This is a genomic window from Nocardia sp. NPDC004718 (assembly GCF_053601535.1).
This window is the reverse complement of the sequence record NZ_JBSGCA010000010.1, coordinates 95757-153427: the sequence shown is the minus strand read 5'-3', so window position 1 is coordinate 153427 and position 57671 is coordinate 95757. Positions and strand designations below refer to the sequence as shown.

General features: G+C 69.0%; 20 protein-coding genes and 1 pseudogene (2 of these 21 cut by a window edge). 13 read left to right on the top strand and 8 right to left on the bottom strand.

All coding sequences use genetic code 11. From position 1 onward, the window contains the following. Both ACWEH3_RS10615 and ACWEH3_RS10610 read left to right on the top strand, forming a co-directional pair. Nucleotides 1-536, top strand: partial view of an FAD-dependent monooxygenase gene (locus tag ACWEH3_RS10615; protein ID WP_450021195.1) — the end only. Its footprint begins 1081 nt before the window's first position; only the last 536 of its 1617 coding nucleotides appear in the window; its start codon lies beyond the left edge, outside the window; its stop codon occupies nt 534-536. An 85-nt stretch (nt 537-621) separates the two neighbouring features. Further along, a pseudogene (locus ACWEH3_RS10610) lies at nt 622-1293 on the top strand (dienelactone hydrolase family protein); the annotation flags it as partial. Here ACWEH3_RS10610 and ACWEH3_RS10605 read toward each other — a convergent pair. Both ACWEH3_RS10605 and ACWEH3_RS10600 read right to left on the bottom strand, forming a co-directional pair. Beyond that, on the bottom strand, nt 1274-2395 hold the full coding sequence (locus ACWEH3_RS10605; RefSeq protein WP_450021197.1) for a CapA family protein: 1122 nt from the start codon (nt 2393-2395) through the stop codon (nt 1274-1276). The pseudogene ACWEH3_RS10610 and the gene ACWEH3_RS10605 overlap by 20 nt on opposite strands. 86 nt (nt 2396-2481) lie before the next feature. Then, complete coding sequence (locus ACWEH3_RS10600) at nt 2482-3021, bottom strand: hypothetical protein (protein WP_450021199.1); 540 nt, start codon at nt 3019-3021, stop codon at nt 2482-2484. Between the two features lie 688 nt (nt 3022-3709). On the opposite strand from ACWEH3_RS10600, the gene ACWEH3_RS10595 reads away from it, so the two are divergent. Together ACWEH3_RS10595 and ACWEH3_RS10590 are read left to right on the top strand one after the other, a co-directional pair. After that, a complete protein-coding gene (locus ACWEH3_RS10595; RefSeq protein ID WP_450021201.1) occupies nt 3710-4486 on the top strand; it encodes an MHYT domain-containing protein in 777 nt (258 codons plus the stop codon). 134 nt (nt 4487-4620) lie between these two features. After that, nucleotides 4621-5589 (top strand): TIGR03557 family F420-dependent LLM class oxidoreductase, encoded by a 969-nt coding sequence (locus ACWEH3_RS10590; RefSeq protein WP_450021203.1) that lies wholly within the window; start codon nt 4621-4623, stop codon nt 5587-5589. Between the two features lie 178 nt (nt 5590-5767). Here the strand turns inward: ACWEH3_RS10590 and ACWEH3_RS10585 are convergent, their stop codons facing one another. From ACWEH3_RS10585 to ACWEH3_RS10575, 3 genes are all read right to left on the bottom strand, one after another. Beyond that, on the bottom strand, nt 5768-6379 hold the full coding sequence (locus tag ACWEH3_RS10585; protein WP_450021205.1) for a TetR/AcrR family transcriptional regulator: 612 nt from the start codon (nt 6377-6379) through the stop codon (nt 5768-5770). Next, nucleotides 6376-8007 carry an FAD-binding oxidoreductase gene (locus ACWEH3_RS10580; RefSeq protein WP_450021207.1) on the bottom strand — a complete coding sequence of 544 codons (1632 nt, stop codon included), beginning with the start codon at nt 8005-8007 and terminating at the stop codon, nt 6376-6378. The genes ACWEH3_RS10585 and ACWEH3_RS10580 overlap by 4 nt, the downstream gene beginning before the upstream one ends. Before the next feature lie 99 nt (nt 8008-8106). Continuing rightward, entirely contained in the window at nt 8107-9144 is a 1038-nt protein-coding gene (locus ACWEH3_RS10575) for a cupin domain-containing protein (RefSeq protein WP_450021209.1), read from the bottom strand. Between the two features lie 363 nt (nt 9145-9507). Here ACWEH3_RS10575 and ACWEH3_RS10570 point away from each other — a divergent pair, with 363 nt between their 5' ends. Beyond that, nucleotides 9508-18615 carry an amino acid adenylation domain-containing protein gene (locus ACWEH3_RS10570; protein WP_450021211.1) on the top strand — a complete coding sequence of 3036 codons (9108 nt, stop codon included), beginning with the start codon at nt 9508-9510 and terminating at the stop codon, nt 18613-18615. Here the strand turns inward: ACWEH3_RS10570 and ACWEH3_RS10565 are convergent. Further along, nucleotides 18605-19741 (bottom strand): NAD(P)/FAD-dependent oxidoreductase, encoded by a 1137-nt coding sequence (locus ACWEH3_RS10565; protein WP_450021213.1) that lies wholly within the window; start codon nt 19739-19741, stop codon nt 18605-18607. The two genes, ACWEH3_RS10570 and ACWEH3_RS10565, sit on opposite strands and share 11 nt — an antisense overlap. 188 nt (nt 19742-19929) lie before the next feature. Here ACWEH3_RS10565 and ACWEH3_RS10560 point away from each other — a divergent pair, with 188 nt between their 5' ends. From ACWEH3_RS10560 to ACWEH3_RS10530, 7 genes are all read left to right on the top strand, one after another. Continuing rightward, a complete protein-coding gene (locus tag ACWEH3_RS10560; RefSeq protein WP_450021215.1) occupies nt 19930-21297 on the top strand; it encodes a wax ester/triacylglycerol synthase family O-acyltransferase in 1368 nt (455 codons plus the stop codon). A gap of 187 nt (nt 21298-21484) precedes the next feature. Beyond that, complete coding sequence (locus tag ACWEH3_RS10555; RefSeq protein WP_450021227.1) at nt 21485-21937, top strand: pyridoxamine 5'-phosphate oxidase family protein; 453 nt, start codon at nt 21485-21487, stop codon at nt 21935-21937. 323 nt (nt 21938-22260) lie between these two features. Next, nucleotides 22261-23901 (top strand): MFS transporter, encoded by a 1641-nt coding sequence (locus ACWEH3_RS10550; RefSeq protein WP_450021217.1) that lies wholly within the window; start codon nt 22261-22263, stop codon nt 23899-23901. A 155-nt stretch (nt 23902-24056) separates the two neighbouring features. Beyond that, the gene (locus ACWEH3_RS10545) at nt 24057-24959 is read left to right on the top strand and encodes a universal stress protein (protein ID WP_450021219.1); all 903 of its coding nucleotides are present in this window, start codon (nt 24057-24059) and stop codon (nt 24957-24959) included. Between the two features lie 211 nt (nt 24960-25170). After that, complete coding sequence (locus tag ACWEH3_RS10540) at nt 25171-27984, top strand: cation-translocating P-type ATPase (RefSeq protein WP_450021221.1); 2814 nt, start codon at nt 25171-25173, stop codon at nt 27982-27984. A 1195-nt stretch (nt 27985-29179) separates the two neighbouring features. Next, nucleotides 29180-53647 (top strand): non-ribosomal peptide synthase/polyketide synthase, encoded by a 24468-nt coding sequence (locus ACWEH3_RS10535; protein ID WP_452358302.1) that lies wholly within the window; start codon nt 29180-29182, stop codon nt 53645-53647. Continuing rightward, nucleotides 53641-54435, top strand: coding sequence for an FkbM family methyltransferase (locus ACWEH3_RS10530; protein WP_450025316.1), 795 nt, complete (start codon nt 53641-53643; stop codon nt 54433-54435). The genes ACWEH3_RS10535 and ACWEH3_RS10530 overlap by 7 nt, the downstream gene beginning before the upstream one ends. A gap of 175 nt (nt 54436-54610) precedes the next feature. Here ACWEH3_RS10530 and ACWEH3_RS10525 read toward each other — a convergent pair whose 3' ends face one another. Continuing rightward, complete coding sequence (locus ACWEH3_RS10525) at nt 54611-56833, bottom strand: arylsulfatase (RefSeq protein ID WP_450025314.1); 2223 nt, start codon at nt 56831-56833, stop codon at nt 54611-54613. A gap of 1 nt (nt 56834) precedes the next feature. On the opposite strand from ACWEH3_RS10525, the gene ACWEH3_RS10520 reads away from it, so the two are divergent. After that, a complete protein-coding gene (locus tag ACWEH3_RS10520; protein ID WP_450025312.1) occupies nt 56835-57092 on the top strand; it encodes a hypothetical protein in 258 nt (85 codons plus the stop codon). 96 nt (nt 57093-57188) lie between these two features. On the opposite strand, the gene ACWEH3_RS10515 is transcribed toward ACWEH3_RS10520, so the two are convergent. Beyond that, on the bottom strand, nt 57189-57671 hold the 3' portion of the coding sequence (locus ACWEH3_RS10515; RefSeq protein WP_450025310.1) for an acyl-CoA dehydrogenase. It continues 1353 nt past the right edge of the window; only the last 483 of its 1836 coding nucleotides appear in the window; its start codon lies beyond the right edge, outside the window; it ends in the stop codon at nt 57189-57191.

Genomic DNA, 57671 nt, shown 5'->3' with positions numbered 1-57671 from the left:
CGGTGCGCAGTGCGCGAGCGGGTATCGGGGCCGGGGAATCGGACCTGGATTTCGTCATCCGGCGTGAGGCGCAACTGCTGATCGACTACCGCGACAGCCCGATCGTCGCGCGCGCGGCCGACCGCTGGCCGGGTCTGCGGGCGGGACTGCGCGCTCCCGACGCCGCCGGGTTGGTCCGCGGCGCGGTCACCTTCCCGATCCGCCTGTTCGCGCTGCTCGGACGGACCGATCACGCCCTCCTGCTCTACGCCGACGACAGCGCCGGGACCGAAATCGGGGCGCTGGCCGATCTTGCCGCAGCGGCGCGCCGCCGAGCGCACCGGCGCCTGGACGTGTACCTGCTCGCCGCGCCCGGAGCCCGGGTCGACGATACGCTGCTGCCGGTCATCCGCGACCGTGACGCCGATTTCGCGAAGGCCTACGGTGCCACCGGCGCGGCCGCGTATGTCGTGCGTCCCGACGGATACCTCGGTTACGCGGGGTGGGCGTCCGCGGTCGACGATCTGGCCGAGTATCTCGGCGCGACGTTCCGCTGACGGCGCCACGCCCATCGTGCTGACGAAGGACCTTCGCCCTTGCGTGCGACCGACTCGATCGGGTACGCCGGATAACAGGAGGTGTTCGATGCCGTCCGCACACCCGTCCCCGACGCGGACAGAAGAGGTCATCGTGCCGTCGGAGTACACCCGACTGGCCGGGGTGCTGGCTGTGCCGCCGGAGCGCACCGCGCTGATCGCCTTCGCCCATGGCAGCGGCAGCGGCAGGCGCAGTCCGCGCAACCGGTTCGTCGCCGAGGTCCTCAACCAGGCGGGATTCGCGACGATGCTGGTGGATCTGCTGACCGTCGAGGAGGAAGGCGATCGCGCCCGCGTGTTCGACATCCAGTTGCTCGCTCACCGGCTGGTCGAGGTGACGCACTGGCTGCGGACGCGGCCGGAGCTCGGTGGCCTGCCGACCGGATATTTCGGGGCGAGCACCGGCGCGGGCGCGGCACTGTGGGCGGCGACCGAACCGGGCACCGAGATCGCGGCGGTCGTCTCCCGTGGCGGTCGTCCGGATCTGGCCGGTTCGCGGCTGGGCTCGGTCCGCGCACCGACACTGCTCATCGTGGGTGGCAACGATCGATGGGTACTGGAGATGAATCGGGAGGCGCAGTTACGGATGCCGTGCCCGAGTGAGCTGGACATCGTTCCCGGCGCGACACACCTGTTCGAGGAACCCGGTGCGCTCGAACAAGTCGCCGACTCGGCGGTTGCGTGGTTCCATCGCCATCTCACCGTCGTGGGGCACTGAACACGACAGGGAGGTCGTCGGTTCCGGGCGCCACGCGGGTGCCGAAACCGCGGCTGATGTCTTCTAGTTTGGCGCAGAGCCAACGGGATTCGGCGCGCGGCGCCCATTCCAGGCGCATGTGCCGCACCTGCAGTGGAATCAGCCGGACCTCCGCCGAACCGTGGTCGACCGCCACGAGATACAGCGGATGCAGGTCCGTGTGGTACCGCTCGTGGCCGCGGATGCCTTCGTAGTCGTCGATGACGTCGCCGCACCCGTAGAGGATCGGTTTGCCACGGTAGATCTCGATCGGACGCGGATGATGCGCGGAGTGCCCGTGCACCACGTCGACTCCGGCGTCGATCAATCGGTGCGCGAACTGTGTTTCGGTTCGCGTCACGTCGTAGCCCCAGTTCGGCCCCCAATGCACGGAAACGATGCCGATGTCGTTGTCCCGCTTGTGCGCCGCCACCTCGGCGGCGACATCATCGGCCGCCGTGGCGCCGGGGGAGTAGCCCACTCGCCACAGGCCCGGCCGGTCGCGCCGTGCCGACCAGGATTCCGGAACACCGCTGGATCCGGCGGCGACCGACACGATCACCACGCGGCGGCCGTCGGCGAGTTCCACTGTGGCGGGGGCACGGGCGCCCGCGAGGTCGGCCCCCGCGCCGGCGCGGTCGATATGCGCGGCGTCGAGCGCTTCGAGGGTGTCGGCGAGCCCGGGAATTCCGAAATCGAGCACGTGATTGTTGGCCAGCGCGCAGACCACCGGTGCGATCGCGGTCAACGCGGGCACGTTGTCCGGATGCATCCGGTAATGAATGCCCTTCGCGGGAGCGAACGCGCCGTCGGCGGTGATCGACGTCTCCAGGTTGAGCAACCGCACCTCGGGGTCGAGCTGGGCGAGCAGCGGCAGCACATCACCCCACAAGTGCCGGTATCCGACCGGATGAGTGAACTCGCCGTGCGCGCGCTCGGCCAGCTCCACGTAGGTTCGTGCGTCGTTGACGTACCGTTCGCGCAGCCTCGGGTCGCCGGGATGCGGCAGGATCTGGTCGACACCCCGGCCCAGCATGACGTCGCCGCCGAGCAGCACCGTCGTCATGTCACCATTGTCGATCATCGCGGCCTCGATGTGAACGCGTCGCTGGTCGCGTGCCGCACTCGATCGGGCGTGACCCGTGCTCGCCGAACTCCTGGAGTGGTCGGCTACCGAGTCGCCTGGCGGGCCATCGAAAGCAGTTGTTGCGGGTCGTCGGCGTAGACGGTGGCGATGATGTTCGCTCGCGCGGCGAGATCACGGGCGAGATCGCGGATCTCCTCCGACGCGGCCGGGTCGGCGTCGATCCCGGTCAGCAGATCGCGGGTATGGATCGCGGTAGCCTGCGCGCAGCGTCGCAGGCGTGCTTTGGCGACGGTGTCGAGCGCGGCGGGACTGAGATAACGCTGAATGTGCTCGCCGCGGTCGGTGACCTGATTGACGATCGGTTCGGTCGCCGCGTCGGTGAGCCAGCGTTCCGCGTCGGCCGTGATCTCGAAGACGAGATCGTGGTCTCGGATGTCGGTCGGATTGGCGGAGGTGGTCAGCAGGGCCATGCTCGCCCGGCCGATCGCGAGGAACCCGCTCATCGCGTGGGCGAGCAGGATATGCGGATTTGCTGTCGGCAACTGATGTAGACGTTGCCCCACGACGGTGACCCAGCAGGCGAGGTGTTCGGCTCCGGTGTCGATCGACGTCGCTGTCGGCATAGCGCGACCATACGCTGTTACCCAGGTGAGACATACGAAGAAACGCTGAAAGTTCGCCAGAAGTCGCGATTGGGCGTGCTCGCCGACCCGGCTCGCTCCGTTGCGCCGCCGCGGCAGCGCCGGAATCGGTGTCCCGATCGTCGCGTTCGTGCTGGCCTCGGACGACGATCCCAGGAGATACGAGGGCGTGGAAGGTCTTCGCCGGAGCGGGTCATCGGGGACGGAGGCCGGGGCCGTCGCGTCCGGCCTTGGGCGTTAACTGCGATTGTGCCCGTGCTCGGTTTCCGAAAGGCTGGGCCGCCGTGCCGAAATCGCATTCGCATGTGCATCCGAACGCGAGTCCGGTTGACCCATACGGCACTTCGAACTTCGGCTACCGCTCGGATACCGGCGTCCGGGTGGGCCGGTACCGACGGCCGCGGGTCCGGTGAGTGAGATTCGGGTCGTGCTGCCGTCACGTGAAAGCCAGATGCTAGCTGTCGACCGACCTTGCGTGCAGAGGCGACGCTGCGGACCGTAGCGTCGTCGCTTCGATGGCCTGTCGGCGCAGTGTTCCCGCTAGTTGGAACTCATCCTATGTTTATAAAGAGGATAGTAGTACTCTAAACCATCTACCTGCAGTTTCACTATGTGAGATCCGGGCTTCGCTTCGCCGCCGGCCCGAATCTATCCAGCGAGGGAGTGTCGCGTGCTGGAAATCGACCACTTCAGTCACGGATGGCTTACGCCCATCGTCGCCTACGTCATGTCGTTCACCGGATCATTGCTGGGACTTCGATGCGTGGCCAGATCGCGTACCGGGTCCGCACGCGACGGCTGGCTGATCGCCGCGGCGGTCGCGATCGGCGGCACCGGCATCTGGGTCATGCACTTCATCGCGATGCTCGGCTTCGCCATCGAGGGGGCGACGATCCGGTACGACGTTCCGATCACCCTGCTCAGCGCCGTGATCGCCATCGCGGTGGTGTGGATCGGACTGCGCATCGCACACCAGCGAGCGCTGGGACCGGTGGGACTGCTGGCCGGCGGCGGGGTGACCGGTCTGGGCGTCGGCGCGATGCACTACGCGGGCATGTACGCCATGAAATCCGACGCGATGATCGGCTACGACGGACGGATCGTCGCGTTGTCCATGGTGATCGCCGTCGTCGCGGCGACCGCAGCGTTGTGGTTCACGCTGCACACCCGCAGCACGCTCGTCACCGTCGGCGCGGCGGCGGTCATGGGTGTCGCGGTGTCCGGCATGCACTACACGGGCATGCTCGCGATGCATGTGCACGAAGCCGAGCACATGCACGCACCTTCCGGGGCCGGCGCGACGCAGTTGCTCACCCCGCTGATCGTGAGCATCAGCCTGGTGACGGTGCTGCTACTGCTGCACCTGGGTGTCACGGAAGTCGACGACGAGAACACCTATGTGCCGCAGGGCCGGCACGCTGCCAGTTACTGGCCGACTCGTGAGTGAACCGCCCGGGTTGCGCTTTGTCGCCGGTCGGGCCGAATGACGCGGCGAAGTTTTCACTGCCGCATGCCGGGTACGCGCGCCAAGAGCCGGTTCGCGCGGTGGCCGGCCGCTCCCAGTCGAACCAGGAGGTGGCAATGCGCATCGGGTACAAACTGGCGGCCGAGGCATTCGGTCCGAACGAGCTTGTCCGGCAAGCCGTTCGGGCGGAGGAGGCGGGTTTCGACTTCGTCGAGATCAGTGACCACTTCCATCCTTGGCTGGACAACCAGGGGCACTCGCCGTTCGCCTGGACCGTGCTCGGAACCATCGCGGCGAAGACCGAGCGGATCGAACTCGCGACCGGAGTGACCTGCCCGATTCTGCGATACCACCCCGCGATCGTCGCGCAGGCGGCAGCCACTCTGGCGATCTTGTCCGGCAACCGCTTCACCCTCGGTGTCGGTTCTGGTGAACGTCTCAACGAGCATGTCGTCGGCCGGGAATTCCCGCCCGTACGCATCCGGCATCGCATGCTGCGCGAGGCCATCGAGATCATCCGCTTGCTCTGGAGCGGCGGCTATCACTCCTACGAGGGGGAGTTCCTGAGCCTTTCCGACGCACGGGTCTTCGATCTGCCCGAGACCCTCCCGCCTATCGCCGTCGCGAGCGGTGGGCCGGAGGCGGCCGGTATCGCCGCGGAACTCGGCGACGGCCTGTTCGCGACCGAGCCCGAGTCCGAAATCGTCGAGCGCTACCGCGCGGCCGGCGGCGCGGGCCCTCGATACGCGGAAGTCGGCATGGCGTGGGCGCCCGACGAGGAGACGGCGGCGAAGGCGGTGCTCGATACGACCCGCTGGGCCCTGACCGGCTGGAAGGTGATGAGCGAGTTGCCGAACCCGGTCAATTTCGCCGCCGCGACCACCACCGTCCGGCTGGAAGACGTCCTCGACAACTTCGCCTGCGGCCCGGACCCGGCCCGCTATCTCGATGCCGCCCAGCAGTACACCGATGCGGGCTTCGACCATCTCGTGATGCAGAACGCCGGCCCCGACCCCGACGGCTTCCTGGACTTCTACCGCCGTGAACTCGACAAGCCTCTCCGCGCACTGACCCCGAGCGTCTGAGCGCGAAACTTCCATCACCGACGGGCGCGCGGTGGTTGTCGGGATGTTCCGTCGCGCCGTGCACGTCGCGGGTGGGCAGCCGCTCACGCCCGCCGGCGTGCGGCGCATGTCCGGCTTATTCCGCGCGCAACGCGTTGCCCGCGACGAGGTGTTGCATCGGAAGGCAAAGTGAGCGCGGTCAGGTCGGTCGAGTGGTCGTTCCACGGATCGTGGTGAACAGGCGCAGGCAGCGCTGGGTCATGTCCTCGGGCGTGTGATCGGGATGGTCGCTCCACCACGAGATGGTGGTGGACACGATGCTGAACCACAGCGCCAGCAGCAGCGAGTGATCGCCGGGATCGGAGCTGCCCGCATCGGCCAGAATCTCCGATACTCCTGCCGAGCCCATGCCGTTCAAGGCGTCCTGGTAATGCCGGGCCACCGCGAAGGCCGCGCCCGGACGTGGCAGTGTGGGGTCGTAGACGATCTTCCAGTTCTGGGTGCGTCCGTCCAGTGCGTGGAAGATCCCGGTCAGTGTCGCCAGCGCCCGGTCGTGCGCACCATGCGTGGACTGGGCCGCTGCGACCGCGTCGACCAGGCTCTTCCCGGCGCGGTGCACGCAAGCCGCGTGCAGTGCGTCGCGGGAGCCGAAGTAGGCGTACACGAGCGGCTTGGAAACGCCTGCGGCCGAGGCGATTTCGGCGACCGAAGCCTTGGCGTAGCCGCGTTCGCCGAATTCGGTGGTGGCGATGTCGAGGATCTGCTCTTCCCGCAGCTCGCGCGGCACGCCCTTGGTGCCCGGCCTGCTCACCGGTCCTCCCGGGTGGCCCGGTGTACGACCGGGTCGATCAGCACACCGGGATTGAGGATGCCCGCGGGATCGAGTGCCGATTTGGCCGCGCGCAGCGCCGCGGCGAAAGGTTCGGGTCGCTGGCGGTCGTACCAGGGGCGATGGTCGCGGCCGACGGCATGATGGTGCGTGATTGTCGCGCCGTTGCGGTGCAGCGCCTCCGACACGGCCGTCTTGATCTCGTCCCATTGCTCGACGGTCCGTCCCCACCGGCCCGCGGCGTAGATGCCGAAGTACGGCGCGGGTCCGTCCGGATAGACATGGGTGAACCGGCAGGTCGTGACACCGGTCACGCCGGCGGATCGGAACGCGTCCGTGGTCGCTTCCTGCACCGCCGCTCGCAGGGCCTCGAAACGGTCCCAGGTGCAGGCTGTTTCGAAGGTCTCGACGATCATGGATTGGGCGGCGAGTGCGTCGCGCTGGTAGGGCATGCGGAGGAACGCCGAGCGCCACGCGTCGGCCGCGCCCGTGCGCGCCGAGTCTTCGGCCGAATCGGTGGTGCGGACCCCGTCCGGAATCGTGCCGCCGTGCTCGCGGCAGATCTGCACCGCACGACGCATCGGCTCGTCGACGGGATGGTCGGCGGACTCGAAGCCGAGGACGAGCACCCCGCCCGCCGCGCTGGTGCCCGCGTTGATGAACGCCTCCACCGCATCCAGCAGCCGGCAGTTCGCCGGATACAACGCGGACTGGGCGATGGCGCGCGTCGCGGCCACGGCCGCGCCGTAGTCGCCGAACACCACCGACGCCCCGGACCGCCACCGCGGACGATCCTGCAAGCGCATCCACGCTTCGGTGATGACGCCGAGGATGCCCTCCGAGCCGAGGAACATCCGATCGGGTGACGGACCCGCGCCGGACGCGGGCAGCCTGCGGGATTCGCTGATCCCGGCCGGTGTGACCACCCGCAGCGATTCGACCATGTCGTCGATGTGGGTGTAGACGGTCGCGTAGTGCCCGCCCGCCCGGGTGGCCAGCCAGCCACCGAGTGTGGAGAACTCGAACGACTGCGGAAAGTGCCGCAGCGTCAAGCCATCCGGCCGCAATGCCGCTTCCAGCGCCGGGCCGAGTATGCCCGCTTGGATTCGTGCGGCTCGGCTGGTGCGGTCGAGTTCGACGATCCGATTCAGGCGGCCGGTGTCCAGCGACACCGACCCGGCATAGGCGTCGGCGCCGCGGAGTTCGACACCACCCACCACCGACGTTCCGCCGCCGAACGGCACCACGGCGACGCCCGCGCTCGCGCACCAGTCCAGGATGTCGAGGACGTCCCGCTCGGTCCGCGGCCGCAACACCTGGTCGGGTACGTGGTCGACGCGGCTGAGCAGATTGCGCACCACATCGCGGAATGCCTGCCCATGGCCGTGTGCGACCCGGTCGCCGAGGTCTTCGGAGGCCAAGGGGGTCAACGCATCCGGCACCCGGACGCGTGGCGCAGGCACGCTCAACGACGTCAGCTCCGGCGCCTCGTGCACGGTCAACTCGGCTTTCGGCAGCAGTGCCGCCACGCGTTCGGTCAGGACCTTCCGCTCGGTCCCGGTGACCGCGTCCTCCCGGTTGCCCCAACCCCACCACGATTTCGTCGCCATCGCTCCGCTCCATCCGCTGAATTGACTCAAGGGTAAATTACCTGACGATCAATTGACGGCGAATGCTCGAGGTCGCGGGCGGCCGACGCCGCGCCGCGACTACCGGACCAGTGCGTTGTTCCGCGTGACGATCAACGGATCGCTCGGCGTGAAGGGCAGGTCGGGAAGAGCGTCCAGGGCGACGCCGAACGTCGCGGCGAGCACTTTCCTGGAATAGGCGCTCATCGAGGCGCGGTAGCCGATGTCCGCGGGCGTGGGTTGGTCGAAGAAGATCAGCAAGTGGATCTCGGGGGAGTCGACGACTTCGATGTGGTGCGGGTAGGCGCGCGGGACGAAGTACACCTCGCCTTCGCGCACGATGTAGGTGTCCAAAGTGCCGTCCGGATCCATGATCGTCATTCGCGCCGAGCCGCGATGGACGTAGCCCATTTCGGCGGTCACCGGATGCCAGTGCGGTTCGCGCATGCCGTCTTCGCGCACCCGCAGCGAGTACATCGAGATGTCACGCAATGCGGGCCAGAACTGGGCGCGTGCGGTGCGCGCGGAACCGACCGGCGAGTCCACGGGGGCGGGCATCGCCTCGATCGCGAAGTGGTGCGGATCGCCGTAGTGGGCGGTGCACGGGATGTCGGGCTCGCCCTCGCGTTGTACGACGAGTTTTGCGGTGGTGTCGCGCCGGATCTTCGCGAAGTCTTCGGCGGGCAGGTCGTAGGTGTTGCCGAGCACCGAATCGGTCATCGCGCCGAGACTCGCGCTGAGTCCGAAGTCCTCCGGTCGTTCGTGGCGGAAGGCGAGGATGAACTCGGCCTCGACATCGCCGACGTTCTCCACGTGATGCAGCGCGCCGGAGTCGATGTGGAACATCTCGCCCGCGCTCACCAGGAACGAGGAGAATCTGCTGCCGTCGTCCAAGACCGAGACCAATGCCCGGCCCGCGGTGCAATAGGTGAGTTCGGTGGCGTTGGCATGCCAGTGCGGTTCGCGGATCGCGCCGGGCGCGAGCGTCAGGCGTTTGATCGAGAGCCCGCTGAGGATCGGGAAACTGTCGGCGGTGAGCCGGGTGAGCGAGCCCAGTTCGCTGCGGTGGATCCGCTCACCCTTCCGCAGGGAGGCCACATGGATCGATTGTGTCTGCACGGTTGCTCCTCGCTCGCGGTCGAAGGATCGGTGTCGCGCGATCGCGCCGGTATCGGCGCATGGCAGCTCGGGGAGACCGCGCCACACACGTCATAGCAGAAAGCTTTGCGTAGTGATTTACGACACAATCAGCAGTGCTGATGGGTGCTGCCCAAACGAATGTTTTTCACATCACACCATGTCATAGCCCAATACGGGTGCGGGTAATCCTGGGACCTTTAACACCCTCGGCGCGCCGATCCGATCGGTGTTCGCTAAGGTCCGTTCTGCACGCTCGGGTCATGGTTCACGCATTTGAGGCACCGCTTCTGGCTCCATAGCCGGAGCGGACGATGATCGACCAGAGAGTGAACTCGCCGCCGCATGACCCCGACACGCCGTTCTGCACGTCGCACCCAGCACTCACGAGCACGCAATCTTCTGTTCCCGCAACTGCTCACGGCCGCGGTCGACACGGCGTTCGACTCGGCGGCCCTCCGGTATAATCCCACCGGCGATCCCGCGGATCAGCGTGAGCTCAGCTACCGGGAATTGGACGAGATGTCCTCGCGATGGGCCCGCTACCTGATCGGGTTCGGCGTGGGGCCGGGAGACTTCGTCGCGGTGGCCGTCACCCGCTCGATCGAGTCGGTGCTCGCGGTATGGGCGGTCGCGAAGACCGGCGCCACGTACGTGCCCGTCGATCCCGCCTATCCGGCGGATCGGATCGCGCACATGATCGCCGACTGCGGCGCCGTCGTCGGCCTCACCACCTCGGCGCATCGCGCGGCGCTCGTCGCACCCGGCATGACGTGGATCGAACTCGATTCCGAAGCGCACGGGGAGAAGGTCGCCGCCGCGCCCGGCCATTCGATCTGCTACCTGGACCGGCTTCGTCCCCTCACCGAACAGCACCTCGCCTACCTGATCTACACCTCCGGCTCGACGGGCAAGCCGAAAGGCGTCGCGGTCACCCATGCCGGTCTCGCGGGCCTGGTCGAGCACGAGATCGCCGCCCGGGCGGTGAGCCGGGCATCGCGCGTCTCGCATCTGTGCACGCCGAGCTTCGACTTCTCGGTGATCGAGATGCTGCTCGCCTTCTCGGCGGGCGCGACGCTGGTCGTGGCGCCCCCCACGGTGTTCGGCGGCGCCGAACTGGCCGACCTGCTGCGGCGCGAGCGGGTCACGCATCTGTGCATCACCCCGGGAGCTCTGGAATCCATCGATCCGGCCGGGCTCGACGACCTCGGGGCCATCTTGTGCGGCGGGGAGCGGGTGGGCCCCGAGCTGGCCGCCCGGTGGGCGACCGGCGGCCGGTCCTTCTATATCGTCTACGGCCCCACCGAGACCACCATCTTCGCCACCGGCACCGAGGCGCTGTGTGCGGGCGGCGCGACCCATATCGGCACTCCGGTCCCGGGGCTGGGCGTCCACGTGCTGGACGCCCGGCTGCGGATGGTGCCCACCGGCGTGATCGGCGAGCTGTATCTGTCCGGACCGGCGCTGGCGCAGGGGTACCTCGGACGCCCCGGGCTGACCGCGGACCGATTCGTCGCCAATCCGTTCGCGGCGGTACCCGGCTCCCGCATGTATCGCACCGGCGATCTGGTGCGGCGCGACTCGGCGGGACACCTCGAACACCACGGACGGGTGGACTTCCAGGTCAAGATCCGAGGGCTGCGGATCGAACTCGGCGAGATCGACAACGCGCTGACCGCCCACCCCGACGTCGACTACGCCGCGACACTCGGCACGACACTGCCGTCCGGCGCCACCGCGCTGGTCTCCTACGTGCTGCCCCGAGCGGCGACCGGCCCGGACGGCAGCGGCCGGGTGGCGCTGGACACCGCCGAATTGACCGATCTCCTGGCGAAAACCCTTCCGGCATACATGCTTCCGGCCGCGATCACGGTGCTCGACGAACTCCCGCTGACGCCGGTCGGCAAGCTGGATCGCGCCGCGCTGCCGGAGCCGGTGCTCAATACCAGGCAGTTCCGTGCGCCCGCGACGCCGACCGAGCAGGTGGTCGCCGACGTCTTCGCCGCGCTGCTCCTCCCGCCGGGCGACTGCGAAACCGCCCGGGTCGGTGCCAACGACGACTTCTTCGAATTGGGCGGCAATTCGCTGATCGCGACGCAGGCCGCGGCGCGGCTCGGTACCACGCTGGGCGTCCGCGTTCCGGTCGCGCTGTTGTTCGAGGCCTCGGTGGTGGCGAAACTGGCCGAACGCCTGAACGAACTGGCTCGAGTCACCCACCCGGCGCCGCGACCGATGGCGCGACCGGACCGGGTGCCGCTGTCGTACGCACAGCGCCGGATGTGGTTCCTCAATCGGTTCGACCCGGCCGCAGCGAGCAACAACATCCCACTGGCGGTGCGGTTGAGCGGACAGCTGGACGTGGACGCGCTGCGGGCGGCGATCCGGGATCTGGTCGAGCGGCACGAGGTGCTGCGGACCAGCTATCCGGAGCGCGACGGGACGGGCAGCCAGCGGGTGCACGCGCTGTCGGAGCCGGGCGCGGTGCCCGAGCTGCCGGTGCTCGACGTCGCCGAAGCCGAGGTCCTCGAGCGCACGGTGGCCGCGGTGGTCGAGGGCTTCGATGTCACCGCCGCGCCGCCGCTGCGGTTGCGTCTGCTGCGTTCGAGCGAGTCCGAGCACGTGCTGGTCGGCGTGGTCCATCACATCGCCGCCGACGGCGCTTCGATGGGCCCGCTGACCGCCGATCTCATGAGCGCCTACTCGGCCAGGACCGAGGGCCACGCTCCCGCTTGGCAGCCGCTGCCCTTGCAGTACGCGGACTACACGTTGTGGCAGCGCGAGATGCTCGGCGCCGAGAGCGATCCGGACTCGACACTCGCCCGCCAGCTCGGTTTCTGGCGGCAGCGGCTGGCGGACCTGCCGGAACGACTGGACCTACCCGCCGACCGGCCGCGCCCCGCGGTGTTCTCCGGTCGCGGCGCCACCCACGAATTCAAGATCGACGCGACGGTGCACGCCGCACTGAACCGGCTGGCGCACCGCCACGACGCGACGTTGTTCATGGTCGCGCACGCCGCGTACACGGTCTTGCTGGCCCGGCTGTCGAACACCCGTGACATCACCGTCGGCGCGCCGGTGGCCGGTCGTGGCGAGGCCACGGTGGACGGCCTGATCGGCATGTTCGTCAACACTCTCGCGCTGCGTACCGAGATCGACCCCGGCCACAGCTTCACCGAGCTGCTCGAGCAGGTGCGCAGGCGGGACATCGAGGCCTTCGGCCACGCCGACGTGCCGTTCGAACGCCTGGTGGAGGTGCTCGACCCGGTGCGGTCGAGCGCGCATCACCCGCTGTTCCAGACCATGCTGACCTTCCAGAACTTCGCGCCGACGGCACTGGAACTGCCCGGGCTGCGGGTTTCCGCGGTGGACTTCGCGCTACCGCTGGCGAAATTCGACCTTGAGCTGACCATGGTGCCGCACGAGGACGAGCGGACGCCGCTGGGCATATCGGCGGCGTTCACCTATTCCGCCGACCTGTTCGACGAGGCCACGGTGGCTGGATTCGCCCGGCGGCTGTGCGTGATCCTCGCGGCCGTCGCGGATTCGGCGGATCTGGCGGTCGGGGAGATCGACTTGCTCGATTCCGCGGAGCGCACCGCGATTCTGAACGGGTGGAACGACACCCGGCACCCGGTCGCGGCGGGGCTGGTGCTCGACGGGTACCGGCGTGCGGTGGCCCGGCACCCGGACGAGATAGCGGTGGTCCACGCGGATACGCAGTTGACCTACCGCGAATTCGACGAGCGGGTCAACCGGGTCGCCCGGGTACTCGTCGACCACGGCGTCGGCGCGGAAACCCTTGTGGCGCTTGCGGTCCGGCGGTCGGTGGATCTCGTGGTGGGCATGTACGCGATCCTCACCGCCGGTGGCGCGTACGTACCGCTCGACCCCGATCACCCCGCCGAGCGGATCGCGCACGTGCTCGAGGTCGCGAAACCGGTCTGCGTGCTCACCACTTCCGCCGACGCGATCCCGATACCCGATCATGTCGCCGTCCTGTCCCTGGACGTCCTCGGCGCGGATCAGCGCTCAGGAGCTGCGATTCGTTCCGACGAACTGAGGCGGGCGGTGCTGCCGCAGCACGCCGCCTATGTGCTCTTCACGTCCGGTTCGACCGGGCGTCCGAAGGGTGTGGCGGTCTCGCACGCCGCGATCGACAACCAGATCGAGTGGATGCTCGCCCAGTACCCCATGGGCCCGCGGGACGTATACCTGCAGAAGACCGCGGCGACCTTCGACGTCTCCTTGTGGGGCTACCTGATGCCGTTGCGCGCGGGCGCGAAACTCGTGCTCGCCGACCACGACGGGCACCGTGACGCCGCCTACCTCGCCGCGGCCGTCGCCGCGCACCGTGTGACGGTCACCGATTTCGTGCCCTCCATGTTGACCGAGTTCGCCGCCCACGCGACGGCGGGAAGTCTCGCGACACTGCGGGATCTGTTCGTCATCGGGGAAGCTCTGCCGCCGGAGACCGTGCGCGCGGTCCGCGCGGTCTCCGGCGCACAGGTGCACAACCTGTACGGACCCACCGAGGCGGCGGTCTCGGTGACCTACCAGCGCGCCGGAACGGGCGAGGGTGTGACGGTGCCGATCGGGCAGCCGCAGTGGAATACCCAGGTCTACGTGCTGGATTCGCGCCTGCGGCCGGTTCCGGCCGGGGTACCGGGCGAGCTGTACCTGGCCGGGCGACAGCTGGCCCGCGGATACCTGCGACAAGCGGCGCTGACCGCAGACCGTTTCGTCGCCAACCCGTTCGACCGCGGAACCAGGATGTACCGCACCGGCGACCTGGCGGTCTGGCGTGCGCCTCGCGCAAACGAGCCGCAACGCCTGGAATACCTCGGGCGCACCGACTTCCAGGTGAAATTCCGCGGCCAACGCATCGAACTCGGTGAGATCGAGACGGCGCTGCTCGCGCAGCCGTCGGTGAGCCAAGCGGTCGCGGCGGTGGTGGCATCGCCGTCGGGAGATCGGCTGGCGGCCTATGTCGTCGCGCGTCCGGGGCAGGTCATCGATCGTGGCGAACTCATTGCCGGGATGTCGGCGGTCCTGCCCGCGTACATGATCCCGTCCGCGCTGGTGGAGCTGGCGGCGCTGCCGCTGAACGCGAGCGGGAAACTCGATCGCAAAGCGCTGCCCGAGCCCGCCATCGAGACCACGGCGTTCCGAGCGGCGCGCAACCCCGCCGAACAGGCCGTCGCGCAAGTGTTCGCCGAACTGCTCGGCGTCGAGCGAGCGGGCATCGACGACGACTTCTTCGTGCTCGGCGGCAATTCGCTGCTCGCCACCCGGGCCGTCGCACGGGTGAACGAGGCGCTCGGATCGCGGGTCACCGTGCGGGATCTGTTCGAGGCGCCCGTGGTGTGGGCACTCGCCGCGCGGGTGGTCGCCGGTGGGGCGGGCGTGGCTCGCGCGCCCTTGGCGCGAGTGCGACGACCGGATCGCATTCCGCTGTCGCTGGCGCAGCAGCGGATGTGGTTGCTCAACCGCCTCGAGCCGGACTCGCCCGCCTACAACATGCCCTTCGCCGTCCGGCTGACCGGCACTCTCGATCTGCCCGCGCTGCGCCACGCGCTCGCCGACGTGATCGAACGGCACGAGGTGCTGCGCACCCGCTACCCGGTCGACGCCGACGGACAGCCGTATCAAGAGATCCTTCCGACCGATGCGGTCCTTCCCGGCGGCATCGTGATCGAGCAGGGTGTCACGGATGCCGCGGCCATGGTGGACGCGCTGATGTCCGCGGGCTTCGACGTGACCGCGGACGCGCCCGTGCGGCTGCGGCTGTTCACCTCGGGCCCCGATCATCTGCTCGTCATCGTGACCCACCACATCTCGGCGGACGGGTCGTCGCTCGCGCCGCTGGCCCGTGACCTGGTGACCGCCTACGTGGCCAGGCTCGGCGGCGGCGCGCCGGACTGGTCGCCCCTGCCGGTGCAGTACGCCGATTACGCGATCTGGCAGCACGGCACGATCGGATCCGAGGACGACGAGGATTCCGTTGCGGCGCAACAGCTGTCGTATTGGCGCGGGCAGCTGTCCGGGCTCACCGGACCGCTGGAACTGCCAGCCGATCGCCCGCGCTCGTCGACAGCCTCGACGCGCGGTGCCTCGACCGGCTGCACGATCCCGGCGCGGGTCCACGAGCGGCTGACCGGAATCGCGCGCGAGCACAACGCGACGCTGTTCATGGTGGTGCACGCGGCCCTCGCCACGCTGATCGGACGCCTCTGCGGCGCCACGGACGTCGTCATCGGGACCCCGGTGGCCGGGCGGGGCGAACGTGCGCTGGACGACCTGGTCGGGATGTTCGTCAACACGCTGGCGTTGCGCGTCGACGTCGACCCCGACGTGCGGTTCCACGATCTCGTCGAGCGCTCCCGTGAAGTCGCCGTCTCGGCCTTCGCCAACGCGGACGTTCCTTTCGAGCGAGTGGTCGAGGAGGCCGATCCCGCGCGCACCGGAGCGCGCACCTCGCTATTTCCGGTGATGCTGTCGTTCCAGAACCTCGAGCAGCCCACCCTGGAGTTGCCGGATCTGGCGGTCACCGCCGTCGACAACGGTGAGATCACGGCCAAATTCGATGTGCAAGTGGTCGTCGAGCCGCGGGCGTGCGGCGACGGCCGGACGGAATCGGCGGTCACCTTCATCTACGCCACGGACCTGTTCGACGAATCGACCGTCCGCGCCTTCGCGCGCCGGTTCGAGCGCATCGTGTCCGCGGTCGCCGAAGATCCCTCGGCGCGGGTGTGGGACATCGACATCCTCGACGAGAACGAACACTGCCCGGCGGTCGCGCACGAGGAGCGGGCCGGGACCGAACCGGTGGCGACCCTCCCCGGGCTGATCGGCGAGCAGGCGCGGCGCAGGCCGGAGGCGGAGGCCGTCCGGTTCGGTACCGCCACACTGAGTTTCGGCGCGTTGTACAAGCGCGCGAATCGAATTGCCCGCGCGCTGATCGCCGCCGGAGCGGGCCCGGAAACCCTCGTCGCCGTGGCGGTCCCGCGCACCGAGGACCTACCGGCTGCGTTGCTCGGAGTGCTGGCCGCCGGTGCCGCGTACCTGCCGATCGACCTCGGCTATCCGGCGCAGCGGCTGGCGTTCGTGCTCGCCGACGCGGCACCGGTGTGCCTGCTGACCACCGCCGCCGAGCGCTCCGGCATCCCGGACACCGACCTGCCCACCGTGCTGCTGGAGCAGACGGCGGAGTTCGCCGACGATCCGATCACGGACGCCGACCGGGTGTCGCCGCTGCTGCCGGACAATCTCGCCTACGTCATCTACACCTCGGGTTCGACGGGCGTGCCGAAGGGTGTCGGCGTGACGCATCGCAATGCGGTGCGACTGTTCACCGAGGCGCGGCCGCTGTTCGAATTCGGCGAGCACGACGTCTGGACGTTGTTCCACTCCTTCGCGTTCGACTTCTCGGTGTGGGAGCTGTGGTGCGCGCTCGTGACCGGCGGCACCGTCGTCGTGGTCGACTACGCGACCTCGCGCTCACCGGAACTGTTCCGCGAGTTGCTGATTCGCGAGCACGTAACGGTGCTGAACCAGACGCCGTCGGCATTCTGTCAACTGGTCGAAGCCGATCGGGACGCCTCGGCCGCGTCCGGCGAATTCGCGCTGCGGTATGTGATCTTCGGCGGTGAGGCGCTGGATCTGCGGCACCTGCGACGCTGGCGTGAGCGTCGTCCGGGGCAATCGCCGCGACTGGTCAACATGTACGGCATCACGGAGACCACCGTGCACGTCTCCTTCCTGGACGTCGGCGCGGAACTGATGGACAGCCCGGCCAGCTTGATCGGACGAGCGCTGCCCGGGCTGGATACGCACGTGCTGGACATCCGTCTGCGACCGGCGCCGGTCGGCACGCCCGGTGAGATCTATGTCGCGGGCGGTCAGCTCTCCCGCGGCTACGTGGGGCGGCCCGGGCTCACCGCGACGCGGTTCGTCGCGAATCCCTTCGGGCCGCCGGGATCGCGGATGTACCGCTCGGGTGACCTCGCGCGCTGGAACCGGTTCGGCGGCGACGCCGGGCTCGCCTACTCCGGTCGCGGCGACCAGCAGGTGCAGTTGCGCGGGTTCCGTATCGAACTCGGGGAGATCGAATCGGCGCTGGTGCGGTGTTCCGGCGTGCGTCAGGCCGTCGCGCTGGTCCGGACCGATCCGACGCTCGGTGACCAGCTCGTCGGCTATGTCCTGCCCGAGCCGGGGGCGCGGCCGGACCCGGCCGAGTTGCGTGATCAGGTGGCCGAACACCTGACCGGCTACATGGTGCCCGCCGCGATCGTGGTGATCGACGCCATCCCGTTGACCCCCAACGGCAAGCTCGACAAGCGGGCGTTGCCCGCGCCGGCGTTCCGCACGCGCGAGTTCCGCGCTGCTGTCACTCCCGTGGAGGCGACCGTCGCGGCCGCCTTCGCCGCGGTGCTCGGCGCCGAGCGCTTCGGCATGGACGACAACTTCTTCGAGCACGGCGGCAACTCACTGCTCGCCGCGAAGCTGACTCTGCGGCTGTCGTCCGCGCTGGGCACCCGGATTCCGGTGATGCGGGTGTTCACCGCGCCCACACCCGCGGAACTGGTCGCCGACCTGGCCCGCCGGGCGAGCGGCGAAGTCCGGACCGAGGGGGCCTTCGACATGCTGCTGCCGCTGCGTCCCGGCGGTTCGGCCGCGCCGCTGTTCTGTGTGCATCCCGTGTCGGGCATCTCCTGGTCGTATGCGGGCCTCGCCGCCTACCTCGACCCGGAACGGCCGCTCTACGGCCTGCAAACGCCCGCACTGGCCGGCGATGAGGTGATGCCGGATTCGATCGAGGAATGGGCCCGCCGCTACCTGGAGCTGATCCGCGCGAAACAACCGACCGGTCCTTACCATCTGCTCGGCTGGTCCTTCGGCGGCGTCATCGCGCACGAGATGGCGGTCCAACTGCAACGCGAAGGCGAGCGAGTCGCGCTGCTCGCGGTGATGGACAGCTACATGGCGGATCCGCCCGGCACGCCGGCGGGTGACGCGGGCCAGGTTCCGGTGGCCGAGTTGATCGGCGGTCTGCTGGGTGAGCAGGCGGGCGACCTCGGCAATGTCGCGGAGGTGGACTGGGGCGCGCTGCCGCAGAAGATGACCGAACTTCCGGAGCCGTTCGCGTCGTTCGGCTCCGACCGCGTCACCCGGATCCTGGACGCGGCGGTGCATTCGGTGGCGCTCCGCGGCGCCTACGTCCCGCCGGTGTACCGGGGCGATGTCCTCTATTTCACCGCCGCGCTCGACGATCCGACCGGCTGTGTCGGCGCGTCGTTGTGGAACGAGGTCGTCGACGGCAGCGTGCACAACCATCCCGTGTCGACGACGCACTGGCGGATGACCGTCGCGTCCGGCCTGGCCGAGATCGCCGCGGTGCTGACCCGCGCGTGGCGAGCGGGCGAGCATGGCGGGGAGGACTCGGTCAGCCGGTGAACCAGCGGTGCAGCCTGGCCTCGGCGGCGGCGGCCTTCTCCCGGGCGAGTTCCACCGAGGGCACGGTGAACGGTGCGACCGGCGCGGGACCGGAGAGGAAATCGGCGTCCACTTTGCCGACCAGCCCGCCGCCGAACTCGATGTGGCAGGTGCCCCGCCCGCGGTACTGCTCCTGCGGCGCCGAGCCGCCGAACCCCGCCTCGATGCCCGCGGCGACCGTACGGGCGGCGTCCTCGGCGAACACGCCCGCGCGTGGGACCGGTGCGTCGGCGCAGTCGCCGAGGGCGTAGACGCCCGGATACGGCGTCTCGAGGGTGTGCGGGTCCACGGCGATCCAGCCGTCGGTCCCGCCCTCGGTGAGCCCCGACGCCTCGACGACCGCGGGAACCCGGTGCTTCGGGATTCCGATGAACAGGTCGTAGGGCTCGTCTCCCGTCCTGGTGACCGCCATGTGGCGGTCCGGGTCGAGCGCGTGCACCCGGCGTCCCGGCGAATACGCGATGCCACGCCGGGCCAGCGCTTCGACGATGGCGGCGGAGGTGTCCGCGGACACCGGGATCGGCGCGTCCATCGGGGTGAGCAATCGCATGTGGGTGCGGTCCCGGACCCCGCGCCTGGTGAGCGCTTCGTGCAGGAGCATCGCGCCTTCGTAGGGCGCGGGCGGGCACTTGAACGGGACGCTCAGCACCGCGAGGACGACGGCTCCGCCGTCGAAGCCCGCCAGGCGTTCGCGCAATCGGCGGGCGCCGTCGATCGAGTAGTACTCGTAGCCGTCCTCGACGAAGCCGGGGGTCGCGCCGGGGTCGTAGTCGGCGCCCAGCGCGACGACGAGGATGTCGGGGTCGTACACCGCCTGGTCGGTGCGGACGCGGCGGGTTCTCGGGTCGATCTCGGTGACCTCCTCCTGCCGGAATTCGACGCGCGGATGGGTGAAGCGGGAGTACGGCACCCGCGCCGTCTCCGGCGGCAGGTCACGGAACAGAATGTCCAGTTTGGCGAAGCCGAAGGTGAAGGAGTCGTTTCGGTCGATGATGACGACACGGAACTCGTCGGCCGGCGAACCCGACAGACGGGTGGCCAGCTCCAACCCTCCGAACCCCGCACCGAGAATGAGCACGGTTCGCATACGCCGATTCTTCCCCCGGCGACGCCGCCGAGTCGAGGGTGCTTCCAGGCCTGCCGACGGCCGAGTCCCGGTCCGCCGACAGGGCCCGCCGTGGCCGGAGTGCCCTGCGTTCGGTGACCTTCGGCCATCATCTGTACCGACGCTTCGCGCGATGCTGGAAAGACGAAGCGACTCGAATGAGCATCCCCATGACAGAACTACGACCCCTCGATTCCGGCTTCATGGAACTGGAGGACTCCGACCGGCATATCAGTCTCGGCATCGGCGCGGTGGCGATCATCTCCGGTGCCCCGCCGAGCAGGTCCGAGTTGAGCGGCGTAGTCGCCAAGGGCGTGCAGCGGAACGCGCGCTTGCGCCAGAAGGTGCGGCGGGCGCCGCTCGACCTGGCCACGCCGGTGTGGGAAGACGACCCCAATTTCGATCTCGCACACCATATTCGGTGGACCGCCCTGCCCACGCCCGGTGACGAGGCCGCGTTGTGCGAATTGGTGGCGACGGAACTCGAGGAGCGACTCGATCGCGACCATCCGCTGTGGCAGTGCGTCGTCGTCGAACACCTCGCGGCGGACCGCTGGGCACTGGTGGTCAAAGCGCATCACAGCCTGGTGGACGGCGTATCCGGCATCTCGGTGTTTCGGAGTTTCTGCGATGCGGTGGCCGAGGAGCCGAACGACCCGGTGACCGAGCCACCGAGCCGTACCAAGGTGCGCAGGCCGGATCCGGTTCGAGAACTGTCGCGGCTACCCGTCGTCGTGCCGCGGTCGGTGGTCGCCATGACGCGCGGTCTGGCGCCGCTGCTGTCCGCCGTCGTGTCGCCGGCCACCGAGTGCTCGCTGAACGGCCCCATCGGTCGCCAGCGCCGATATGTCGTGGCCCGGGCCGCCCTGTCTGATGTCCACGAGATCGGCGCGGTGTTCGGCGTCACGGTCAACGATGTCGTCCTGGCCGCGGTCGCCGCCGCTTATCGGGAACTGCTGGTCGGCCGCGACGAACGGCCGTCTCCGGACAAACTGCGTATTCTCGTCCCGATCTCCATGCGCTCCGAACAAGCGAAATACACAATGGACAACCGAGTTTCGGCGGTGCTGCCGTTCCTGCCGATCGAGGTCGCCGACCCGGTGGAGCGGCTGAGGGCGATCCGGGAACGGATGAACCGGCACAAGTCGGGAGGCGAAGCGCAGGCGGAGAAATCGGTGCTCGCGCTGGCGGGCTTGCTGCCGTTCGCGCCCCTGGCGTGGAGTCTTCGTCTGCTGGCCCGGTTTCCGCAACGAACCGTGGGGGCGCTGGTGACGAATGTGCCCGGCCCGCGCGAACAGCTGACCGTGCGCGGGCGTGTGGTCTCGGAACTTCTGCCTGCCATGCCGATCGCCATGCGGTTGCGCACGGCGGTCGCGGTCCTCAGTTATGCGGGCCACCTGACCTTCGGCATCACCGGAGACTATGACACCGCTCCCGATATCGCCGTGCTCGCCGAAGGCATCGAGCGGGAGATCCGGCGGCTGCGGGAGCGGGCCGGGATTCGGCGACCGTCCCGGCCCGAAGTGACCCGACCGTGACGCGCCTTCTCGGCGGTGCGGCCCGAGCCGCCGGGACCGGCTGCGCGAAGAGGACGGATCGGGGACTTTCTGCCCTGTCCGGCAGTAGGACTCGGTGATGATATGGGAGGCCGTGGTGTCGAGTGAAGACCGGAGAGCGAGGTTGTCGGCAGGTGGATACACGCGCGATGTGCCCCGGCCCGAGATCATGATCGCCTCGAACGGCCGTGTCGCGGACCACGGCGTCGCGGGACGCACAATGGTCGAGATCGATCGCGAGGAGGCGCTGCGGCTGCTGGCCGGCGTCGCCTACGGACGCGTGGTGTTCACTCGCGACGCACTGCCCGCGATTCGCCCGGTCAACCATTTCGTCGACGGCGGTGTGGTCATCGTGCGTACTCGGGTCACCTCACGGCTCACCGACACCGTCCGTGCCGATCCGTCCGTCGTCGTGGCGTACGAGGCCGACGACATCGACGCGGTGAGCCATGTGGGCTGGTCGGTCGTCGTGACCGGCCTCGCGCGTACGGTCACCGACCCCGAACGGATCGCGCGCTATACGCGGCTGCTGCGCCCGTGGGGCGATGGGCTCATGGACACCGTCATCGCCATCGAACCCACGATCGTGACGGGTGTCAGACTGCTCGGCGAGCAGGGATAGGTCGCCGTAGCGAAGCGCAACAGGTCGGTGATCCGAAGCCGGTCACCGCGAACAATTGCGGGTCCGCGCAGGACGTCTGTGATCAAATGAGGTGGATGTTGCGGCGTTCCCTTCCGACCGCCGGTGGTTGTCCGACGGCGGGTCGGGGCGGGGCGCGTGGCCGATTCGGCCACCGGACCAGAACACCAGGCAGGTGGCCCGGGAAGTCGCCCGCCGACAGATCGCCGACGCCAGGGCGCTGCTCGGTTCCGGCACGGCGACCGCCGCCGTAGCCGAGTGGCTCGGGCCCCGGCTCTCGGCCGAGACCGGGACGGAACCGAGACATGAGCATCGAGAGTTCTTCGGTATCGCAGGCCAGGCCGAATTCCGTTCTGGTACTGGGTGTACTGGCCGCCGGCCAATTCCTGATGACGCTCGACAGCTCGGTGATGAACGTGTCGATGGCGACCGTGGCCCAGGACGTCGGTACGACGATCACCGGAATCCAGACCGCGATCACCCTCTACACATTGGTGATGGCGACGCTGATGCTGACCGGCGGGAAGGTGGGCTCCATCCTGGGCCGTCGCCGGGCGTTCGGCCTCGGGCTGGTGATCTACGGCGCCGGTTCCTGCACCACCGGCCTGGCGCCGAATCTGCCGGTTCTGCTGTTGGGTTGGTCGCTGCTCGAGGGGATCGGAGCGGCTCTGATCATGCCCGCGATCGTGTCGCTGGTCGCTGCGAACTTCGCCCCGGAACGCCGCCCGGCGGCCTATGGATTGGTGGCGGCGGCCGGCGCGATGGCGGTCGCGGTGGGGCCGCTGCTCGGCGGCGCGGTGACGACATACGCGTCCTGGCGGTACGTGTTCTTCGGCGAGGTCGTCATCGTCGTACTGATCCTGCCGGTGCTCCGCAGGATCGAGGACGCCCCCGCGGAGCAGGTACGGCTCGATCTGGTGGGCTCGCTGCTATCGGTGGCCGGGCTCGGCATGGTGGTCTTCGGCGTCCTGCGGTCGAGCACGTGGGGCTGGGTGCTCGTGAAGCCGGCCGGCCCCGCCGTGCTCGGGCTCTCCCCGGTCATCTGGCTGCTGATCGCCGGACTGTTGGTCTCGTACCTGTTCCTGCGGTGGCAGACCCATCTGGTCGACATGGGCCGGGAGCCGCTCGTCGATCCGGGGTTGCTGCGTAATCGGCAGCTCACCGGCGGCCTGAGCATGTTCTTCGCTCAGTTCACGGTGCAGGCGGGGGTATTCTTCGCGGTCCCGCTGTTCCTGTCGGTGGTGCTCGAACTCAGCGCTGTGGAAACGGGCGTGCGGATCCTGCCGCTGTCGGTGGCGCTGGTTCTGGCGGCGACGGCGATTCCGAAGTTCCGGCCGCGGGCGAACCCGCGGCGGGTGGTACGGCTGGGGCTGGGCTCGATGATCACCGGCATTTTGATTCTGGTCGCCGGGATGGACCCCGGAGCGAACGCCGGGGTGGTCTCGATTCCGATGCTGCTGATGGGACTCGGACTGGGCGCTCTGGCCTCGCAGTTGGGCGCTGTCACCGTCTCGTCGGTGCCCGATGCGCAGAGCGGCGCGGTCGGCGGGCTGCAGAACACCGTGACCAATCTCGGCGCATCGCTCGGCACCGCCTTGATCGGCTCGGTGCTGATCGCGACCCTGACCTCATCGGTCGTCGCGGGCATCGAAAGCGATCCCGCGGTTCCCGCGTCGGTGCAGCAGCGGGCGACCACCGAACTCGCGGGCGGCGTGCCGTTCCTGTCCGACACCCAACTCGCGGATGCCCTCCAGGCCGCCGGAGTGCAGCAGTCCACCGCGGACGCCGTCATAGCGGTCAACACCGAGGCGCGGCTGGAAGCCTTGCGGGTGGCGTTGGCCGTGACTGCCCTGCTCGCCATCGCGCCGCTGTTCGCCACCGGCAGGTTGCCACGGCGACCGGCCGCGCGGAGCCGGGATGACCCGGCGGAGACCGACGAATCGTAAAGCAGCCTTCGGCAGAGGTCCGACGGCCCGCCCGGTGAATGACCTTCGTCTCTGCCGCCTTCGTAGGGGACGCGAGATGCTCGATGTCGATGGCAGCGGGGACGCGGACGGCCGAGGGGGCGCCTGCGGCGCCGCTCTCGACGGAGGGAATCTTCATGACCACCGAAAGCGCCTCGCGCGCAACGAATCTCGACTTTCCCATCTTGGCGGCCGTCGACGGCTCGGCCAGCTCGTACCAGGCGGTCGCTTGGGCGGCGGTCGAAGCCGCGCTGCATCACCGCTCGCTGCACATCGTCACCTCGATGGCGATCCAGACCGGTTTCGGCCCCGAGATGTCGCTCGGAGAAGCCGATCTGGAGTGGTTGCGCGGCGACGGCGAGCGCATCCTCACGGAGGCGGCGCGGGTGGCGCGCACGGCGGTGCCGGGCGCCGAACCCGCCATCACCACCGAGGTGACTTTCGAACTGATCATTCCCATGCTCATCGAAAGGTCCGCGCGAGCGTGGATGCTGGTGGTGGGCAGTCGCGGGATGGGTGCGTTCCAGCGGGGGCTGCTCGGCTCGGTGAGCACCGCGGCCACCCATCACGCGCGGTGCCCGGTCGCGGTGATCCATGGCATCGCGGCGATCGACGCCGTGTCGGCCCGGCAGCCCGTGCTGGTGGGCGTCGACGGGACCGACAACAGTGTGGCCGCCGTCGAGCTGGCGTTCGAGGAGGCGTCACGCCGAAAGGTCGACGTGGTCGCGCTGCACGCGTGGAGCGACACCAGCGGTCCGGACGCACCGGTCCGCGGCTGGGACGGCGCCCGCGAGTCGGCGGAGGCGGTGCTGGCCGAGAGTCTGGCCGGTTGGGCCGATCGCTACCCGGACGTCGCGGTACGGCGTGTCGTCACGGCAGGCCGGCCGGGACGATCGTTGCTGGACGAGTCGGCGAACGCACAGTTGGTTGTGGTCGGCAGTCACGGCAGAGGAGGGTTCGCCAGCATGCTGCTGGGCTCGACGAGCAACACCCTGCTGCACTCGGTTGAGGTGCCTTTGATCGTCGTTCGAACGCGGTGACGGTCGTTTGTGAGCCGTGATAACGAGCACTGACCGCGCGTCGGTCGCAGTGCTGTCTCCGTTGGGTCAATTCGGTGTGCCCATCGCTTGCCCGTGGTTGTCTGGATACCTCACTGCGACATCATGGCGATCGGGGGCTAGTGCCCGCTCACGTCCGGATCGGGCGCTGGAGAACCCGCCATGCGGTCCCAGCCGAGAAAGGACCAGCGGGATGGCAACGACGGAATCAGCGCGGGAGCGCGTACGTCAGGCCGGCTCGGAGGGGCGACCGGTCTGGTACGCGCAGGACGCGGACGCGGTGCTGGCGGCTCTGGGCTCGGACCGGCAGTCCGGCCTGACCGCACTCGACGTCGAGGAACGGCGAAAGCGATACGGCCCCAACGCGCTCGCCGCGGAACCCGCGCCGTCGGTCTGGGCGATGGCGTTGCTGCAGTCGAAGGATCCGATGAACCTGATGCTGCTGGTGGTCGCGGTGGTCAGCGTGATCATCGGCGAGATTCCGACGGCGATGGTGGTCGGGGTGCTGGTCGGGCTCAATGTCGTGCTGGGTACCCAGCAGGAGGTCAAGGCGCGGGCCAGCGTCGACGCGCTGGCGAAGATGCAGACGCCGCAGGCGCGGGTCGTGCGCGACGGGTCGCTGATGCGCTGTGCCGCGACCGAGCTCGTGCCGGGCGACATCGTTGAACTGGAGGCAGGCGACATCGTCCCCGCCGACGGCAGGCTGTTGAAATCCACCACTCTCGAGACCCAGGAAGCGGCGCTGACGGGGGAGAGCGCGCCCGTCGTCAAGGACGCCCACACGCTCGCCGCCGCCGACGTCGCCCTGGGCGACCGGGCCGACATGGTCTTCCAGAACACATCGGTGACGCGCGGCACCGCCGCCATGGTGGTCACCGAGACCGGCTCGGACACCGAGATGGGCCGGATCGCGTCGATGCTCTCGGCGGTTACCCCGAGCAAGTCGCCGTTGCAACGGGAACTGGATGCGCTGACGAAGGTGCTGGGCGTGATCGCCTGGACGGCGGTGGCGATCATCGTGATCATCGGGGCGATCCGCGGGCAGAGCATCACGGCAGTGCTGTTGCTCGGGATCTCGATGGGCGTGTCGGCGATCCCGACCGGTTTGCCCACATTCGTGCAGGCGATGCTGGCCTACGGGGCTCGCCGGCTGGCCGAGGCCAAGGCCGTCGTCAAGAACCTCACCGATGTCGAGACACTCGGCGCGACGAGCGCCATCAACTCCGACAAGACCGGCACGCTGACGATGAACCAGATGACGGTGCGGTCGCTGTACTTTCACGGCCGGTGGTACACCGTCGAGGGGCAGGGGTACGACAAGTCCGGGGCGATCACTCACGCCGCCGGGCAGGCGCCGGACTTCACCCTGCTGGCCTACGGGCTATGCCTGGACAGCGACGCCACCGTCGCCGACAGCGGGGAGATCGTGGGCGATCCGACCGAGGCGGCGCTGGTGGTGCTGGCGGCCAAGCTCGGCGTCGACGCACCCCTGACCCGCCGAACCTACCCCCGGGTCGCCGAAGTGCCGTTCGATTCGGCCTACAAATTCATGGCGACGTTCCACCACCTGGAATTCGACGGGAGCACCCGCTTCGTCGAATTGGTCAAAGGCGGGCCCGACGTCGTCCTGGACCGGTGCGCGACCGCGTACCGTCCCGGCAGGCGAGCCGTGCCGATCGACGACATGCGGCACGAGATCGCGGCGGCGAATCGCGCCATGTCGGAGCAGGGGCTGCGCGTGCTGGCCTTCGCCGCACGCTTGCTCGACGAGCAGGAGGAAGCCGCCGTTGCCGACCCGATGTCGTTCGTCGGGGAGCTCACCTTCGTCGGCATGGTCGGGATCATCGATCCGCTGCGGCGCGAGGCGATCGAGGCGGTGCGCACCGCGCGGGCGGCCGGCATCGAGGTCCGCATGATCACCGGAGATCACGCGATCACCGCGTCCGCGATCGGCGCCGAACTCGGCCTCGGTCCCGGTGCGATCGGCGGCGGCGAACTCCAGGCGATGACCGATGAGCAGTTGTCGGCGGCTCTGCCGAATCTGCACGTGTTCGGGCGGGTCACCCCGCAGGACAAACTGCGGCTGGCCGACCTGATGCAGCGCGGCGGTGGCGTGGTGGCCATGACCGGCGACGCGGTCAACGACGCCGCCGCGCTGAAGAAGGCCGATATCGGCGTGGCGATGGGATCGGGCAGCGAAGTCACCAAGCAAGCGGGCAAGATGGTGCTCACCGACGACAACTTCGGGACCCTGATCACCGCGATCCGGCTGGGGCGCGGCATCTACGACAAGATCGTGTCCTACATCCGCTATCAGATGTCCAAGCTGTTCGCGCTGGTGGCGCTGTTCCTCGTCGCCAGCGTCTTCGACATCAACGACGGGGTCGCGCTGACCCCGCTCATGGTGCTGTTCCAGCACTTCTTCATCACCCTGTTCCCGGTCGCCGTGATCATGCTCGATCCGCCGCCGCCGGACCTGATGAACAAGCCGCCCCGCGACCCCGCGAAGCCGATCGCGAACCGGAATTCGTTCGTGCAGTGGCTGGCCTACGGCGCTCTGCAACTGGCCGTGACGCTCGCCGCAATGCTCCTCGCGCCGGGGGAGATGAGCACGACTACGGCGAGTATCCCGATGACCATGGCGTTCGTGGTGCTGTCGTTCGGTTCCATCCTGAGCGGCCTGGTCATGCGCCGCGACCCGGAGTCCGGCCTGACCACACCGGTTCTCGGCGCGGTGAAGATCCTGTCGATTCCGGTCGTGGTCACCGTGTTCGCGGTCGAGATCGGCTTCCTGCAGGATCTGCTGATGACGAGGTCGCTGACGGGTGGTCAGTGGCTGGCCTGCCTGGGCTGGTCGCTCGTGGTCCCGATCGTCATCGAAGCCGAGAAGGCGGTGCGACGTCGGCGCCGATCCGGCGCGCCCGCGCCGATCCCCACAATGGCGGCGGTCGGTCCGGGACGGGCGAGTGAACGAGTGGTGCTGCCGGACATCGCGTCGTCCCGGTGATTGTCCATACGCCGGTGGTGTGCGGGAGGGGACACCACGCCGATTTGCCGAACTCTTCTACCAAGAATTTTTGCGGCCGTATCCGGTGGACCAGCACACGGCTTCGGCGCCGCACCGATTCCCTTGCGGGCAAAATGTCTTCAGCGTTGTGCCGGTGTGCGTCCGGCACGGCGGTCGTGTCGATTGCTCCGGCCTGGTCGCCGGTCGCCGGTGCCTGCCCGGCCTGCTATCGGCCGTTCGAATCCGTGGCCTGACCGGGACGATGGCCGTCGTGAGCGCTGATCGACCGCCGTCCGGCCGTGCGTGAAAGCGTCGTGGGCGCTGGATTTCTCTAAAGGGCCGCCCCTGTCCGGCAGCGATCTTCGGCGGACGCGGAAGCGTGGAAACAATTCATCGCCTGATATGAGCGCGCTGCCGAACGGAAGTATGTGCTGCGAGACGGTACCCGGTGCAGATTGTTTCGGGTAGAGGAATGGGCAAATCATATGGAATTGTCGGCACGCTGCGACGATTGATGGAAGTGGTGTCTATTGGCAATCACAAGTGAGGTTGCCAGTTTATTGCTATAACTGTCGACCGGTAATTCATAGTCGATCGAAGGTGTAGGCGGGGAGGTGCTGTGGCTCCTCGTTCGGCCGTCTGGTCGGTCGAGGAGTACCGGCTTGATTCCGGCCCTGACCCGGCATGTACGATGCCCGATCGCAGGTGTCTCTCCTCGGTTACTCGCCTCGGAACCAGGATCTTCTTCGGGGATGCGCGATCGTAGTAGCGGCGCCGTGCGAGGTGTGTCACGGGTCCGCGGCGCTGGAATCGCGATCCGAAACACCGGCTTCCGTGCGGGGCCGAGAGGTTTGATACGACTAGACTGAGCCAGGCTGCTGTTAGATAGCTTGTCCCGCCAGAGTGTCGATGCTCCACCGCAGATTCAAAAGTTCTGTTTTCAGATTTCGAGACGACTGGAAATGCCGACGAACAGGAGGTGCGGGAGCCGCCGTAGAGACCACAATGGTGTCCGATTCGGATGCCGGTAACCGGCTGATCGAGCTACACGGGAAACTTGAACGGCGCGGCGAACAGCAGGGGTACGCCGCTTCTCAGCAGACCAAGTGCATATATAAGCCAGATTTCGGACGCGGTGAGCCTGCGTGGTTCCGCCATGCCTTCGCGCGTCCGGGTAGGAATAAGGGGTCATGCGATGCATCTGAAGTCAGACGGAACCGCCGATGGCGAACCGGGGTTGATTCCGCTCTCGAGCGCGCAGTACGGCATGTGGCTCGCGGATCATGTGCCCGGTGGACCGGCTGTCAACATCGCACACTACGTCGAGATCGATGGCCCGGTGGACCACGACGCGTTCACCCGCGCGGTGAACAACGGCGGGCACGAAACCGAGTCCCTCGTGGTGCGGGTGATCGAATCCGACGGACGCCCTTATCAATTCGTGGACCGCGGCATCATCTACGACGAGCCGGTGCTGGATTTCAGCGATGCGGAGGATCCGGTCGCGGCGGCGATGGAGTGGATGCGCCGCGACTACAACACGAAGGCGGTCGATCTCAGTCGCGACCGGCTCACCCGGACCAGGCTGATCCGGGTCGGCGAGGACCACTACTTCTGGTACGGCCGCGCGCATCATCTGGTGGTCGACGGGTACGGCGCCTTCAACAGCCTCACCCGAATGGCCGAGCACTACAACGCGCTGCTGGAAGGCAGGCCGCCGACGCGGCTGGACGCGGCGAGTCTGCACGACATCGTCGAAGCGGAGCGCGTCTATCGCGCCGGCTCGCGGTACCAGGCGGACAAGAAATATTGGCTGGACAAGGTTTCCGATCTGCCGACACCGGTGAGCCTGTCCGGCCGAACGGCACGTTCCGGCAAGGTGGACCGCGTCGCGGGCCTGCAGCTCCCGGCGCATCTGTCCGACCGGCTCGACCGCTTCGCCGACGAGGTGAACGCATCCGCCGCGCAGGTGGTGATCGCGGCGTTCGCGGCGTTTCTCGCCCGGATGACCGGCACCGAGGACGTCGCGCTGTCGCTTCCGGTGACCGCCCGGGTGACCAAGCGCCTGCGCAACTCCGCCGCGATGCTGGCCAACATGGTGCCGATTCGTTTCGCCGTGCGCCATTCGACCACCGTGGAGGAGCTGGTCCGCGCCTCGGTGTCGGAGCTCGTCTCGGCCATGCGCCACCAGCTGTACCGGTTCGAGGATCTGCGCCGCGACTCGGCCGCGATCGATTCGTCGGCGAACTCGTTCGGCCCTATCGTCAACATCTTGTTCTTCGACTCGGAGATTCGCCTCGGCTCGGCCGTCGGCCGCTACCGTGCGCTGACCTCGGGCGCGCTCGACGATCTGCAGCTCAACCTGTACCGCTCCGGGGCGGACGCGCCGCTGCTCATCGAGTTGCACGGCAATCCGAACCTCTACGGGCAGGACGAACTCGAGTCGCACGCCGACCGGTTCCTGGATTTCCTGCAGCGGATGATGGACTCGTCCCTGGACACCCGCATCGGTGACATCCAGCTGGTCGGCCCCGCCGAGGAATTGCGCATCGTCGAGGAACTCGCCGGTCGCGACGGCGAATCCCCGTCGGCCACATTGGTGGATCTGCTGACCCGGCAAGCGGCGGCGACTCCGTCCGCGGTGGCCGTGACGTCCGATGCGACCACTCTCACCTACCGCGAGCTCGACGAACGATCCACCCGGTTCGCCCGAGCGCTCATCGCACTCGGCGCGGGACCGGAAGCACTGGTGGCCATCGCGATGCCGCGCGACGCCGACCTGATCGTCGCCGTGCTCGGCGTGCTGAAATCGGGCGCGGGGTACCTTCCACTGGACACCGCCCATCCGGCCGAGCGGCTCGAATACGTACTGGGCGACGCGAACCCGATCGCGGTGGTGACCACGCGGGGCATGCGCGAGCACGTGCCCGGCGATCCCGGCCGCGTCGTGCTGTTCGACGACGTGCTCGCCGCGGAGCAGGCCGCGGACCCGATCACCGATGCCGATCGGACCGGCCCGTTGCGTCCCGATCACCTCGCCTATGTCATCTACACGTCCGGATCGACCGGCCGACCGAAGGGCGTGTCGATCACGCACCGCGCCGTGTCCACCTACCTGGTGAACTCGTGCGCGGCGATCGGGATTCGATCCGACGACGTCTGGACGCTGTTCCACTCCTTCGCCTTCGACTACTCGGTCTGGGAGATCTTCGGCGCGCTGGTCACCGGCGGCCGGATCGTGGTCGTGGACAGCCTCACCACCCGTTCGCCGGACGACGTGGTGCGCTTGGCGGCGCGGGAGAAGGTCACCGTCTTCAGCCAGACGCCGTCGGCCTTCTATCAGTTCGCGGCCGCGCGCCAGCGGTACGCGCACGCAGGAGAGCCGGAAGGCGAACTGTCGCTGCGGCTGGTCGTCTTGTCCGGCGAAGCTCTCGATCCCGCCGGGCTGGCCCACTGGTATGAGCACAACCCGGACCTGCCGGTGCTGGCCAACAGTTACGGCATCACCGAGACCACCGTCTTCGTCACCTACACCGCCCTCACGCCGGACGTCGCCGTCCCGGGCGCGCCGAGCACAGTCGGCCCGGCATTGCCGGGCCTGCGAACCTATGTCCTGGACGAGCGGTTGCGTCCGTGCCCGCTCGGCGCGTGGGGCGAGATCTACGTCGCGGGAACGCAGCTGGCTCGCGGCTATCTCAACCGACCGGCGTTGAGCGCGGGACGTTTCGTCGCCGACCCCTTCGGCGGTTCGGGCCGGCGACTCTACCGCAGCGGCGACGTGGCGCGCTGGAATCACCGGGGCGAACTGGAGTATCGCGGCCGCGCCGACCAACAGGTGCAGTTGCGCGGGTTCCGGATCGAGCTGGACGAGATCCGCAACGCCCTGCTGGCCCACGACAGCGTCGCCGCGGCGGTCGTCGTGGTGCATCTGCCCGGCACGGAGGCGGCCCGGCTGGTGGGATACGTCGTACCAGCCGTCGGCGCCACCTGCGAGCCGGACGACTTGCGCACCCACGTCGGCGGGATGCTGCCGGAGTACATGGTGCCGTCGAGCGTCGTCGTGATCGACGCGGTGCCGCTGACCGTGAACGGCAAAGTGGATCACCGGGCACTGCCCGAGCCGGTGTTCGATTCGGCCGCGGCCTACGTCGCCCCCCGCACGGTCGTCGAGGAGTCGATCGCGGACGTCTTCGCCGAGGTGCTCGGCACCGACCGGGTGGGCGTGTTCGACAGCTTCTTCGACCTCGGCGGCAACTCGATCACCGCCACCAGCGCGGCGGTGCGTATCGCGGAAGCGACCCGGTGCGATGTGTCGGTGCGCGACCTGTTCGTCAAGCAGACCATCGCGGAACTCGCCGCGCACATCGAGGACGGACACCGTTCCGGTAGGCCCGTGTTGCAGGCGGCGGACAGACCCGATCCCATTCCGCTCGCGCCGGCGCAGAACAGGATGTGGCTGGTCAACCAGACCGACCCGGCCTCGGCCGCCTACAACATTCCGCTGATCGTCCAGCTCACCGGACGTCTCGACGCGGTGGCGCTGCGTGCCGCGCTGACCGACGTGATCGATCGGCACGAATCGCTGCGCACCGTCTACCCCGCGGTGAACGGCGAAGGGACACAAGTGATTCTGCCTGCCGACGAGGTCGTCGCGGGGCTCGACCTGACGCCGCGGCCGACCGACCCGGACGACATCGAGGGCCGAATCCGCGACCTGGTTTCGGTCGGGACCGATCTGCGCGAACGCGCTCCGATCCGGGTGGCGCTGCTCGCGACCGCCGACCGCACGCGGCATGTCCTGGCCGTGGTCCTGCACCACATCTGCTGCGACGGATCGTCGCTGCGGCCCCTCGCGGCGGATGTCGCCGTCGCCTACGAGGCGAGAGCGCAGAAGAAGATCCCGGACTGGGAACCGCTGAGCGTCCAGTACGCCGACTACAGCGTCTGGCATCGCAGCCTGCTCGGCGACCCGGACGATCCGGATTCCCGGGCGGCCCGCCAATTGCGGTACTGGTCACAGCGTTTGGCGGGGATGCCGCCGGTCCTGGAGCTGCCCGCCGACCGGCCGCGTCCGGCCCGCCGGACCATGCGCGGCGACGTCGCGGACACGGTGATCCCCGCGGAGACCTTCGCCGGAATCGAGCGGCTGGCGCGTGCGGCCAACGTCACGACGTTCATGGTCGTCCACGCCGCCCTGGCCGTGCTGCTGGCCCGGATGTCGGGCTCGGCGGACATCACCATCGGCACGCCGGTCGCCGGTCGCGGCGAACGCGCGCTCGAGCCGCTCATCGGCATGTTCGTCAACACCGTGCCCTTGCGTACCGAGGTGTACGCCGAGGAGTCGTTCACCGAGTTCCTCACGCGCGTCAAGGGCATCGACGTCGACGCCTTCGCCAACAGCGACCTGCCCTACGAACGTGTCGTGGACGAACTGCATCCGAAGCGGTCCCCGGCGTACGCGCCGCTGTGCCAGGTGTATCTCGCGTTCGAGAACATGGATCGGGCGAGCTTGGAGCTGTCCGAGCTCACCGTCGAGCTGCTGGACCCCGGCGCCGAGCCGGCGAAGGTGGACATCATCGTCACCGTCGCCGAGAACACCGCCGCGGGCGGCGATGTCGCGCTGCGCGTCAACTACGCGACGGACCTGTTCGATCGGGAGACCGTCGAAGAGCTGGCCGAACGGCTGAATCGGGTGCTCGACGCCTTCGTGGCGAATCCACGGGCCCGAGTCGGCGACGTGGATTTGTTGTCGGGGGTCGAGCGTCTGGGATTGGTCCCGGCCTCCGGTGGTCGTGCCGAGCCGCCTCGGGTGCTGGCGGATGTGTTGCTGGTGGGTGAACGCACCGCGCCTGCCGTGGTGGCGGGGGATCGCGTGCTCTCCTACGGGGAGTTGGACGAATGGTCGAATCGTCTCGCACGGGCGCTGATCGACTGGGGTGTGGGGCCGGGGGATCAGGTCGCGCTGGCCATGGGGCGGTCGGTGGAGTTCGTGGTCGGTGTGTGGGCGGTGGCGCGGGCCGGCGCCGCGTTCGTGCCGGTCGATCCGCGCTATCCGAGCGAGCGGGTCGCGCACCTGGTCGCGGACGCGAATATCGAGGTCGGACTCACCGTCGAGGCGTCGTGCGGCATGCTTCCCGGTCACGTGCGGCAACTGGTTCTCGACCATCCCGGCACCGAGGCGTTCCTCGCGGCGCAGTCCCCTGCCGTGGTGACCGACGCGGAACGGGTGCGGACCTGCCGTGTGGCCGACGCGGCCTACGTGGTGTACACCTCGGGCTCGACCGGCAGGCCGAAAGGTGTGGCGGTCACCCACGAGGGCTTGGCCAATTTCGCGATCGAGCAGCGCGAGCGGTATCAAGTGGATCGCAGGTCACGCGTGTTGCAGGTGGCGGCGCCCGGCTTCGACGCGGTGATGCTCGAGCTGCTCATGGCGCACGCGAACGGCGCGGTGCTCGTCGTCTCGCCGCCGGAAGTGTTCGCCGGGGCCCAGTTGGCGGAATTGATTCGCGCACAAGAGGTCTCGCACGCTTTCGTGACGCCCAGCGTGCTGGCGACGATGTCGCCCGCCGGGCTCGATTCGCTGCGGGTGCTGGTGGCGGGTGGAGAAGCGGTATCGGCCGAGACGGTTTCGGTATGGGCGCCGGGGCGTCGGCTGCACAACGGGTACGGGCCGACCGAGACCACGATCATGGTGGCGATCAGCGATCCGCTGTGCGTCGGCGACCCGGTGACCATCGGCGGCCCGATCCGCGGCGTCGACGCGGTGGTTCTCGACGACCGGTTGCGGCCCGTCCCGGTCGGGGTGACCGGACAGCTGTACGTGTCGGGCGTGCAGCTGTCGCGCGGGTACCTCAATCGTCCCGCCTCGACCGCCGCCACGTTCGTCGCCAACCCGTACGGTCCCGCGGGCACTCGCATGTACGGCACCGGTGACCTGGCGCGCTGGACCGCCGATCACACCTTGGAGTACCTGGGACGCACCGACTTCCAGGTCAAGATCCGCGGACAGCGCATCGAACCGGGCGAGATCGAAGCCGTCCTCGCCGGGCACCCCACCGTCGCGGCAGCCGTCGTGGTGGGCGTGCACGCCGAGACCGGGTCGCGCCTGGCGGCGTACGTGGTGCCCGCCGACGGCGCGGTCGATACCGCGGAACTGACGAGGTATGCGGCGCAACGCCTGCCGTCGCACATGGTGCCGGACACGGTCATGGTGCTCGACATGCTCCCACTGTCGTCGGTGGGCAAAGTCGATCGCGCCGCCTTGCCGGAACCGGAATTCGCGCCCGCCGTGGATTTCGTCGCGCCGCGCAACGCCACCGAACAGATCGTGGCCGACATCTGCGCGGGCGTGCTGGGCGTCGAACGCGTCGGCGTGCTCGACGGTTTCTTCGATCTCGGCGGCAACTCGCTGTCGGCCACCCGCGCGGCCGCGCAGCTCAGCGGTGCGTTCGGCGTCGAGGTGCCGCTGCGCGCGATCTTCGAGACGCCGACCATCGGGGCGCTGGCGGAGCGCCTGCGCAGTGCCGACGCGGCGACCAGGGCGCCGCTGGTGCCGCAGGAGCGCCCGGACCGGATCCCGCTCTCACCCGCCCAGGCCCGGATGTGGTTTCTCAATCAGTTCGACACGAGCTCACCGGTGTACAACATCCCGCTGGTCGTGCGGATGTCGGGAGACCTCGACGTGGCCGCGATGCACGCGGCGATCGCGGATGTGCTCGAACGGCACGAGGCGCTGCGGACGGTGTACCCGGACAGCGACAGCGGGCCGCATCAGATGATCGTGTCGGTGCCGACGGCGCTGCCGCCGCTGACGCCGGTGGCGGTCACGGCCGGTGCGGTCGAGGCGCGCGTCGCTGCCGAGGTCGCCGTGGGCTTCGACGTCACCACCGAGGTTCCGTTCCGGGTCGCGTTGTTGCGCAGTGCGGCCGACGAGCATGCCTTGGTGCTCGTGGTCCATCACATCAGCTTCGACGGGTCCTCGCTCGCCCCGCTGGCCGCGGACCTGATGGCCGCTTACCGTGCCCGGGTCGGGAACGAAGCGCCGCGGTGGGCCCCGTTGCCGGTGCAGTACGCGGATTACGCGCTGTGGCAACGGAAGTTGCTCGGCAGCGAGGACGATCCGCACAGTCCGACCGTCGCCCAGACCCGGTACTGGATCGCGGCTCTCGCCGATCTGCCCGAAGTACTGGATCTGCCCACCGACCGTACGCGGTCCGCGAAGCAGTCGTTCCGGGGCGCGACGGTCTCGGCCACCCTTCCCGCGGATCTGCACCGCGAGGTGATCGCGCTGGCCCGCAGCCACGACGCGACGGTCTTCATGGTGATGCACGCGGCCTACGCGGCACTGCTGGCGCGGTTGTCCGGTACCGGGGACATCGCGGTCGGCACACCGATCGCCGGTCGTGGCGAGCCGGGGTTGGACGGCCTGGTCGGGATGTTCGTCAACACGCTGGTGTTGCGGACGTACATCGAACCCGGCGCGTCCTTCGTCCGGATCCTGGACCAGGTCCGGGCCACCGACCTGGCCGCCTTCGAGAACGCCGACATCCCGTTCGAGCGTCTGGTCGAGGTGTTGAATCCGCCGCGCTCGACGGCACACGCGCCGTTGACGCAGGTGGGCTTCTCGTTCCAGAACATCGAGATTCCCACGGTGCGGTTCGAGGGCCTGACGGTCTCGGCGCGGATGGCCGATCCGAGCGTGGCGAAGTACGACCTGCACCTGAATCTGGTCGACGCCTTGGCGGCGGATGGCGAGCCGGGGGACATGGCGGTCGAATTCGGCTACGCGACGGATCTTTTCGACGAGGCGACGGTCGAGTCGATGTTCGACCGCTATCTGCTGTTGCTGCGTGCGATCGTCGGTGACCCCACCCGCGCCATCGGCGACATGGATCTGCTGACCGCCGAAGAGGCGCACCGGATCGCGGCCCGGTCGAGCGGCGTGCGGACGCAGGCTCCGTCAGCGACGATCGCGGACCTGTTCGCCGCACAGGTGGCCGCGACGCCGGAACACCCGGCGGTGCTCGACGCCGCCGGTGGTGCCCGGCTCGACTACCGGGAATTCGGGGCGCGGGTGAATTCGCTGGCCCGCGCGCTGATCCGGCGCGGCATCGGACCGGAGACCATCGTGGCGGTGGCGATGCGCCGCTCGGTGGACCTGCTGGCCACGCTGTACGCCATCCACGCGGCGGGCGCGGCCTACTTGCCACTGGACCCGGACCATCCGGCCGACCGGGTGAGCTCCGTCCTCTCCGCCGCGCGTCCCGCCGCGATTCTCACCCGTACGGCCGACCGGGCGAGTCTGCCCGGCGATGTGCCGGTCTGGACGCTCGGCGAGCTGGAGGCCGAGCGCCTGGACGGGTCGGCGCTGACCGATGCCGATCGGATCCGGCCGCTGCGCCCGGACGATCTGGCCTACGTCATCTACACCTCCGGTTCGACGGGTGTGCCCAAGGGCGTGGCGGTTCCGCACGCCGCGGTGGTGAATCAGCTGCGCTGGATGCGCGATCACTACCGGCTCGGTGGCGGCGACGTCATGCTGCTGCGCACCCCGGTGACGTTCGACCTCTCCGTCTGGGAGCTGTTCTCCGCGCCGACCTGCGGCGCTGCCTTGGTGGTCGCCGGTCCCGACGTGCACGGCGATCCGCGCGAGATCGCCCGGCTGATGGCCGAGTATCACGTGACCACGGTGGATTTCGTCCCGTCGCTGCTCGCGGCGTTCCTCGAGGAGGCAACTCCGGATCAGTTCCCGGACCTGCGGCGCGTACTGTGCATCGGTGAGGCGTTGTCCGCGGAGATCGCGCGCCGCTTCCGGGATTTCAGCGACGCCCGCATCGACAACCTGTACGGCCCGACGGAAGCGGCGGTCAGTGTCACCGCGCACCGGATCGACGTGGTCGAAGGCGCGGCCGTGCCGATCGGCGTGCCCGAGGCGAATGTCACGGTGCATGTGCTGGACTCGCGGCTGCATCCCGTGCCGGTCGGCGTGACCGGCGAGCTGTACCTGGGCGGCGCGCAGCTTGCCCGCGGATACCACCGACGTCCGGACCTGACGGCGGCGACGTTCGTCGCCGACCCCTCCGCCGCCGCGGACGGCGCGCGCCTCTATCGCACCGGTGACCTCGTGCGCTGGGACGGCGACGGCAACCTGCGCTATATCGGCCGCGCCGACACCCAGGTGAAGGTGCGCGGCCTGCGGATCGAACTCGGCGACATCGAAGCGGCGCTGCTCGCGCACGAGCAGGTGCGCGCGGCTGTCGCGCAGGTACGCGGCGACGGCGGCGAGCAGCGGCTGGTGGCCTACGTCGTCGCGGATGGCGCGTTCGACGCCCGGCAGGTCCGGAATGCGCTGCTGGACCGGCTGCCCGCCTATATGGTGCCGTCGTCGGTGACCCGGATCGACTCGATTCCCCTGAATGCCAACGGCAAGGTGGACTATCGAGCGTTGCCCGAGCCGGACCCGAGCGCCCAGGACACCGAGTTCCGGGCGCCGCGAGGTCTGATCGAACAGGCGATCGCCGCGGTTTTCGCGGAACTGTTCGACCGCCCCGAAATCGGCGCGGACGACGATTTCTTCGAGTTGGGCGGCAACTCGCTGGTCGCCACGCGCGCGCTGAGCCGGATCGGGGACGTCGTCGACGTGACCATTCCGGTGCGCGCGATCTTCGAGGCACCGACCGTGTCGGGACTGGCCGAGCGCATCGCCCAGTTGCGCGCGGTGCCGAGTCTGCCCGCGCCGACGCGGGTCACGCGGCCGGACCGTATCCCGCTGTCGCACGCGCAGACCCGGATGTGGTTCCTCAACCAGTACGACCCCGCCGCGCCCGGATATGTCGTGCCACTGGCGATCCGGCTGGAAGGCGCGCTCGATCCGGCCGCGTTGACGGCCGCTGTCGGCGATGTGGTCGAGCGGCACGAGAGCTTGCGCACCATGTATCCCGCGGTCGACGGCACGCCCACCCAGGTCGTGCTGAACGCCGAAGATGTGCTCGCGACCTGCGATCTCACCCCGCAGGCCGTCGGTGAGCGGGAACTGCCGCACCGGCTGGCCGAATTCTGCGGCACCGGATTCGACGTGGCCGAGGGTGTGCCGCTGCGGGTGGCGCTGTACCAATTGTCCGACGAGGCGTGGACGCTCGCGCTGGCCGCGCACCACATCAGTTGTGACGGTTTCTCGGTGGCCCCGCTGGCGGCCGACCTGGTGACGGCGTACCGGGCGCGCTCCGGCGGTACCGCGCCGGATTGGGCGCCGCTGCCGGTGCAGTTCGCCGACTACGCCTTGTGGCAGCGAGCGGTCCTCGGTTCCGCGGACGACCAGGACTCGCCGGTGGCCCGCGACATCGCCTATTGGCGAACCCAGCTCGCGGGCGTACCGGAGTTGCTCGAATTGCCGACCGACCGGCCGAGGCCGATCGAGCAATCCCAGCGCGGGGCGGTGATCCAGGTCGCCATACCCGGTGAACTGCAAGGCCGGGTGGAATCGCTGGCACGGCGCTGCGGTGCCACCACGTTCATGGTGGTGCACGCGGCCCTGGCGGTGCTGCTGTCGAGACTGTCCGGCAGCGACGACGTCACCGTCGGTGTACCGCACGCGGGCCGGGGCGACCGGTCGCTGGACCACCTGGTCGGCATGTTCGTCAACACCTTGGTGCTGCGGTCCCGGATCACGCTCGACCAGACGTTCGCGAGTCTGCTGGACCAGGTGCGGCGCACCGACATCGAGGCGTTCGATCACGCCATCGTGCCGTTCGAGCAACTGGTGGACGCGCTGAACCCGGTGCGATCGACCGCGCATACGCCGTTGTTCCAAGTGCTGCTGGCCTACCAGAACATGACCCGGGCTCGCGTCGAACTGCCGGGACTCACCGTGGAGAACGTGGACCCCTGCGACAGCGCGGCGATCTACGACCTGCTGCTGATGATCAGCGAAGGCCACGGCACGCACAACGAGCCGACCGGCATGACGTTGCGCCTGACCTACGCCACGGATCTGTTCGACGAGGACACGGTGCGCGGCTTCGCCGACCGGTTCGTCCAGGTCCTCGATGCCGCGGCCCGCGATGCCGAGACCACCGTCGGGGAGATCGGCCTGCTCGACGAGGCCGAGTGGTCCCGAGTGCTGGAGCGGTGGAACGACACCGGTGGCTCGGCCGCACCGGGCCGGACGCTCGTCGACGTCTTCGACGAGCAGGTCGCGCGCACCCCGGACGCCACGGCGCTGCGGCTTCCGGACGGAAGTACGTCGACCTACCAGGATTTCGACGCACGCGTCAACCGGCTGGCTCGCTGGCTCATCGAGCGCGGTGCCGGGCCGGAGACGATCGTGGCGGTGGCCGTCCGCCGATCGGCCGAGCTGGTCACGGCACTGTACGCGGTCGTGAAGGCGGGCGCCGCGTTCCTGCCCATCGACCCGGATCACCCGAGCGCGCGGATCGCGCACGTCCTCGGCGCAGCCGATCCTCTGCTGGTGCTCACGACCGCGGACGACGGCGAGGGCCTGCCCGACGGATTCGAGTACGCGCGGATCGACCGGCTGGACGTGACCGGTCTGTCCGGTGCCCGGATCACGGACGCGGAGCGCCGCACGCCGCTGCGGCCGAACCACCTGGCTTATGTGCTGTTCACCTCCGGGTCCACCGGGGTTCCCAAGGGCGTGGCGCTGACCCATGCCGCCACCGTGAGCCAGCTGGCGTGGGCCCAGCGGCGGTGGCCGCACGGAACGTCCGACGCGGTGCTGCACAAGACGCCGATCACGTTCGACATCGCCGTGTGGGAGTTGTTCTGGCCGTTGCAGACCGGCGCGCACATCGTCGTGGCCGAACCGGGCGGACATCGCGATCCCGTTTACCTGGCGGAGGTCATCGCACGGTACGAGATCACCACCGTGCACTTCGTCCCGTCGATGCTCGATGTCCTGCTGGAATCGGCCGGGGTCGCGGAACTGCCCTCGATCCGGCGGGTGTTCGTCGCGGGTGAGGCGCTGGCGCAGCGCACGGTCGACGCCGCGGCGCACGTCTTCGCGGACGCGGAGCTGGTGAACTGGTACGGGCCCGCGGAGGCGGAGGTGGTCACCGCGCAGCGGTGCGCGCCGGGTGCGTCGGCCGTCGCGGCGGTGCCGATCGGAGCGCCCGCCGGCGGCATGAAGGTCTACGTGCTGGATTCGCGGTTGCGGCCGGTGCCGGTCGGGGTCGTCGGGGAGCTGTACGTCTCGGGTGTCCAATTGGCGCGCGGATACCACGCGCGCGCCGACCTCACCTGCGGCGCCTTCGTCGCCAACCCGTTCGGCGTCGCGGGACAGCGGCTGTACCGGACCGGGGACCTGGTCCGGTGGCGCAAGACCGGCGAACTGGAATACTTGGGGCGCGGCGACTTCCAGGTGAAGGTGCGCGGTCAGCGGGTGGAGCCCGGTGACATCGAAGCCGCGCTGCGCGCCTGCGGGCAGGTAGCGCGTGCGGTGGCCGTCGTGACGACGGAGCGCATCGTCGGTTACGTGACGTTGGCGCCGGGCGCGGTCACCGACGGCCGCGCGATCCGCGAAGAGCTGACCCGGACGCTGCCGTCCTACTTGGTTCCGGACGTCGTGCAGGTGCTCGACGCGATGCCGCTCACCGCCAACGGCAAGCTCGACCGCCGGGCGCTGCCCCGGCCGGTGTTCGACGACGGCGCGGACTTCGTCTCGCCGCGCACCGACGGCGAGGTGGTGCTGGCGCGTCTGGTCGCCGAACTCACCGGCGCGGAACGGGTGAGCGTGACCGCGAACCTCTTCGAGATCGGTGTCAACTCGCTGTCGGCCGCTCAGCTCGCGGCGCGGGCCCAGGCGGTCGTCGGTGTCGATGTCGGTATCAAGGATGTTTTCGATGCGGCGACCATCGCCGCACTGGCGGAGCGGATCTCGGCACGGACCAGATCCACCGCTGTTGCGCTGACCGCGCGGCCACGCACCGGCGCGGTCCCGTTGGCGACGGCGCAACGCCGGATCTGGTTCCTCAACCAGTTCGACACCTCCTCGGCGGCCTACAACATCTGCTTCGCGGCCCGCCTGACCGGGCCGCTGGACACCGAGGCACTTCGTGCCGCGTTCCTCGACGTGGTGACCAGGCACGAGCCCTTGCGGACGGTGTATCCGCTCGTCGACGGCGAGCCCTGCCAGGTGGTGCGGGAGGTCGCGACGATCGCCGCGGACATGGCTTTCCAACCGGAGCCGGTCGTCGGCGAGACGGAACTCGCCGACCGCATACGGAACGCGGTCGAGGCGGGATTCGACATCGCGGAATCGGTACCCGTGCGTGCGCGGTTGTATCGCACCGCGACGCGGGAACATGTGCTGGTGGTGGTGGTCCATCACATCGCCGCCGACGGAGCGTCGATGGCTCCGCTCGGCCGCGACGTGTTCGCCGCGTACCGGGCGCGGGTGGGCGGCCACGCGCCCCGGTGGGAATCGCCGGTGGTCCAGTACGCCGACTACGCGATGTGGCAACAGGAGCTGCTCGGCTCCGAGGACGATCCGGCGTCGCTGATCGCGCGGCAGATCGATTACTGGACCGACGCTCTGGACGGTTCCCCGGAGCTGCTCGCCCTGCCGACGGACCGGCCACGCCCCGCCACCCTCTCGACCGACGGCGGCAACGTCCGGTTCGAGCTGCCCGCGCGGCTGCACGACGACATCGTGCGGCTGGCCCACCGCGAGGGTGTCACGGTGTTCGTCGTCCTGCACGCGGCCCTGTCGATCCTGTTGGCGCGCACCGCGCACAGCGACGACATCTCGGTCGGCACGCCGGTCGCCGGTCGCGGCAGGCCGGAACTCGACGATCTCGTCGGCATGTTCGTGAACACCGTGGTGCTGCGGACCCGCATCGATGAGGACCGCTCGTTCCGGGAGCTTCTGGCCGAAGTACGCGATATCGACCTCGAAGCGCTCGCCCACGCCGACCTGCCCTACGAGCGGCTCGTCGACGTCATCGGCCGTCCGCGTTCGACAGCGTATTCGCCACTGTTCCAAGTGATGTTCGGGTTGCAGAACACCGGAGCGGCCCGATTCGAGCTGCCCGGAATCGACGTCGAGATCATGGACACCGGCATCGCGCAGGCCAAAGCCGACCTCACCGTGCTGGTGACCGAGCGGCGCGAAGGTGATCGGCCCGCCGGAATCGACGGCGAGATCATCTACGCCACAGATCTTTTCGTCCGATCGACCGCGCATGCTCTGGCGGAGAGGTTCGTCCGCGTCCTCGAGGCGGTCACCTCCCATCCGGCGCGGGCGATCGGCCACATCGATCTGTTGAGCGCCGCCGACACCGACCGCTTGGTGCCCGCGCGAGGCGCCGCCGCCGCGCGGCCTTGCTTGCTGCCGGATCTGCTGGCGACGGCCGTGGCATCGGCTCCGGCGGCGGTGGCCCTGATCGGGGACGGCGAAACCCTCACGTACGCGGAGCTGGACGTCAGGGCCAACCGGCTCGCTCGTCACCTGCTCACCCAGGGAGTCGGGCCGGGAGTGTTCGTGGCGCTGGCCGTGCCACGCTCCATCGAGTATCACGTCGCCATGTGGGCGATCGCGAAGACCGGCGCCACGTTCGTTCCGGTCGATCTGCGCTACCCCGCCGAGCGGATCGCGCACATGGTGAGCGATTCCGGCGTCCGAGTCGGGGTCACGCTCGCGACCGCGCGCGGGGAGCTGCCGGACGCTGTGCGCTGGCTGATGCTCGACGATCCGCGCACGGCGGAGGAGATCCCGGCGCGGTCCGGCGAGGCGGTGACCGACGCCGATCGCGGACGTGTGCTGCGGATCGAGGATGCCGCGTACCTGATCTACACGTCCGGTTCGACCGGAACGCCCAAGGGCGTCGTGGTCACCCATGCCGGGTTGGCGAACTTCGCGGCCGAGCAAACCGAACGCTACCGGGTCGACGGCACGTCCCGGGTGCTGCAAGTGGCGGCGCCCGCGTTCGACGCGGTGCTGCTCGAAGCGTTGATGGCACATGCGGCGTGCGCGGCGTTGGTCGTGTCGCCACCGGAGGTGTTCGGCGGGCCGGATCTGGCCGCGCTGATCCGGACGCATCGGGTGTCGCACGCGTTCCTGACGCCGAGCGTGCTGGCGACCATGACGCCCGCCGGTCTGGAGTCGGTGCGGATGCTCGCGGTCGGCGGCGAGATGGTGCCGGCGGAGCTGATCGCCACCTGGGCGCCGGGTCGCCGGTTGCACAACATCTACGGCCCGACCGAGACGACGATCGTGATCACGATGAGCGACCCGGTGCGGCCGGGCGATCCGATCGCGATCGGCGGCCCGATTCGCGGCGCGGAGGCCTTGGTGCTGGACGCGCGCTTGCGCCCGGTGCCGGTCGGAGTCACGGGGGAGCTGTACCTGTCGGGTGCACAGCTGGCGCGCGGCTATCTCAACCGGCATGCGGTCACTGCCGGTGCGTTCGTCGCGAATCCCTACGGTGGACCGGGCGCGCGGATGTACCGCACCGGAGACATCGTCCGCTGGACGACGCGACGCACGCTCGAATACGTCGGCCGCAGCGACTTCCAGATCAAGATCCGTGGCCAGCGCATCGAACTCGGTGAGATCGACGCGGCGCTGCTCACACATCCGGCGGTGGCCGCCGCGGTGACCGTCAGCCGCACGGGGCCGGGCGGCCAGCAGGTGCTGGCCGCGTACATCGTGACCGAAGGAGCGACGGTCGCCGACCCGGAGACCGTGCTCGAACACGTCGCGTCGGTGTTGCCCGCGCACATGGTGCCGTCGGTGCTGACGGTGCTCGATCGCATGCCGATCACCTCGACGGGCAAGGTGGATCGGAAAGCGTTGCCGGATCCGGTCTTCCGCGCCGAAGGAGCCGACGTCGAGGCGGCGTCCACCGATCTGGAACGCACCGTCGCGGCCGCGTTCGCCGACGTTCTCGGCGTCGCGTCGGTCGGTGTCTCCACCTCGTTCTTCGCCCTCGGCGGCGATTCGATCCTGTCGATCCAGCTGGCTTCCCGGTTGAAGTCGGCAGGTGTCGTCGTGACGGCGCGGGACATCTTCGAGCAGAAGACCGTCCGTGGCCTGGCGCGGGTCGCCGCGGCCGCCGAACGGACCTCGCTCGCGGAGTTGCCGGGTGGCGGCGTGGGCGAGATTCCGTTCACCCCGGTGGTTTCCTGGTTCACCGAGCGACTCGGCGCCGCTCCTCGGTTCGCTCAGTCGATGCTGGTGCGCTTGCCGCGCGACGCGCGAGTCGAGGACGTGACCGCGACGGTGCGGGCCGTGCTGCGACAGCACGACATGCTGCGCGCGCGGCTGCGCGAACACTGCTTGGAGGTGCCGCGGCCGCAGGACGCCGATGCCGCGGGCGTGGTGCTGACCCGCACCTTCCGCGCGCACGAGACCCCGGGCAGTGACGGTTTCACCGCGGTGGTGGAAGAGGCGCTGGCCGAGGCGTCGGAACGCCTCGACCCGGCGGCGGGCCGGATGGTGCAGGTCGTGTGCCTGCTGCCCGAACCGGGCCTCGACGCCGAGGCGCGGGCGCTCGTGGTCGTCCATCACCTCGTGGTCGACGGTGTGTCCTGGCGAATCCTCATTCCCGACTTCGCGACCGCCTGGCAGCAGGTCACGCGGGGACGAACGGTGGAATTGCCCGCGCAAGGGACATCCATGCGCCGATGGGCGCACGCGCTGGCCGATGCCGCCGCGGCCCGTGCCGGGGAGTTCGACCTGTGGCACCGGATGGGTGCGGCGCCGGATCCGCTGCTCGGCAGCGCGGTGCTCGATCCCGCTGTCGACACCCAGTCGACCGTGCGGCATCTGACGGTGTCCCTCCCGGTGGACGTCACTTCGGCATTGCTCGACGCGGTGCCGAAGGCCGCGCACGGCAGCGTCGACGACGCGTTGCTGGCCGGCCTGGCCGTGGCGGCGACGCGCTGGCGCCACCGGCGTGGTATCGCGCACGCGGGTGTGAAAGTCCTCTTGGAGGGGCACGGCCGCGCGGAACAGATCGCCGAGGGAGCGGACGTCTCCCGCACGGTGGGCTGGTTCACCAACACCTATCCCGTGGCGCTCGACCTGAGCGGGGTGAATGCGGATGATCCGCGTGCCGCGGTGAAATCCGTGAAGGACCAGTTGCGCGTGATCCCGGACAAGGGGATCGGCTACGGCCTGTTGCGTTACCTCCACGCCGACACCCGCGACCGGCTCGCGGCACTGCCGGAGCCGCAGATCGGGTTCAACAATCTCGGCCGGGTCGGCGTCGACCTCACGACGCTGTCCGACCTCGCGTGGATTCCGACCGACGAACCGTTCGACCGGTGGTCGGCATTCGATCCCGACATGCCCGCGGCGGCGGCCCTCACGATCGATGTGAACATCGTGGACACCGAAGCGGGACCGCGCCTGTCGGCGCGGATCGGCTACGCGTCCCGGCTGTTCGAGCGCGACGACGTGGCCGAACTCGCCGACGAATGGACCGGCGCGGTGACCGGGATCGCCACCGCGGCCCGCGCGGACGAGGACTGGGGCTTCTCACCCGCCGACGTTCCACTCGTGGAGGTCACACAATCCGACCTGGACGGGTTCGCCGACCGTTACGGGGCGCTCGGCGATGTCTGGTCGCTGGCGCCGCTGCAGGCGGGACTGCTGTTCCACGCCGAACTCGCCGCGGGCGATCTCGACGTCTACACGGCGCAATCGACGCTCGCCCTCGCCGGTGTGATCGATGCGGATCGGCTGGAGCGCTCCGCCGTGGCCTTGCTGGAGCGTCATCCGAATCTGCGAGCCGCCTTCGTGCGCACGGCCGATGGCACTCCGGCGCAGGTGATTCCGGCGGCCGCCGCCGTGCGCTGGCGGCGGGTCGATCTGCGCGACGGCACGACGACCCCCGAGGAGCTGATCGCGGCCGAGCGGGCGGTCCCGTTCGATCCCGCCGATCCTCCGCTGCTGCGGTTCCTGCTGATCGCCGTGGCGCCGCAGGACTTCCGGCTGGTGCTGACGGCGCACCACCTGCTGTTGGACGGCTGGTCGTTGCCGTTGCTGTGGCGCGAGTTGATCGGCCTCTACGCGGTGAGCGCGCGGGCCGAGCTGCTGCCCGCCGCGGCGTCGTACCGCGGCTACCTGGAATGGCTGGATCGGCGCGAGCCGTCGACCGGCATCGAGGTGTGGCGGGAGGTCCTGCGCGATTTCACCGAACCGACGGTGATCGCCGACGCGCGGACACACACGACGGTCGGCATCCCGGTCGACCTGGCGGTGGTGCTGGATCGCACCGTCACCGCGGAACTGGTGGAATTCGCTCGGGCGCGGGCGGTGACCATGTCGACGATCGTGCAGTTCGCCTGGGCGGTGGTCCTCGGGAACCTGCTCGGCACCGAGCGTGTGGTGTTCGGTAGCACGGTGTCGGGACGTCCCGCCGACCTGCCCGGTGTGGAGTCGATGATCGGCTTGTTCATCAACACGATTCCGGTAGCCGTGCATCTCCCGCGAACCTGGACCGTCGAGGACGCGCTGCGGCGGTTGCAGGCCGACAACACCCGCCTGCTCGATCACCACGACGTCGAACTGTCCCGGATCCTGGCGGACACGGGCGCTGCCCAGCTGTTCGACACGCTGGTCGTCTTCGAGTCGTATCCGGTCGACAGCAGCGGCCTCGGCGACGCGGACATCGACGGCATGCGGGTGGTCGCGGCCGACGGAAGCGACGCCGCGCACTACCCGATCACGGTGCAGGCGCACCAGACCGATCAGCTGCACGTCATGATCCGCTATCAGCAGGCCCGCGTGGACGACTCGACGGCCGCCGGTCTGGCCGCCCGGCTGGAGACCGTGCTGCGCGCCATCACGACCGATCCGGGCGCGCGGCTGGGCGCGGTCGACCTGCTGACCGCGGCAGAGCGCCGTGACCTGGTACCCGCCACCGGCGGACCCGCCGCGGCGCCCCGGGTTCTCGCTGAGCTGTTGGCCGCCGGTGTCGCGGTGGATCCCGAAGCGGCAGCGATTGTTTCGGACGGGCACACGATGTCGTACGCCGAGTTGGACGCCTGGTCGAACCGTGTCGCGCGCGAGCTGATCGATCGGGGTGTCGGCCCCGGCGACCAGGTGGCGTTGGCGATGGCCCGATCGGTGGAACTCGTGGTCGGCATGTGGGCGGTCACCAAGACCGGCGCCGCCTTCCTGCCCGTGGATCCGCGCAACCCCGCCGAACGCGTCGGGCACATGGTCGCCGACTCGCGGGTGCGGGTCGTGGTCACGGTCGAGGCGTGGCGAGAGCTGGTCTCCGGACCCGTCCGGCGGCTGCTGCTCGACGATCCGGAAACCCGGAAGGCGATCGAGGCGCGGTCCTCGGACGCGGTGACCGATACGGATCGAACGCGGACGCCGCATGTTCGCGACACCGCCTACGTGCTGTACACCTCGGGCTCGACCGGGACGCCGAAGGGCGTCGCGGTCACCCACGAGGGGCTGGCCAATTTCGCGGCCGTGGAACGTGACCGTTTCGGCGCGGACAGCCGGTCGCGGGTACTGCACGCGTCCGCTCCCGGTTTCGACGTCGTGGTCCTCGAGCTGCTGCTGGCCCACACCAACGGTGCGGTGCTCGTGGTGGCGCCGCCGGAAGTGTTCGGCGGCCCCGAACTGGCGGAATTCATTCGGCAGCAGCGCGTCTCGCACTCCTTCCTGACGCCGAGCGTGCTGTCGACGATGTCGCCGGAGGGGTTGGATCGCCTGCGGGTGCTGATGGCCGGTGGCGAGGCCGTGACGCCGGAGATCGTCACGCAGTGGTCGCCGGGCCGGCGACTGCTGAACGGGTACGGCCCGACCGAAACGACGATCCTGGCCGGAATCGGTGGCCCGCTGCGTCCCGGTGCGGCCGTCACGATCGGTGGTCCGATCAGCGGCGTGGAGGCCGTCGTGCTGGATGCCTGGCTGCGGCCGGTGCCGGTGGGCGTGGTCGGCGAGTTGTATCTCGCCGGTGTGCAACTGGCCCGCGGATACGTGAACCGGCCGGTGGCGACGTCGAACGCGTTCGTCGCGAACCCGTTCGGTGCGCCGGGATCCCGCATGTACCGCACCGGCGACCTCGCTCGCTGGACGCCGGAGCGCACCGTGGAGTACCTCGGTCGTCGCGACTTCCAAGTCAAGATCCGCGGTCAACGGATCGAGCTCGGTGAGATCGAGGCCGTGCTGGCCGCGCACCCCGGCGTGGAACACGCGGTCGTCGTGCTGCGCGAAGACGAGCGCGGCGTCGGCAGACTCGTCGGCTACCTGGTCGGCGCCGAGAACCTGGATCCGGAGGAGATCAGGGCGGCCGCGCGGCTGCGGCTGCCCGCGCACATGGTGCCCGACATCTGCACGGTGCTCGCCGAATTCCCGCTCACCAGAACCGGAAAGCTCGACCGCCTGGCACTGCCCGCCCCGCGGTTCTCGGCGGCGCGGGCCTGGACCGCACCGGGCACGGAGACCGAACGGCAAGTCGCGGAAATCTTCGGAAGCGTCCTTGGCATCGACCGGGTCGGGGCGGGCGACAGCTTCTTCGACCTCGGCGGCAACTCGTTGTCGGCGACGCGGGTGACCGCTCAGTTGGGTACCGCGCTCGGAGTGAGCGTGGGCGTTCGCGACCTGTTCGAAGCGCCGACGGTCGCCGGACTCGCCGCCCGTCTGGACGCCTCCGAGCGGACGGTCCGCGCGCCACTGGTGCCGCGCCCCCGCTCCGGGCTGGTGCCGTTGTCGCCGGCACAACAGCGGATGTGGTTCCTCAACCAGCTCGACACCGCCGTCGGCGCGTACAACATCCCGCTGGTGATCCGGTTGACGGGCGAACTCGACATCGACGCGTTGCGGCGCGCGTGCGAGCTGGTCCTCGATCGGCACGAGTCACTGCGGACCAGATTCCCGATGACCGACGGGACGCCACATCAGGTCGCGGTCCCCGTCGAAGAGGTCACGATCGGGCTGACCGCCGTACCGGTCGAGGCGGATCGGCTGCTGGAGCGAGTGCTCGCCACCGTCTCGGCGAGCTTCGATGTCACACAGGCGCCGCCGCTGCGCATGGCGTTGTTCCGGCTCGTAGCCACCGAGCACGTCTTGGTCATCGCCGTGCACCACATCTGTGCCGACGGGCAGTCCATGATGCCGCTCGCGCGAGACGTGGCGGTGGCCTACCAGGCGAGCAAACAGGGGACACAACCGATCTGGCCCGCTCTCGCGGTCCAGTACGCGGACTACACGCTCTGGCAGCGCGATGTACTCGGCGACGAGCGCGACCCGGGCTCGGTCATGTCCCGGCAGTTGCGCTTCTGGAAGGACACCCTCGCCGGGCTGCCCGAACTGCTCGAACTGCCCACCGACCTGCCGCGTCCGCCGGTGGCGTCGATGCGCGGCCGGACCGTGGATTTCGAGATCTCCGCCGCGTTGCGGGAACGAATCGGCGCGGTGGCGCGCGCGGCGAACGCGACTGTCTTCATGGTCGTGCACGCCGCGCTGGCCGTCCTGCTGGCGCGGTCGGCCGGTGTCGGCGATGTCGCGGTGGGTGCTCCGGTGGCCGGACGCGGGGAGCGTGAACTCGACGATCTGATCGGCATGTTCGTCAACACCCTCGTGCTGCGGTCACGGGTGTCGTCGCGTCAGTCGTTCGCCGACCTGCTCGCGGCGACGCGGGAAACGGATCTGGCGGCGTTCGCCCATGCCGACGTGCCGTTCGAGCAGGTGGTGGAGGCGATCAATCCACCGAGGTCCACGGCCCATCTGCCGCTGTACCAGGTGACGCTCGATGTGCAGAACCTCAGCAAGGCCGCATTGGAACTGCCGGGGCTCACCGTCGAGCCGGTCGAGAACGGCTTCGAACCGGCGCAGGCCGACCTGAACCTGAATCTGGTGGAAGGGTCCGGCGCCGGTGGGCAGGCGGAGGGCATCCGAGGTCGCCTGACCTACGCCACCGATCTCTTCGTCGAGGAGACGATGACCCGGTTCGCGGCGGCCTTCGTGCGAATCCTGGAGCAGGTGACCGCCGATCCGGAGGTCGCCGTCGGTGACATCGACCTCGTGGGCCCGCAGCAGCGTCGCGAGCTGCTCGGCGCGGCCGGTGGCGCCGGGGTCGCGGTGCCGGACACGACCCTCGCGGAACTGTTCACCGCCCAGGCCGTCGCGCGACCGGACGCGGTGGCGGTGACCGACGGCGTGTCGCGGCTGACCTACGCGGAGCTGGATCGGCGCTCCGCCGCGGTGGCCGCTCGGCTGGCGGAGCGGGGAGTGGGTCCGGAATCGCTGGTGGCCGTGGCGCTGCCGCGCTCGGCGGACCTGGTCGTCGGCCTGCTCGGCGTCGTGCGCGCGGGTGCGGGATATCTGCCGCTGGATGTGGCGTATCCGCCCGAACGATTGCGCTTCATGCTCGACGATGCTCGCCCTGCCGCGGTTCTGTCCTCGGCGGACCTGGCCGCCGCGGTGCCGGAGTGCACCGCGCCGGTACTGCTCATCGAGGAGTGCGCGAACGACGACGCGGCGGGCTCCGATTCGGTGGTGTCGCGTGCGCGGCCGGGCAACGTCGCCTACGTGATCTACACGTCGGGATCGACGGGCCGCCCGAAGGGCGTGACGGTCGGCCACCGGGAAGCGGTCACCCTGTTCACCAACGCGGCCGAGCGATTCGATCTCGGACCCGACGACGTGTGGACGATGTTCCATTCCTACGCCTTCGATTTCGCGGTGTGGGAGATCTGGGGCGCGCTGCTGTCCGGCGGCAAGGTGGTCGTGGTCGACTACGACACCTCCCGGTCGCCGGAGGCGTTCGTGGACGTCGTGGCGCGGGAGGGCGTGACCGTGTTGAGCCAGACGCCGTCGGCGTTCTACGGATTCGTCGACGCGGAGCGCCGCTATCGGGAATCCGGCTGCCCCGCAGGAGATCTCGCGTTGCGTTATGTCGTCTTCGGTGGCGAGGCGCTGGACGCGTCGCGGTTGGGTGACTGGTTCGCCGCGCACGCGCCGGGCATGCCACGGCTGATCAACATGTACGGCATCACCGAGACGACCGTGCACGTCACGTTCTCCGAAGTGACGCAGGCGCGCTCGGCCGGGATCGGTGTGCCGCTGCCCGGGCTGCGGGCGTACGTTCTCGACGACCGGCTGCGTCCGGTGCCGATCGGTGTCGCCGGAGAGATCTATGTGGCTGGTGGGCAGCTTTCCCGGGGATATCTGGGGGCCGCGGCACTGACCGCGGGCCGATTCGTGGCGAATCCCTTCGATCCCGACGGCGCCCGGCTCTATCGATCCGGCGACGTCGGCCGCTGGCGGAAGTCCGCGAGCGGGCTGGAGTTGGCGTACGCGGGCCGGGCCGACGCGCAGGTGCAGTTGCGTGGTTTCCGCATCGAACTCGGCGAGGTGGAGTCGGCGCTGTTGCGCCATCCGCTCGTCACCCAGGCCGCGGTCACGGTGCACCGGCACGATCGCGGTGTCGATCAGCTGATCGGCTACGTCGTCGGCGTCGACGGCGAGCGGATCGATCCGGCGGAGGTCCGCGAGGCCGCCGCCCAGGTGCTTACCGGCTACATGCTGCCCGCGACGATCATGGTGTTGCCCGCACTGCCGTTGACGGTCAACGGCAAGCTCGACCGAAAAGCACTGCCCGACCTCGAGTTCGACGAGTCGACGATCGCGTTCGTGGCTCCCCGGACCCGCACGGAGAAGGTGATCAGCGACGTCTACGCGCAGGTCCTCGGCGTCCAGCGGGTCGGGGCATCGGACGGCTTCTTCGATCTCGGCGGCAACTCGCTGCTGGCCACCATGGTGGTGACCGAGTTGCGCGGCCGCGGCGTGACGATCCAGTTGCCGTGGATGTTCGACGACGCGACGCCGCGAGCTCTGGCGGCGCGGGCCGACGGCACGGCGGGCGGTTCGGGGCTGCAAGTATTGCTGCCGCTGCGCGCGCACGGCCCGAAGCCCGCGGTGTTCGCGGTGCACCCCGCGGGCGGGCTGGCGTGGTTCTACGGCGGAATGGTCGAACATCTGCACAAGGACCGGCCGGTCTACGGCTTGCAGGATCCCCATGTCGTGGCGGGCGAACCCGGTGCGCGTTCCATCGACGAACTCGCGGAACGCTATGTCGCCGAGATCCGCCGAGTGCAGCCGAGCGGGCCGTATCACCTGCTGGGGTGGTCGCTGGGCGGTGCGATCGCGCATGCCGTCGCGGTCCGGCTCCAGCGGGAAGGACAGCAGGTCGGCATGCTGGCCATGATGGACAGCGCGGTCGGCGACTCCGAGGCGCTGGCCGCGGCGGTGAGCGGCACCGCGGACGAGCCCGCGCCGAGCGAACTGATGGCCGATCTGCTCGGTGGCTGGCGTGAGCTGTTCGACCTCGGCGCCGAGGTGACCGCCCAGACCCACGAGCAGGCCTGGGCGGTGATCCGCGATCAGGTGACCGCCACCGGGATGTTCACCGCCGAACAGGTCGATCGGGTGATGGAGAGCTTCCGGACCGCGAGCGATATCGCCCGCGAGCACCGGCCGGGTGTCTTCGACGGCGATCTGATCTTCTTCACCGCAGGAAAAGACCGCGCGGACCACGACGCCGTCGTGCGGACGTGGCGGCCGTTCATCACCGGCGACCTGCACAACACGGTCGTCGACGCACGACATCTCGAGTTGACCCATCCGCACGCACTGGCCGTCATCGGCCCGATCCTCGAAAGGTTCGCGAACGCATGCTGAAGACTCTCGATCAACTCCAGCAACTCCGGCTCGAGGACGGCAGGACGGTCGCCTGTACCAGTCCGGCCGAGGCGCGGATGTTGTGGGGCGAGATGTCGACCGACGGCTTCTATCGGCTAGCGGCCGCGTTGCTGCGTCCCGGGGACATCGCACTGGACGTCGGCGCGAACATCGGGCTGAGCGCGATGATGTTCGCCGACACCTGCCCCGGCGTCCGGGTGATCGCCGCCGAGCCGGCCCCGGCGACCTTCGACTGTCTGCAGCGCAATATGGCCGCTCATGTGCCGGACGGTGTGCCGTTGCAGGTCGCGGTCGGCGCGGCGCCCGGCAGCGCGCCGTTCACCTGGTACCCACGGGCGTCGGCGAATTCGAGTCTCTACGCCGACCGCGCGGCCGACGACCGGGCCACCGAGATCTACCTGCGCAACAGTGGCCTGAACGACGAGGCGATCGCTCTCATCACCGCCGGGCTGCACGAGGGCGAGCGAATGGAGGTCGAAGTCACCACCGTTTCGGCGATACTCGACGAGCATGGCGGCAACGCGGAGGTCGGCTTGCTCAAGGTCGACGTCGAGCGAGCGGAGCTCGATGTCCTGCGCGGCATAGCCGCCGCGGACTGGCCGCGTATCCGTGCCGTCGTCGCCGAGGTGCACGATCGGGACGACCGCTTGGCCAAGTGCTGCGAATTGTTGAGCGGACACGGTCTGTACGCGCGAACGCGCCAGGACCCGAGCCTGGCCGGAACCGAACTGCACGAGATCTACGCCGCCAGACCGGGGAGCGTCTGACGGTCCCGCGCCGTCTTGTTCCATCCCGGCACGGGAACAGCGTGCGGACACTCTCCCAGGCTGTTCCCGTGCCGGATCGCCGCCCTTCCCGCGCGCTGTCGAGGACAGCCGGATCCCACGGTCGCGGGTGTGGTGACGACCCGGGTGCTGGCAAGCGCGGCGGGCACGGTATCGGTTACTGCCGAGCCATGTGCATGCGCATCTCGCTCTTGGCGTCCGTCGTCAGTTCCCCGGAGAGGTCCACGACGACCGTGCGCAACGTGCCGGTGAACCGGAAGGGCGGCCGGTAGTCGGGCACCACCGCGGAGCCCGGGTTGGCGCCGCAGGTCATCCCACCGGGGTTGAACGCGACCGGCGTGATGAACGGGAAATCGGCTTCGCCTGCCGGGCTGCGGTCGATGTAGAGCCGGGCGGTGCCAGGGGTGCCCTTTCCATTGCCGAAATCCGGTGCGCCGGTGGGTTCGAATTCGAAGCGCAATTCGTGGCGGCCTTCCGGGATGGTTCGTGTCGAGGCGACGCGGTGCACGGTGCGCTGCACGTAGTTGTGGGCGTAGTGCAGGTGGCCGTCTGCGACGAAGAAGGTCCAGCCTCCGGCATTGGTGCCCTGGCACAGCAAGACGCCCTCGGCGCCGCCGGACGGGATCTCCACTTCGGCGGTGACGCTGTGCGGGCGGTTCAGTACCCGCGGCGAGACGGCGGCAGGCAGCGTCTCGGTGTCCGGGCGCAGGGTGTATCGGGTCTGCGCGGGCGTGATCTGCGGGCGCTCGGCGAGCAGGCGTTGCAATCCGCTGCCGTCGATCGGCAGCACGTCGTAGCGGCCTGCTTCCACATACCACAGGGCGATCATCTCGTTGAGTTTGTCTCGACGTTCAGCGGCGAGGTCACGGGTCTCGGCGAAGTCCTCGGCGACGTGGTAGAGCTCCCAATCGTCGGCGTCGAGGCGGCCGAGGTCATCGGCCGTGATCGGCGTGCCGAACGGCCGGTCCGCTTCGGCGAAGGACGGGCCCGGCCAGGGGCACACGGCCCGCCAGCCGTTGTGGTCGATGGCTCGGTGGCCGAGCATTTCGAAGTACTGCGTGTGGTGCCGGGTCGCCGCGGTGGAATCGTCGAAAGTGTGGGCGAAACCGACACCATGCAAGGGGGACTGGGATACGCCCTTGATGGTGTCCGGCGGTTCGAGGCCGAAAGCGTCGAGGACGGTGGGAACGACGTCGATCAGGTGCGCGTACTGGGTTCGGATCTCACCCTGTGCGGTGATGCCCCGAGGCCAGTGGACCAGGAAGGGATCGCTGACGCCGCCGCGGTAGGTTTCGCGTTTCCACCGCCGGAAGGGAGTATTGCCCGCCCAGGTCCAACCCCACGGATAGTGGTTGAACGTGGTCGGACCGCCCAGCTCGTCGATGGCGCGCAGGCTGTCCACGATCGGTTCCGGGGCGTTGTTGAAGAACTGCAGTTCGTTCGTGGTTCCGGTGACCCCGCCCTCCGGGCTGGCGCCGTTGTCGGACACGAGCATGAGCAGGGTGTTGTCCAGCTGGCCGATCTGGTCGAGGAACTCGAGCAGTCGTCCGATGTGGTGGTCGGTATGGGTGAGGAATCCGGCGTAGACCTCCATCATTCGTGCCGCCAGGCGGCGTGCGTCGGCGGACAGCGCAGTCCATTCGGGCACATCCGGATCGCGGCGGGAAAGCCGCGCGTCCGGTGGTACGACACCGAGCTCGCGCTGCCGGTCGAACGTGTATTCGCGATAGGCGTCCCAGCCGCCGTCGAATCGGCCGCGGTAACGGTCCGCCCACTCCCTCGGCACGTGGTGCGGCGCGTGTGTGGCGCCGGTGCAGAAGTTCAAGAAGAACGGCTTGTCCGGAGCGACCTGTTTGGCGCCGGCGATGAAGGAGATCGCCTTGTCCACCAGGTCGGCGGTCAGGTGGTAGCCATCCTCCGGGGTGGCGGGCGGCTCGACCTGATGGTTGTCGTAGACCAGATCCGGATACCACTGGCTGGTGTCGCCGCCGAGGAATCCGTAGAACCGCTCGAAGCCCCGCCCGAGCGGCCAACGATCGTAGGGGCCTGCGGCGGATTCCTGCTCCGACGGCACCAGATGCCATTTGCCGACCATGTAGGTGTTGTAGCCGTGCTGCAACAGCATCTCCGAGAGGAATCCGTTCTCGAATGGAATGTTGCCGTTGTAGCCCGGATACCCGGTGGCGATCTCCGTGATGCCCGCCATGGCGTTGGCGTGATGATTACGCCCGGTGATGAGACAGGAACGCGACGGTGAGCACAACGCCGTCGTGTGCATATTGTTGTACAGCAGGCCGCCTGCGGCCAACGCGTCGAAATGCGGCGTGGAAATGGGACTGCCGTAACATCCGAGCTGTCCGAATCCGGTGTCGTCGAGCACGATGAACACCAAGTTCGGTGCGCCGGGCGCCGCCCGCACCGGTTGTGGCCATGCGGGATTCGACACATCCGTCGTTCGCCCGATGATTCCCGGAAAAGCCGTTCCCCGTTTGTATTCTTCCAGTGACATCTACCCGCCCTCCGTCCTGCGGATCGGACTGGACGCCGGCCCGATTCCCCGAATGAACGCATGCGGTGCCACCGTGCCGACGAGCGGTGCCGCGGTGGCACGTGCGGAAATTATTGCGACGGCACAGTGAAAATGCTAGACGACGCGGGCACGGCTGTCAGTGGGCGAAAATTCCGGCCACCGCATCGAATGCGGTGGCCGGTGCGATCGTGCTGTCTCAGCCGGATCAGAATGCCGCTTCGTCGAGATCCATGACGCTGATGTCGACGTCGGAGATGACCGACCATTCCGCGCTGAGGTGCGGCAGGACAGTTTTGGCGAAGAACGACGCGACGGCGATCTTGCCCGCGTAGAAAGCGCGGTCTCCGCCGCCCGGCTCGGCATCCAGGGCCGCGGCGGCGATCTCGGCGGCGACGATCAGACGCCAGGCGATGAGGAGATCGCCGACGGCGAGCAGGAACCGGACGGAATTCAGTCCAATCTTGTACAACTCGGTGGGTTGCTGCTGGGCGGCGATCAGGTGCTGGGTGAATCGGCCCGCCATGTCCTGGACATCCTCCAGCGCGGTGGCCAGCAGCACCTTCTCGGTCTTGAGCCTGCCGTTGCCCACGCTGGATTGCGCCGTGTCCCGGATCTTGCCCGCGATGTGCGCGAGCGCGACGCCGCGGTCGCGGGCGATCTTGCGGAAGAAGAAGTCCTGCGCCTGGAT

Bases quoted from the DNA above. Each gene is read 5' to 3' on its own strand.
- ACWEH3_RS10605 (WP_450021197.1), bottom strand. From the start codon at position 2,395: ATGATCGACAATGGTGACATGACGACGGTGCTGCTCGGCGGCGACGTC.
- ACWEH3_RS10600 (WP_450021199.1), bottom strand. From the start codon at position 3,021: ATGCCGACAGCGACGTCGATCGACACCGGAGCCGAACACCTCGCCTGC.
- ACWEH3_RS10590 (WP_450021203.1), top strand. From the start codon at position 4,621: ATGCGCATCGGGTACAAACTGGCGGCCGAGGCATTCGGTCCGAACGAG.
- ACWEH3_RS10580 (WP_450021207.1), bottom strand. From the start codon at position 8,007: ATGGCGACGAAATCGTGGTGGGGTTGGGGCAACCGGGAGGACGCGGTC.
- ACWEH3_RS10570 (WP_450021211.1), top strand. From the start codon at position 9,508: ATGACCCCGACACGCCGTTCTGCACGTCGCACCCAGCACTCACGAGCA.
- ACWEH3_RS10565 (WP_450021213.1), bottom strand. From the start codon at position 19,741: ATGCGAACCGTGCTCATTCTCGGTGCGGGGTTCGGAGGGTTGGAGCTG.
- ACWEH3_RS10560 (WP_450021215.1), top strand. From the start codon at position 19,930: ATGACAGAACTACGACCCCTCGATTCCGGCTTCATGGAACTGGAGGAC.
- ACWEH3_RS10555 (WP_450021227.1), top strand. From the start codon at position 21,485: ATGATCGCCTCGAACGGCCGTGTCGCGGACCACGGCGTCGCGGGACGC.
- ACWEH3_RS10550 (WP_450021217.1), top strand. From the start codon at position 22,261: ATGAGCATCGAGAGTTCTTCGGTATCGCAGGCCAGGCCGAATTCCGTT.
- ACWEH3_RS10545 (WP_450021219.1), top strand. From the start codon at position 24,057: ATGACCACCGAAAGCGCCTCGCGCGCAACGAATCTCGACTTTCCCATC.
- ACWEH3_RS10540 (WP_450021221.1), top strand. From the start codon at position 25,171: ATGGCAACGACGGAATCAGCGCGGGAGCGCGTACGTCAGGCCGGCTCG.
- ACWEH3_RS10535 (WP_452358302.1), top strand. From the start codon at position 29,180: ATGCATCTGAAGTCAGACGGAACCGCCGATGGCGAACCGGGGTTGATT.
- ACWEH3_RS10530 (WP_450025316.1), top strand. From the start codon at position 53,641: ATGCTGAAGACTCTCGATCAACTCCAGCAACTCCGGCTCGAGGACGGC.
- ACWEH3_RS10520 (WP_450025312.1), top strand. From the start codon at position 56,835: ATGAACACCAAGTTCGGTGCGCCGGGCGCCGCCCGCACCGGTTGTGGC.